The organism is Alishewanella aestuarii B11, assembly GCF_000280055.1.
Classification (GTDB): domain Bacteria; phylum Pseudomonadota; class Gammaproteobacteria; order Enterobacterales; family Alteromonadaceae; genus Alishewanella; species Alishewanella aestuarii.
This window is the reverse complement of sequence record NZ_ALAB01000038.1, coordinates 1-57,671: the sequence shown is the minus strand read 5'-3', so window position 1 is coordinate 57,671 and position 57,671 is coordinate 1. Positions and strand designations below refer to the sequence as shown.

Annotated in this window: 50 protein-coding genes and 1 tRNA gene (1 of these 51 running past the window's edge); 15 read left to right on the top strand and 36 right to left on the bottom strand. The window is 51.4% G+C overall.

Annotation, left to right across the window (positions count from 1 at the left end; translation table 11 throughout):
- On the bottom strand, positions 1-347 hold the 5' portion of the coding sequence (folE, locus tag AEST_RS14210) for a GTP cyclohydrolase I FolE (RefSeq protein WP_008609865.1). Its footprint begins 295 nt before the window's first position; 347 of the gene's 642 nt are visible here — the first part of the coding sequence; it begins with the start codon at positions 345-347; its stop codon lies beyond the left edge, outside the window.
- Between the two features lie 146 nt (positions 348-493).
- A complete protein-coding gene (locus AEST_RS14205) occupies positions 494-847 on the bottom strand; it encodes a DUF2750 domain-containing protein (protein ID WP_008609864.1) in 354 nt (117 codons plus the stop codon).
- Between the two features lie 159 nt (positions 848-1,006).
- Here AEST_RS14205 and ettA point away from each other — a divergent pair, with 159 nt between their 5' ends.
- From ettA to AEST_RS14190, 3 genes are all read left to right on the top strand, one after another.
- A complete protein-coding gene (gene ettA, locus AEST_RS14200) occupies positions 1,007-2,668 on the top strand; it encodes an energy-dependent translational throttle protein EttA (RefSeq protein ID WP_008609863.1) in 1,662 nt (553 codons plus the stop codon).
- A 112-nt stretch (positions 2,669-2,780) separates the two neighbouring features.
- Positions 2,781-3,146, top strand: coding sequence for a DUF6746 family protein (locus AEST_RS14195; RefSeq protein ID WP_008609862.1), 366 nt, complete (start codon positions 2,781-2,783; stop codon positions 3,144-3,146).
- Positions 3,147-3,195: 49 nt separating this feature from the next.
- Positions 3,196-3,903 (top strand): energy-coupling factor ABC transporter permease, encoded by a 708-nt coding sequence (locus AEST_RS14190; protein WP_338009707.1) that lies wholly within the window; start codon positions 3,196-3,198, stop codon positions 3,901-3,903.
- Between the two features lie 22 nt (positions 3,904-3,925).
- Here the strand turns inward: AEST_RS14190 and gdhA are convergent, their stop codons facing one another.
- Complete coding sequence (gene gdhA / locus AEST_RS14185; protein ID WP_008609860.1) at positions 3,926-5,278, bottom strand: NADP-specific glutamate dehydrogenase; 1,353 nt, start codon at positions 5,276-5,278, stop codon at positions 3,926-3,928.
- Between the two features lie 371 nt (positions 5,279-5,649).
- Between gdhA and AEST_RS14175 the strand changes: the two genes are divergently transcribed.
- Entirely contained in the window at positions 5,650-5,931 is a 282-nt protein-coding gene (locus AEST_RS14175; RefSeq protein ID WP_008609859.1) for a hypothetical protein, read from the top strand.
- An 83-nt stretch (positions 5,932-6,014) separates the two neighbouring features.
- Here the strand turns inward: AEST_RS14175 and AEST_RS14170 are convergent, their stop codons facing one another.
- Positions 6,015-7,211, bottom strand: a complete 1,197-nt coding sequence (locus AEST_RS14170) for an amino acid aminotransferase (protein WP_008609858.1) — start codon at positions 7,209-7,211, stop codon at positions 6,015-6,017.
- A gap of 39 nt (positions 7,212-7,250) precedes the next feature.
- On the bottom strand, positions 7,251-7,952 hold the full coding sequence (locus AEST_RS14165) for a GAF domain-containing protein (protein WP_008609857.1): 702 nt from the start codon (positions 7,950-7,952) through the stop codon (positions 7,251-7,253).
- Positions 7,953-8,094: 142 nt separating this feature from the next.
- Here AEST_RS14165 and AEST_RS14160 point away from each other — a divergent pair, with 142 nt between their 5' ends.
- Positions 8,095-8,499, top strand: a complete 405-nt coding sequence (locus AEST_RS14160) for a translation initiation factor (protein WP_008609855.1) — start codon at positions 8,095-8,097, stop codon at positions 8,497-8,499.
- Positions 8,500-8,555: 56 nt separating this feature from the next.
- On the opposite strand, the gene AEST_RS14155 is transcribed toward AEST_RS14160, so the two are convergent.
- The 4 genes from AEST_RS14155 to AEST_RS14140 form a co-directional block, all read right to left on the bottom strand.
- Positions 8,556-10,220, bottom strand: a complete 1,665-nt coding sequence (locus AEST_RS14155) for a M28 family metallopeptidase (RefSeq protein WP_008609854.1) — start codon at positions 10,218-10,220, stop codon at positions 8,556-8,558.
- A 78-nt stretch (positions 10,221-10,298) separates the two neighbouring features.
- Positions 10,299-11,612, bottom strand: coding sequence for an amidohydrolase family protein (locus tag AEST_RS14150; protein ID WP_008609852.1), 1,314 nt, complete (start codon positions 11,610-11,612; stop codon positions 10,299-10,301).
- Positions 11,612-14,731, bottom strand: coding sequence for an amidohydrolase family protein (locus tag AEST_RS14145; RefSeq protein ID WP_008609849.1), 3,120 nt, complete (start codon positions 14,729-14,731; stop codon positions 11,612-11,614). Before AEST_RS14145 ends, AEST_RS14150 begins: the two co-directional genes overlap by 1 nt.
- 25 nt (positions 14,732-14,756) lie before the next feature.
- Positions 14,757-17,642 (bottom strand): bifunctional diguanylate cyclase/phosphodiesterase, encoded by a 2,886-nt coding sequence (locus tag AEST_RS14140; protein WP_238534614.1) that lies wholly within the window; start codon positions 17,640-17,642, stop codon positions 14,757-14,759.
- A gap of 204 nt (positions 17,643-17,846) precedes the next feature.
- Here AEST_RS14140 and AEST_RS14135 point away from each other — a divergent pair, with 204 nt between their 5' ends.
- Entirely contained in the window at positions 17,847-18,302 is a 456-nt protein-coding gene (locus AEST_RS14135) for a c-type cytochrome (RefSeq protein ID WP_008609847.1), read from the top strand.
- Between the two features lie 63 nt (positions 18,303-18,365).
- On the opposite strand, the gene AEST_RS14130 is transcribed toward AEST_RS14135, so the two are convergent.
- Complete coding sequence (locus tag AEST_RS14130; RefSeq protein WP_008609846.1) at positions 18,366-19,019, bottom strand: cytochrome b/b6 domain-containing protein; 654 nt, start codon at positions 19,017-19,019, stop codon at positions 18,366-18,368.
- Between the two features lie 55 nt (positions 19,020-19,074).
- Between AEST_RS14130 and AEST_RS14125 the strand changes: the two genes are divergently transcribed.
- Positions 19,075-21,423, top strand: a complete 2,349-nt coding sequence (locus tag AEST_RS14125; RefSeq protein ID WP_008609845.1) for a penicillin acylase family protein — start codon at positions 19,075-19,077, stop codon at positions 21,421-21,423.
- A gap of 181 nt (positions 21,424-21,604) precedes the next feature.
- Entirely contained in the window at positions 21,605-22,756 is a 1,152-nt protein-coding gene (locus tag AEST_RS14120; RefSeq protein WP_008609844.1) for a chorismate mutase, read from the top strand.
- 64 nt (positions 22,757-22,820) lie between these two features.
- On the opposite strand, the gene AEST_RS14115 is transcribed toward AEST_RS14120, so the two are convergent.
- Positions 22,821-24,227 (bottom strand): MBL fold metallo-hydrolase RNA specificity domain-containing protein, encoded by a 1,407-nt coding sequence (locus AEST_RS14115; protein ID WP_008609843.1) that lies wholly within the window; start codon positions 24,225-24,227, stop codon positions 22,821-22,823.
- Positions 24,217-25,824 (bottom strand): Na/Pi cotransporter family protein, encoded by a 1,608-nt coding sequence (locus tag AEST_RS14110; protein ID WP_008609842.1) that lies wholly within the window; start codon positions 25,822-25,824, stop codon positions 24,217-24,219. The genes AEST_RS14115 and AEST_RS14110 overlap by 11 nt, the downstream gene beginning before the upstream one ends.
- 92 nt (positions 25,825-25,916) lie before the next feature.
- On the opposite strand from AEST_RS14110, the gene AEST_RS14105 reads away from it, so the two are divergent.
- Positions 25,917-26,798 carry an LOG family protein gene (locus tag AEST_RS14105; protein WP_008609841.1) on the top strand — a complete coding sequence of 294 codons (882 nt, stop codon included), beginning with the start codon at positions 25,917-25,919 and terminating at the stop codon, positions 26,796-26,798.
- 18 nt (positions 26,799-26,816) lie between these two features.
- Here AEST_RS14105 and tyrA read toward each other — a convergent pair whose 3' ends face one another.
- From tyrA to ffh, 8 genes are all read right to left on the bottom strand, one after another.
- Positions 26,817-27,953: a bifunctional chorismate mutase/prephenate dehydrogenase gene (gene tyrA / locus AEST_RS14100; protein ID WP_008609840.1), complete on the bottom strand. Its 1,137-nt coding sequence runs from the start codon at positions 27,951-27,953 to the stop codon at positions 26,817-26,819.
- Between the two features lies 1 nt (position 27,954).
- Positions 27,955-29,007: a 3-deoxy-7-phosphoheptulonate synthase gene (locus AEST_RS14095; RefSeq protein WP_008609839.1), complete on the bottom strand. Its 1,053-nt coding sequence runs from the start codon at positions 29,005-29,007 to the stop codon at positions 27,955-27,957.
- A gap of 334 nt (positions 29,008-29,341) precedes the next feature.
- Positions 29,342-29,956 carry a DNA-J related domain-containing protein gene (locus AEST_RS14090; protein WP_008609838.1) on the bottom strand — a complete coding sequence of 205 codons (615 nt, stop codon included), beginning with the start codon at positions 29,954-29,956 and terminating at the stop codon, positions 29,342-29,344.
- Positions 29,957-29,995: 39 nt separating this feature from the next.
- Positions 29,996-30,355, bottom strand: coding sequence for a 50S ribosomal protein L19 (gene rplS, locus AEST_RS14085; protein WP_008609837.1), 360 nt, complete (start codon positions 30,353-30,355; stop codon positions 29,996-29,998).
- Between the two features lie 22 nt (positions 30,356-30,377).
- On the bottom strand, positions 30,378-31,151 hold the full coding sequence (gene trmD, locus AEST_RS14080) for a tRNA (guanosine(37)-N1)-methyltransferase TrmD (RefSeq protein ID WP_008949793.1): 774 nt from the start codon (positions 31,149-31,151) through the stop codon (positions 30,378-30,380).
- On the bottom strand, positions 31,151-31,687 hold the full coding sequence (gene rimM / locus AEST_RS14075) for a ribosome maturation factor RimM (protein ID WP_039925569.1): 537 nt from the start codon (positions 31,685-31,687) through the stop codon (positions 31,151-31,153). Before rimM ends, trmD begins: the two co-directional genes overlap by 1 nt.
- Positions 31,688-31,705: 18 nt before the next feature.
- The gene (gene rpsP / locus AEST_RS14070) at positions 31,706-31,957 is read right to left on the bottom strand and encodes a 30S ribosomal protein S16 (protein WP_008609832.1); all 252 of its coding nucleotides are present in this window, start codon (positions 31,955-31,957) and stop codon (positions 31,706-31,708) included.
- Positions 31,958-32,092: 135 nt separating this feature from the next.
- Positions 32,093-33,460 (bottom strand): signal recognition particle protein, encoded by a 1,368-nt coding sequence (ffh, locus tag AEST_RS14065; RefSeq protein WP_008609830.1) that lies wholly within the window; start codon positions 33,458-33,460, stop codon positions 32,093-32,095.
- Positions 33,461-33,606: 146 nt separating this feature from the next.
- On the opposite strand from ffh, the gene AEST_RS14060 reads away from it, so the two are divergent.
- Positions 33,607-34,398, top strand: a complete 792-nt coding sequence (locus AEST_RS14060; RefSeq protein WP_008609829.1) for a cytochrome C assembly family protein — start codon at positions 33,607-33,609, stop codon at positions 34,396-34,398.
- Positions 34,399-34,439: 41 nt separating this feature from the next.
- Positions 34,440-35,699, top strand: a complete 1,260-nt coding sequence (locus tag AEST_RS14055; protein ID WP_039925556.1) for an HlyC/CorC family transporter — start codon at positions 34,440-34,442, stop codon at positions 35,697-35,699.
- A 62-nt stretch (positions 35,700-35,761) separates the two neighbouring features.
- Here AEST_RS14055 and AEST_RS14050 read toward each other — a convergent pair whose 3' ends face one another.
- The 3 genes from AEST_RS14050 to pssA form a co-directional block, all read right to left on the bottom strand.
- Positions 35,762-36,400, bottom strand: a complete 639-nt coding sequence (locus tag AEST_RS14050; RefSeq protein WP_156803904.1) for a transglycosylase SLT domain-containing protein — start codon at positions 36,398-36,400, stop codon at positions 35,762-35,764.
- A 97-nt stretch (positions 36,401-36,497) separates the two neighbouring features.
- Positions 36,498-38,090 (bottom strand): glutamate--cysteine ligase, encoded by a 1,593-nt coding sequence (gene gshA / locus AEST_RS14045; protein ID WP_008609826.1) that lies wholly within the window; start codon positions 38,088-38,090, stop codon positions 36,498-36,500.
- Positions 38,091-38,198: 108 nt separating this feature from the next.
- Entirely contained in the window at positions 38,199-39,029 is an 831-nt protein-coding gene (gene pssA, locus AEST_RS14040) for a CDP-diacylglycerol--serine O-phosphatidyltransferase (protein ID WP_008609825.1), read from the bottom strand.
- 64 nt (positions 39,030-39,093) lie between these two features.
- Between pssA and AEST_RS14035 the strand changes: the two genes are divergently transcribed.
- Positions 39,094-39,489, top strand: a complete 396-nt coding sequence (locus AEST_RS14035; protein WP_008609824.1) for a DUF4124 domain-containing protein — start codon at positions 39,094-39,096, stop codon at positions 39,487-39,489.
- A 19-nt stretch (positions 39,490-39,508) separates the two neighbouring features.
- Here AEST_RS14035 and clpB read toward each other — a convergent pair whose 3' ends face one another.
- The 3 genes from clpB to rluD form a co-directional block, all read right to left on the bottom strand.
- Complete coding sequence (clpB, locus tag AEST_RS14030; RefSeq protein WP_008609822.1) at positions 39,509-42,088, bottom strand: ATP-dependent chaperone ClpB; 2,580 nt, start codon at positions 42,086-42,088, stop codon at positions 39,509-39,511.
- Positions 42,089-42,203: 115 nt separating this feature from the next.
- Positions 42,204-42,959: a peptidoglycan editing factor PgeF gene (pgeF, locus tag AEST_RS14025; RefSeq protein WP_008609820.1), complete on the bottom strand. Its 756-nt coding sequence runs from the start codon at positions 42,957-42,959 to the stop codon at positions 42,204-42,206.
- A 26-nt stretch (positions 42,960-42,985) separates the two neighbouring features.
- Complete coding sequence (gene rluD, locus AEST_RS14020; protein WP_008609818.1) at positions 42,986-43,960, bottom strand: 23S rRNA pseudouridine(1911/1915/1917) synthase RluD; 975 nt, start codon at positions 43,958-43,960, stop codon at positions 42,986-42,988.
- 123 nt (positions 43,961-44,083) lie between these two features.
- Here rluD and AEST_RS14015 point away from each other — a divergent pair, with 123 nt between their 5' ends.
- Positions 44,084-44,836, top strand: coding sequence for an outer membrane protein assembly factor BamD (locus AEST_RS14015; RefSeq protein ID WP_008609817.1), 753 nt, complete (start codon positions 44,084-44,086; stop codon positions 44,834-44,836).
- 67 nt (positions 44,837-44,903) lie between these two features.
- On the opposite strand, the gene radA is transcribed toward AEST_RS14015, so the two are convergent.
- Positions 44,904-46,265, bottom strand: a complete 1,362-nt coding sequence (gene radA, locus AEST_RS14010; RefSeq protein ID WP_008609816.1) for a DNA repair protein RadA — start codon at positions 46,263-46,265, stop codon at positions 44,904-44,906.
- 114 nt (positions 46,266-46,379) lie between these two features.
- Here radA and AEST_RS14005 point away from each other — a divergent pair, with 114 nt between their 5' ends.
- A complete protein-coding gene (locus AEST_RS14005; protein ID WP_039925555.1) occupies positions 46,380-48,917 on the top strand; it encodes a PilZ domain-containing protein in 2,538 nt (845 codons plus the stop codon).
- On the opposite strand, the gene AEST_RS14000 is transcribed toward AEST_RS14005, so the two are convergent.
- Together AEST_RS14000 and serB are read right to left on the bottom strand one after the other, a co-directional pair.
- The gene (locus tag AEST_RS14000; protein ID WP_008609814.1) at positions 48,871-49,776 is read right to left on the bottom strand and encodes an alpha/beta fold hydrolase; all 906 of its coding nucleotides are present in this window, start codon (positions 49,774-49,776) and stop codon (positions 48,871-48,873) included. The two genes, AEST_RS14005 and AEST_RS14000, sit on opposite strands and share 47 nt — an antisense overlap.
- On the bottom strand, positions 49,773-50,786 hold the full coding sequence (serB, locus tag AEST_RS13995) for a phosphoserine phosphatase SerB (protein WP_008609813.1): 1,014 nt from the start codon (positions 50,784-50,786) through the stop codon (positions 49,773-49,775). Before serB ends, AEST_RS14000 begins: the two co-directional genes overlap by 4 nt.
- Before the next feature lie 203 nt (positions 50,787-50,989).
- On the opposite strand from serB, the gene AEST_RS13990 reads away from it, so the two are divergent.
- On the top strand, positions 50,990-51,601 hold the full coding sequence (locus AEST_RS13990; protein ID WP_238534612.1) for an AhpA/YtjB family protein: 612 nt from the start codon (positions 50,990-50,992) through the stop codon (positions 51,599-51,601).
- 9 nt (positions 51,602-51,610) lie between these two features.
- Here the strand turns inward: AEST_RS13990 and AEST_RS13985 are convergent, their stop codons facing one another.
- The 7 genes from AEST_RS13985 to AEST_RS13955 form a co-directional block, all read right to left on the bottom strand.
- Positions 51,611-52,441 carry a TatD family hydrolase gene (locus tag AEST_RS13985; protein WP_008609809.1) on the bottom strand — a complete coding sequence of 277 codons (831 nt, stop codon included), beginning with the start codon at positions 52,439-52,441 and terminating at the stop codon, positions 51,611-51,613.
- Positions 52,442-52,448: 7 nt separating this feature from the next.
- Positions 52,449-53,087 (bottom strand): pyridoxamine 5'-phosphate oxidase, encoded by a 639-nt coding sequence (gene pdxH / locus AEST_RS13980; protein ID WP_008609808.1) that lies wholly within the window; start codon positions 53,085-53,087, stop codon positions 52,449-52,451.
- 1 nt (position 53,088) lies between these two features.
- Positions 53,089-54,828, bottom strand: a complete 1,740-nt coding sequence (argS, locus tag AEST_RS13975; protein ID WP_008609807.1) for an arginine--tRNA ligase — start codon at positions 54,826-54,828, stop codon at positions 53,089-53,091.
- 11 nt (positions 54,829-54,839) lie between these two features.
- The gene (gene prfC, locus AEST_RS13970) at positions 54,840-56,426 is read right to left on the bottom strand and encodes a peptide chain release factor 3 (RefSeq protein WP_039925564.1); all 1,587 of its coding nucleotides are present in this window, start codon (positions 56,424-56,426) and stop codon (positions 54,840-54,842) included.
- A gap of 112 nt (positions 56,427-56,538) precedes the next feature.
- Entirely contained in the window at positions 56,539-56,979 is a 441-nt protein-coding gene (rimI, locus tag AEST_RS13965) for a ribosomal protein S18-alanine N-acetyltransferase (protein WP_008609805.1), read from the bottom strand.
- On the bottom strand, positions 56,972-57,283 hold the full coding sequence (locus AEST_RS13960) for a hypothetical protein (protein WP_008609804.1): 312 nt from the start codon (positions 57,281-57,283) through the stop codon (positions 56,972-56,974). The genes rimI and AEST_RS13960 overlap by 8 nt, the downstream gene beginning before the upstream one ends.
- A 9-nt stretch (positions 57,284-57,292) precedes the next feature.
- A tRNA-Trp gene (locus AEST_RS13955) sits at positions 57,293-57,369 on the bottom strand.
- Positions 57,370-57,671: the final 302 nt, after the last annotated feature.

The following is a 57,671-nucleotide window of genomic DNA, read 5'->3' as shown; positions in this document are numbered from 1 at the left end:
CCATCAATAGTCACAAAATGGTGCTCGCAGGTACTGGTAAAGCTAATGTCTTTCACCTTGACCATTTCGCTAACTTGCATCTTATTTTCAATCAGCGCAATTTTCGGAAAGTTGCGGTAATCCAAACCGCCAAATACCTCATCAACATACATCTTAGCAATGCGATGCGGTGTTTCTCTAAGGCTGTCGTCGTTTAAGTCCAGCCCGAGCGTCTGCACTATTTCGGTCATCAGCTGATTAATTTTCTGATACTTTTGATCGCGGGATAAGCCGTTATCACGCATTGGCGTTTCCAGACCTCTGGCTTCCAATGCACTACGGACTAACATCGCTTCTTCAGTTAACATATTCACTTCCAACACCTGACTCTGATGCAGCTTCTACGCCCTAACCCGGCATCCAGTTTAGTGGCTATTGCACAATAACTGCTATTTTACACCCATAAAACACGAAAGCCCAGCAAAGCCGGGCTTGGGTAGGCTAACCGACAGGCTTACTGCACGCGGGCTAAGGCTTCCAGCAGCTCACGCGGCTCAACTTCCGGGCCATTTAACGACTCATCCCAGTTAGTCCCAATCAACACACCGTCGTCGTACATTTCTTTTAACCAGCCTTCACAGAACACATCCAGCGGGATGGCTTCCGGCTTATAATTTTCCCATTCGTCTGAGCAATGGGCCTGAGCATCCGCTTTATTCGACCAGAACGGCATCACGTCAGTTTCTTCAAATTCTACCGATTCCACTACCAGTAAATCTTCACCATCCGCCAGGGTCCAGACCACCCCTTCGGTTTTAGCTTCTTCGACAAAACGCTGAAAACTTGGATCATGTGCAAACTCAGACATACCTAACCTGCTTTAAAAGAAATTCACCCTGCTATTAAAGCAGAGATCGGCAACGAAAAGCCAACTTTATTAGCAGTAATGCCCCTTGCCTACCCCCTGGCATGAAAATGACGTACAATCAGCCCGATGTATCAATCCATCTGAACGGTAATTGAAACCATGGCGCAATATATTTTTTCAATGTATCGGGTATCGAAAGTTGTACCCCCGAAACGAACCATCTTAAAAGATATCTCCCTGTCGTTTTTCCCCGGCGCGAAAATTGGCGTCTTAGGTTTAAACGGCTCGGGTAAATCCACGCTGTTACGCATTATGGCCGGCGTAGATAAAGAATTTGAAGGCGAAGCCCGGGCACTTAGCGGCACCAAAATTGGTTACCTGCCGCAAGAGCCGGAGCTGGATGCCAATAAAACCGTAAAAGAAATCGTCGAAGAAGCGGTAGCTGATGTGAAGCAAGCCTTCGCCCGTCTGGACGAAGTCTATGCCGCTTACGCCGATGAAAATGCCGACTTTGATGCGCTGGCGCGTGAGCAAGGTGAACTCGAAGCCTTAATTCAGGCTAAAGATGGCCACAACCTGGAGAATACGCTGGAGCGCGCCGCAGATTCACTGCGTTTGCCGCCCTGGGATGCCAAAATCGAACATCTGTCGGGTGGTGAACGCCGCCGGGTAGCAATTTGCCGCCTGGTACTGGAACGCCCGGATATGCTATTACTGGACGAGCCAACTAACCACCTGGATGCTGAATCCGTGGCCTGGTTAGAGCGCTTCCTGCACGACTACCCTGGCACTGTTGTGGCCATTACCCACGACCGTTACTTCCTCGATAACGTCGCCGGTTGGATTTTAGAGCTGGACCGCGGTGAAGGTATTCCATGGCAGGGTAATTACTCCAGCTGGCTGGAGCAAAAGGAAGCTCGCCTGGCGCAGGAAGAGAAGTCCGAGAATGCCCGCCAGCGCTCTATTAAGCAGGAATTGGAGTGGGTACGCACTAACCCCAAAGGTCGCCATGCCAAGAGCAAGGCACGGATGGCCCGCTTTGAAGAGCTGCAAAGCCAGGAATTTCAAAAACGTAACGAAACCAATGAGCTGTTTATTCCGCCTGGGCCGCGCCTGGGTGATAAGGTGCTGGAAGTTAGTCATCTGCGTAAAACCTTTGGCGATCGTGTGCTGATTGATGATTTAAGCTTTAGTATTCCGAAAGGCGCTATCGTCGGTATTATCGGTCCGAACGGTGCCGGTAAATCGACGTTGTTTAAAATGATCACCGGCACCGAACAAGCAGATGGCGGCAATATTGAAGTAGGTGAAACGGTACAGATCGCCAGTGTCGATCAGTTCCGCGATAAGATGAACCCAAAAAACACGGTCTGGCAGGAAATTTCCAACGGTCAGGATATGCTGCAAATCGGTAACTTCCAGATCCCAAGCCGGGCTTATGTCGGTCGCTTTAACTTTAAAGGCAATGACCAGCAGAAATTTATCGGTGAGTTATCCGGCGGTGAACGTAACCGGGTGCATTTAGCGGCGCTACTCAAAGCCGGTGGCAATATGCTGCTGCTGGACGAACCGACCAACGATCTGGACGTAGAAACGCTACGGGCGCTGGAAAACGCGCTGCTGGATTTCCCGGGCTGTGCCATGGTGATCTCGCATGACCGTTGGTTCCTCGACCGTATCGCCACCCACATTCTGGATTACCGCGATGAGGGTAAGGTGAACTTCTTCGAAGGTAACTACTCGGATTATGAAGCCTGGCTGAAGCAAACCTACGGCGCGGCGGCATTAGAGCCACACCGGATTAAATACAAGCGGATCTAAGCGCCGTCTTTTCGTTAAAACGCCTGCACTTGCAGGCGTTTTTGTTCGTACAACTTGTCAAATAGCAAAAAAGGCGTACAGTAACTGAGAATCATTATCAAATAGGAGTTTTATGATGAAAACACTTATTGCAATTACCCTGCTCACAGGCATTGCTCTGCCAACGATAGCGTCAGAGCGTCCGGCCCATTTTCAGGGCACCGAAATTACCTCAGCCGCGCAAGCAAAAAGTATTTTAAAACAGTACAACGCTAAGTTAGCGGCGTTGTTAAAAACCGAGTTAAACCCGACCAGTATGACCGAGATCCACCAGCTGACCTATACGCTGGAGAATGCATTGGCTAAGCTACCCGCTGCAACAGACGACATCAAAGCTGTGCTGGAAGAAGTGCATCTGGGTTCAGAAAGTATGGATTATCAGCGCGTAAAAACCAACGCAGCGGCCTATTTGCAGCAAAGTCAGGCGCTGCTTAACTAGCCCTCTGTAATATGGCCTGGCAGCTGCCAGGCTTTGATAAAACCAAAAACTGGCAAGCGCTTGGCACAGCCGTTACAATAACCGCACCCACGTTACTGATTGTACTGTAATGAGCAGCTGGCAACTTTTAAGCTGGATCCTGTTTGCATTTATCCTGCTGCGTTTTTATCCGCGGGAACTGTTACCACGGCTGCTGCAGATCTCAGGCTATCAACATCTGGTATTCGCTTCGGCTGTGGCGCTGACGCTGCTCTGGTCGGTGCGGGCCGGTATCGCACCGGGGTTGGAATTATTCTTTCTTGGTGTGACAACACTGGTACTGTGTCATGGCTGGCGTATCGCGATCTGGATTAGTTGTCTGCCGCTGCTGCTGTTAATGCTGTTTGGCGTTATCGACTGGCCAGATGGCGGCGCCTTTGCCTTAACCACCTTTGTACTACCCGGCTTGTTTAGTTACGCCGTATTTGTCTGGTCTTATCACTATTTAAGCCGGCACCTCTTTGTTTATATCTTTGTTGCCGGCTTTATCAGTGCTGCTCTAACGATCTGCGTGAAAATCTTGCTAACGTCTTTGTGGTTCTATACCCAGTTTGATTACGGCTGGCATACCATCTATCAAAACTATACTCAGCTGGCGTTACTGATTTGGTTTGGTGAAGCTCTGCTTAATGGCATGGCCATCACCCTGATGGTGGTGTACCGGCCACAGTGGCTCAGAACTTTTTACGATAATGAGTACCTGTCGCCGGATCGCTAGGGCGTTTAAACGCCCCAGGTCGCTAGACCACGCCCTGCTCGATCATCGCCTCAGCGACCCGCTTAAAGCCAGCGATATTGGCCCCTAATACTAAGTTACCCGGTTGACCAAATTCTGCCGCGGTATCACGGGCGCGCAGATAGATATTACGCATTATCACCTGCAGCTTGGTATCGACCTCCTCAAAGCTCCAACGTTGCATACTGGCATTTTGTGCCATCTCCAGTTGACTGGTGGCAACACCGCCGGCATTGGCTGCTTTGCCGGGGCCATAGGCAATACCGCTTGCTAAAAAGACTTCTACAGCCTCTTGCGTAGAAGGCATATTGGCACCTTCTGATACCGCCAGACAGCCATTCTCTACCAGGGCTCTGGCATCAGCGACGGTCAGCTCATTCTGGGTGGCACAAGGAAACGCCAGCTCGGCTTTAAAGCGCCACACCGCATGACCATCAGCCGGATAATCCGCTGTACTGATATATTCGGCGTCCGGATGAAACTTTAGATAAGCCGTTAAGCGTTGTGGCTGCGCTTCTTTAATCTGCTTTAAGGTATCCAGATTAATACCGCTGGCATGATAGACAGTGCCTGAGGAATCGGAACAGGTAACCGCTGTGGCACCCAGCTGTTGCAGTTTTTCGATGGTATAGATTGCGACATTGCCCGATCCTGAAACCAAACAACGTTTACCAGCGAGCTGCTGCTGTCGGTCTGCCAACATATATTGGGCAAAGTAGACGCAACCATAACCGGTTGCTTCCTTGCGCGCCAGTGAGCCGCCCCACAATAAGCTCTTGCCGGTAAAGACACCATCAAAGCTGTTGGCCAGCTTTTTATATTGGCCAAACATATAACCAATCTCGCGGGCACCGACACCGATATCGCCGGCTGGCACGTCAGTGGTGGGCCCGATATGCCGGTACAGCTCATTCATAAAAGACTGGCAAAAACGCATAATTTCGCCGTCAGATTTGCCTTTCGGATCGAAGTTAGCGCCACCTTTGGCACCACCAATCGGTAAGCCGGTTAGCGCGTTTTTAAAAATCTGCTCAAAACCCAGAAATTTGATAATGCTGGCATTAACAGAAGGATGAAAGCGAATTCCCCCCTTGTATGGACCTAACGCCGAATTAAACTCAACACGATAGCCTTTGTTAACCTGAATATTGCCCTGATCATCAACCCAGGGCACCCGAAACATAATTTGCCGCTCTGGCTCGACCATCCGTTCAATAATAGCTTGTTGCCGGTATTTAGGATTGTGTTCCAGGATGGGTGTCAACGACTCCAGTACTTCTTCAACGGCCTGATAAAACTCTGCCTGGGCCGGGCTGCTCTGTTGTAAACGGCGAATGGTATCGTGAATATAGGTCATGATTTGGCTTCTTGCTGCAATGTCTGGCGCAATAATGATTTCTAGCCGTATAGATGTCAAGAGAGAAAGACCCCCAAATAGAATATTAAAACAAATTACGCGCATAACTATATGGAATAGTAAGTTTATTGCGCATAAAAAAACGATCATCATCGGATTTCCGCTTGCCATCCCAGATTGAAAACAAAAAGCCTAATTTTTAGTCAAAAACGCTACTAATTAGTATTAAGTAATTTTCACAAATTAATAAAAACTGGCATATAAAAATAATTATATATAAAACATGATGTTAAGTTAGTTACAAAGTTGGCATAACGCTTGTAATAGTAAGGGGGTAGTAACCCACTAACCCTTAACGAAGCGAGTAGCATATGAAAACCTTAACTAAACTGATGCTGACCACTGTTGTAGCTTTAACCTTAGCCGCCCCGGCCAGTGCCAATAGCCTGAGCGAACTCAGTAGTGAATTACTGAGCAAACAGCTGAGCGAATTACGTGAATCGGTAAAAGTACAAGCGAAACAAGCGCTGGAAAGCAGCGTGCGGCAAGTTGCAGAGCAAATTGGTTTGGCATCCGCTGTTACATCAGAACAGACTGACGTAGCAACGACCAGTACAGTCGCTAAGCCAGAGGCTCAGGCTAAGGCAGAATAATGCAGAATAACGGACGGGCGATAATGCAGTACGCCTTCAGGCCCCAGTGGTATTGCGCAACCGGGGCCTGTTAGCCAGCAAGGTTAGCCTTTTAACACCGTCGCCACGGCTTTGGCGAAATAATCGATATTAGTATGATTTAACCCGGCAATACTGACCCGGCTTGACCCCACCATATAAATGCTAAATTCATCTCTTAGGCGATCAATCTGCGCTTTGTTAATACCGAGGAAACTAAACATACCGTGTTGACGGGCAATAAAGCTAAAATCCTGCGTAATGCCTTCGGCGGCAAACTTATCGATAATTAACTGCCGGTAGTTATTGATCCGATCGCGCATTTCCGCCAGTTCCTGATGCCAGAGTGCCGTTAATTCCGCACTGTCCAGAATATGGCTAACGATAATGGCACCATGTGCCGGTGGCATAGAATAGATCGAACGGACCACGCTCAGCAGATTCACTTTAGCCAGCTCCATCACCTGACTGTCAGCAGAAACGATACTCACGGCGCCGATACGCTCACGGTACAGGCCAAAGTTCTTCGAGCAGGAGCTGCACAGCAGCAATTCAGATACCCGTTCCGCCAGATAACGCAGGCCCTTTGCATCTTCATCCAGGCCGCTACCAAAGCCCTGATAGGCCATATCAACCAGCGGCGTAAAGCCCCGCTCCAATGCCAGCTCGGTAAAACGCTGCCATTGCTCAAAGTTCAGATCCATACCACTTGGATTATGGCAGCAGGCATGTACCAGTACCACATCGCCGGCGGGTACTTGCGCCAGTTCAGCGAACATCTGCTCAGTCTTCAGGCCCTTGGTATCATAATCGTAATAGGCGTACTCTTTAACTTTTAAACCCGCCGCCTGAAACAATGAAATATGGTTAGCCCAGGTCGGGGTGGTAACCCAGATGGTGGCATCTGGATTAGCGCGCTTAATAAACTCGGCCGCCACCCGCAACGCACCTGTGCCGCCAGGCGTATGCGCTGTGGTTACCCGGTTTGCCAGCAACACCGGATGGCTATTACCAAACGCCAGCTTTTCAATATGGGCGTTAAAACCCAGATCACCGGCCATGCCGATATAGGTCTTGCTGTCTTCCTGTTTCAGGCGCAGTGCTTCTGCTTCCTTAACGCACTTCAGCACCGCCGTATGGCCCTGCTCGTCTTTATATACCCCAACACCTAGGTCAACTTTCAGTGGATTCGGGTCTTCACGGTAAGCCGCCATCAGACCCAGAATAGGATCAGTGGCAACGGGTTTTAACTGAGCAAACATAATGTTCTACCTGGATTATTGTGCTAATAAAAGGCCATCTTATACGGCCGGTAAATAGTCCGGAATGGTCAGACACACCGCCACCAGTAACGCCAGCGCGCGCTGATCAAATACCTCTGCTTGAAAATCTTCGGCATCGACAATGCCCAGTATTCTGCCCGATTGCGCATAGAGTGGCAAACAGGCTTCGGCCTGGACTTTCGGATCACACGTATAGTATTCGCCACCCTGTTGTAAATAACTGGCGACACTGTTAATCACCCGCGCTTTGCCGCTTAAGCCAACACTGCTGTTGTTACTGATGGTGGCAAACTCAGGGGTGAGAGGGAACTCGGCGCGCGAGGGCGCACCAAAGTAGCTGAGTTTGACCAATACCGCTTCGCCAGCTGGATTGGGTCGCGCCTGGTAGATACCAAACCAGGCCACGCCGGCCTGCTGTTGATAAAAAGCGGTAATTTGGCTGAGCCTGGCCAGTGCCTCTTGATTCGCCGCCGTTTGACCGCCCAAAATAGCGGTTAAATCATAAGGCTCGGCTGCCAACACGCCAAATAATGAACAGGCCCCACCCTCGCCAAGCTCGGGCACCTGGTACTGCCAATTTACCGTTGGCGCCGAGACTTGCTCAAGGTACTGCCGCAAGGCCTGCTGTTGCTGTGCTACCGCGGCAGCAAAAGCTGGCGTTGTCAGCTCGGTTAAGCCACTTAACTGCAGATACTGGGTCAGAGAGACAGAATTACTCAAAATATAGCCGTCCAGATTTCTAAAATAATGCGCATCATTCTACCAGAAGCCACTAAAAAACCAAGCTGACCACAGAAAAACTTGCCTCTGTTCATCGCGCTCAGTAAGCTCTGCGCTATTCGAACTGACAAGCCATTTTCCGATGAGTAAAAAGATCTCGCTTGCCGACTGGCAAGCTCAACTTGGCGCCAGCACAGGCGCGGAGCCTGCAGCGCCAGCCCATGCCGATAGCGATCTGGTTTATTCTACTGCCAGTGGTCGTATTAACAGCAAGGCAGCGCCAGAAAACCTGGGTACCGCCTACGCCGATGGTGCGCTGCGGGTAAGACGTGAGACCAAAGGCCGTGGCGGCAAAACTGTGCTCACCATCAGTGGTATAACCGGCAGTGCAGAGCAACTGAATGCCCTTTGCTCAGAGCTAAAAAAGAAATGCGCCTGTGGTGGTGCGGTAAAAGATGGCATGATAGAGATCCAGGGCGATAAACGCGGCCAGGTTACGGCTGTACTGCAGCAAAAAGGTTATCAGGTAAAACAAGCCGGTGGCTAGCTGACCTGCAAGTTAACAGTAAAACGGCAGCCAAGGCTGCCGTTTGTGTTTAGGGCTTATTGCTCGGAATTATCCGGCCGGCCGAAAACGCCGGTGAAGAAACTCTGTTTCCGCCACAGCGGCCGCTGAGCGGTATTCGCAACATCCAGCGCAATATTAAAATTAATATTGGTAAAGACCGCGCCGGCATCATAGCGGATCGGGCCGTAGTCCCGTTCCAGACTCGGAATATCATCTGAGGGCTTATGATAATGCTTGGCAAAGAAACTGCCCCAGATCTTACCGCCATCCAGAGTCGGATCCTGCGAGGTAAAACCCGTCATTAAAAAGACCGCCGGCACACCTTGCTGCACTAAACGAAAATGGTCAGAGCGGGTAAAAATCGCCTGCTCTGGCATCGGATCGGCACTCAGCTTAATGCCCTCTTTTTCTGCCGCGCTGGCGACAACATCACCCAGCGTAGAATGATTGGCACCAAAAGCAATCAGATCAGCAAAGGGATATAGCAGTACCGGCATATCCAGATTGACGTTCGCTACCAGCTTTTCAATCGCCAGCGGCGGATTCCTGGCGAAGTAATCAGCGCCCAGTAAGCCCTTCTCTTCACCAGTCAGCGCAGCAAATAAAATTGAACGCTTCGGCGCCTCAGGCAGGGCGGCAAATAAGCGCGCGGTTTCCAGTAAAATCGCGGTACCGGCGGCATTATCCATAGCACCGTTATTCACTTTATCACTGGTACGTAAATCGTTAGCCAAACCAATATGGTCTGAGTGCGCGCTTAACACCACGACCTCGTGTTTTAACGTCGGATCTGAACCCGGCAGCAGCGCCAACACATTAGGACTGCTAATGCTTTGATGGCTGCTTTCGCTTTGCAGATTAACAATACCGTTCAGGGCAAAACCTTGCGGAATGGCATCCTGTTCCAGTTGTTGAAAAATCTCATCCAGTACTTTGCCACTTGCTGCAAACAGCGCCTTCGCCGCATCAGGATGTAAGTAAGCACTCCCTTTTAACTGCGCAAAGCCGCGCCCCGGTTCGCCGGCTTCATTAAGCCAGGTCATACTGGGCGTATTTAAATACAGCAAACTATTGGCATAAGGCCGGGTTTGTTCCTGCTGCGGGGTATGTACGGTTAAAATACCGACGGCACCGCGCTCAGCGGCAAATTCCGTTTTCATACTGCCAAGGTAAGCGCGCTCTTCACTGGGTAGACTGGCCGGCAGGCCTGCCAGCATCACCACCACCTTACCTGCAACATCCAACCCGGCATAATCATTTAACGCAAAGGCATCAGACACCAGGCCATAGCCAACAAACACCATCGGCGCACTCAGTGCTACTGAGGTTTGCTGTAAACTGGGCCCCGTAAAGAATTGCTGCGGATAGCTGAGCTCCTCTGTCTTATCAGCAAACTGAAAACTCAGCTTGGCACTACCAGGCAGCAATAATGCCTTACGCAGTGGCACCTGCTGGTAATATCCGCCATCTGCTGCGGCACCCTTCAGCCCCAAAGCCCGGAACTGCTCGGCAATATAGAGCGAGGCAATCTCATGGCCACGGCTACCGGTATCCCGCCCTTCCAGCAAATCATCGGCCAGAAAACGTAAATGGCTTTCAATTTTAAGCGGGTCCGCTTTGGGCTCAGAAAGCGGTGCAGGCTTACCGCACGCCAGCAGAGTAAGAGCGGCAGCCAGCACCAGCATTATAGGTTTTTTCATTGGGTTGTTCTCTTCTACATCAACAATTTAAAAACAAAAAAGGTGCCAGAGCGGCACCTCAGAACTTCAGCGCCGGTCTCAGGGCTGCACGCTTTGGCTTGGCTGCTGATAACGCTGTTGATAGCGCCGGTGCAGTTGCTTGTGCCGGTTATCTAAATCCACACTACGGCCGTCGATCCACATCTGTTCAACCTGATGGCCGCGATAATCAAAGATATCACCGCTGGATACCACCAGACTGGCGCTTTTACCAACTTCAATCGATCCTAAACGATCGGCAACGCCGGCAATGGCAGCGGCATCCAGCGTCAGGGCACGTAGCGCCTCGGCCTGATCCAGACCATAGCGGGTAACATGACCGGCAGCGAATACCAGATTCCGGGTATCCCAGAAACCATCCAGCGACAACGCGAATTGCACCCCGGCCCGTTTTAACACGCCCGGCGCACTAAAGGCCTGATCGTAGGCTTCATCGCCACGGGTTGGTAAACCATAAGGTGCGGTATAGATCACGGCGACCTTATTCGCCGCCAGCTCATCGGCAATGCGCCAGCTATCGCGCCCACCAACAATCACCAGCTTGACACCATACTGCTGCGCTAACAGCATCGCCTGGCGCATTTGCCGCGGGTCATCAGCATGCACAAACAGCGGTAACTTGCCTTCGAAGAAGCTTAACATCGCATGCCAACGCGAATCCCGGCCACGATTCAGGCCCGCTTGCTCAGCCAGGTAATAGGCATGGGCAGCGCTAAAGTAATCCTGCAGCTTTGCCAATTGCTCTGCCTGACGTTTTTGCTGCTGTTCGACACTGTCACGCACCCACCAGCCGGTTTGAATCCCCATCCGCGGCCAATTGACATGCAAGCCAACACTGGACTGCACCAGCGCGTCCTGCCAGTTCCAACCATCCAGTTGCATCAGGGCTGAGCGCCCGGTGATCAGCGAGCCGGACGGGTAAATCAGGCTGTGGCTAAAACCATTGCTCCGGATCGTTGGGATCACGACCGAATCGGCATTAAAGGCCACTTCCGTGCGTAGATCCGGATTGGTCGCGCTGATTTCCCGATCGTCACGGGTAGCCCGTACCGCTTCCACCTCAATCAAGCCCAGTTGATTAATCAGCGCAATCAGTCCCGGATACAGGTTCTTGCCGCTAAGATCCTGCACTCTGGCATTGGCAGGTGCCGTCAGGTTAGTACCGACGGCAGCAATTTTGCCATCCTGAATCAGCACATCCTGCACCGCAGGTGCAGCAACCACAGAGTGCACTGTGGCGTTTTTTAGTAACAAGGGTTCAGTCTGTGCCGTGCCCGGGACCGGATTCACCGCACCAGCACTGCCGGCTGCCAGCACACAGGCGACAGCCAGTAAGGATTTAATCAGTTTCATCAGTGTTGTCCTCCGTGGGCATGACCATGGCTATGTAAATGGTCGCCAAAACCAAAACGCAGTTTCAGCCAGTCGTCGTTATCCTCACAATGCCAGATCGGATCGTCCTGTTTGTAACTGTTGGTACTGCCCTGGCGCGCCGATTCACCGGCGGTTAGCACTTTTTGGATCAGCTGCTGGCGCTCGTTTTCCAGTTGCTCACGCTGTGCCAGGTCGCTATTGCGGTCAAAGTAGCGGGCGCCTTCAATCCAGGTTTGCTGTACCACACTGTACACCGACAACGGATGCTGATCCCACAGCACGAAGTCGGCTTGCATACCCTCAGCGATAGACCCCACTCTGTCGTCAATCTTTAGCTGTTTGGCCGGATTAATGGTGACCATCTTCAGCGCTTCATGCTCATCCATATTGCAATACATGGTCGACTTGGCCGCTTCCTGATTCAGCCGGCGCAGCAGGCCCGGATCATCAGAGTTAACACTCACTAACAAACCCTGCTCATGCATCAGACAGGTATTGGTTGGGATGGCATCATTCACTTCCATCTTAAAGCCCCACCAGTCGGCGAAGGTTGACACGCTGGCACCGTGTGCCTGCATCTCACTGGCCACCTTATAGCCTTCCAGAATATGGGTATAGGTATTGACCTTAAAGCCCATCTCATCGGCAACTTGCATCAGCATCAGAATTTCTGAGGCAACATAAGAGTGGGTATGGATATGGCGTTTTCCTTCCAGAATTTCGACCAGCGTTTCCAGTTGATAATCACGCCGCGGCGGCACGGTACGGCCTTGCTCGCGACGCGACAGCTTGTTGTAAACCTGCCAGGCGGCCTGATACTCTTTGGCGGCCTGGAACTGGTCGCGGATAAAGGTTTCAACGCCGATACGGCTTTGCGGATAACGGGTATTAAATTCCGTGCCCCAGTTTGACTGTTTCACGTTTTCACCCAGTGCGAACTTGATGCTCGGTGGCGCGTTACGGAACTTCATGCCCTCGGCATCCGCGCCCCAGCGTAAGCTGATAATCTGCGCCCGGCCACCAATAGGGTTAGCACTACCGTGCAATACCTGTACCGTAGTTACACCGCCTGCCAGGGCACGGTAGATATTAATATCATCCGGATTAATCACATCGCCCAAATGTACTTCAGCAGTATTGGCATGAGAGCCTTCATTCACGCCCTGCTCAGTTGCAATGTGCGAGTGCTCATCGATAATACCCGGTGTCAGGTGCAGGCCGCTGGCATCAATTACCCGGTAGCCACGTGGCGTTGCCAGATTCTGGCCAATTTTCTCAAACTTACCGTTACTGACCAGCAAGTCAGTATTTTGCATTACACCAGCACTGGTCGCGGTCCAGATAGTGGCATTTTTTATATGCAGTTTTTCCGTAACCGGCAAGGCGCTCAGGCCAAAGGCACGGTTTGGATAGGTCAGTCTGGAGAGTTGTGTTGCCGGCTCTGCAGCCGCTTTAGGGGCCTTGGGCTCTACCGCACTGCGTTGCAGAGTCAGCAGTTGCTGCTTACCGGCGGCATCCAGCCAGTAGCCGCTTAACTGCTCGCCAGTCAGCACACCATTAAACTGCAGCACTATCGCCTGCTCAGTTAAGGCTCTTAACGGCAAACTAAATTGCAGCCGCTGATCTTGCACCCGCAGATGCTCCAGTTTGGCTTTTTTCTCACCCAGTACTGCTTCACCTGCAAGCTTGGGTGCAGTACCGCTAATCGTGATATCGATGCTTTGACCGTCGAGATTAAACTGGTACTTACCGGCAAAAACCGGCGGCTGCACCGGCGTAAAGCGATTTTCCTGGCCGCGCAACCAGGTTGCAACAATTTCGCCTTCGGCGAACAGGTCACCACGGCTGATCACCAGATCAGCCTGATAGCCCGGCGCCACCTTACCCAGTTGTTGTCCCAGCCCCAGCAGCTCTGCCGGTACAGTAGTCAGTGCGGCCAGCGCCTGCTGCTGACTAAGGCCATGCTGCACTGCTTTACGCAGATTGGGGATAAAGTCGGCTTTCTTTGTTAAACCATGACTGGTAAAGGCGAAGCGCACACCCGCTTGAGCCAGTACTGCCGGGTTCGCCGGTGCCCGCTCCCAATGCCGTAAATCCGCCAGATTGACGTCCAGTCGCTGCTCAGCAATCGTGACATCCGGCGCAGCCGGGAAATTGAGCGGTAATAGTATCGGCTTGCCGGTCGCTTTAATCTGCTCCAGCCGGCTGTATTCATAACCCGAGCCCAACAATAAGGCATTGCTGATATCAAATTCGGCTAATAAGCGGCTGGCCCGCAGCAAAGAGCGCTCATCGCTGGTATCGAACAATACGCCCTGCTGCTTTATCGTCGCCAGACCCGCCAGAGCGGCATTAAACTCCAGCGGCTGACCATTGACAGTAGTCACTTCGCGCGAGGTCGCCGCCTGATACCAATTGGCATCGGATAAGGTCTGACGGATCAGCGCAATAGCGCCCATCAACGACGAGGGATAGGTTTGTTTCGAACTGCCCTTACTGAAGGCCATAAAATGCTGCGCATCGGCCTTTAGTACCAGATTATTGGGTAAATCATCAGCCAGAGAAGCAACAAAAGCCGTACCGCGGAAAATGCCATCCTGCCGCGCACTTTGTACCACGGTAATACCCTGTTTCAGAAAGTCAGCAGCGGCCTTACTATCCGGCTTAAACTGGGTTACCCAGCGCTGCTGCGCATGGATCGCATCATTGGCGGCATTACCACCACGGCGCTCGTTTTCATACACCGGGCGGCGGCCAAAACTAAAACCTTCCCCCTCACCTGCCTTTGGCACCCCATACTGAGTATAGGGATCAATAAAGCCAGCATAGACCGTATAACCGCTGAGATCCCGCTGCTGATAGCCCGCCGGCACCCGGCCATTACTGCTGACGGCCTCAATTTTACCATCCCGGATCAGGATGGTGGCAGCGGTTAGGGTTTTACCGGGTTCGGTTTGCACAGTGGCATTGGTCAGCGCGACCAGATTTGGTGTTTTATCGCGGATCCCAAGCTGCGGTGTTGTCTGAGCCGCGATACCGGCAGCACTGTAGCCACCGAATAGCGCCAGGCTCAGCAAAGACAGGCGAGCTGATGTCATAACATTTTCCTGAGTGAAGCGGGGTTTACCCCTGCGTTTTTATATTAAAAGTCAGCTGACTTAACTCCTGCTCGGCCAGCGGCATACTAAAATAGTAGCCCTGTACCAGATAGCAGGCATTCTGCTTTAAAAACTCGGCCTGAGCTTCTGACTCCACCCCTTCCGCCACCACCCGCAGCTGCATCTTCTGCGCCATAGCGATGATAGCAGCCACGATATCCATATCATTTTGATCTTCTGGAATATCTTTGACAAAGGAGCGGTCAATTTTCAACTCATCAACCGGAAAGCGTTTTAAATAATTAAGCGAGGAATAGCCTGTACCAAAGTCATCAATAGATAAAGAGACACCGAGACGCTTTAACTGATTTAGCTGTTTAATAGCCGCATCGGTGTCACCCATTAACATACTTTCGGTAATTTCAAATACCAGATAAGCCGGATCGACGCCGGTGCGCCGGATAACCTGCTCGATAATCACCGCCAGTTGCTCATCATTAAACTGGCGGGCCGACAGATTGATTGACACACTGACGGCATAACCGCGGCTATGTTGCCGAGCCAGAAAACGACAGGCTTCCAGGATAATCCATTCGCCGATCTGCACAATTAAACCGGTACTTTCCGCAACCTGAATAAAACGTGCCGGCGGCACCAGGGTATTATCCGGCCGCAACCAGCGGATTAGCGCCTCGTAGCCGACCAGCGTCTCCTCAGCCAAGTCAATTTTCGGCTGATAATAAAGAATAAACTGCTGCTCGCGGATTGCTTCCCGCAGCTGATTCTCAATTAACAACCTTTGGTTGGCGGCATCATTAAGCGCCTGCGAGAAAAAGCGGTAAGTGTTTTTACCGCGGGCCTTGGCTTCGTACATGGCAAGGTCGGCGTGTTTTAGTAACAGCTCCTCGTCAATACCATCGTCAGGTGCAATGGTAATACCAATCGACGAGCTGATCGCCACTTCCTGACGGCCAAGACGTACCGGGGAAGCAAAAGCCTGCTGTAACTCTGCCGCAATCTGCCCAACATGGCCTTTATCTTTAATATCACTCAGAATCACGGCAAATTCGTCGCCGCCTAAACGGGCGATTAAATCGTCGTCACGCAAACGACCGGTCAAGCGGCGGGCAACTTCAATCAACAGCTCATCACCGGCATCGTGGCCCAGCGTATCGTTGATCAGCTTAAACTCATCTAAATCAAAATAAAGCAAAGCAAAACTATAATAACCGCGTTGTGACATGCTGATCGCTTTGCGTAGCTGATCCCGGAAATAGCTACGGTTCGCCAGTCCCGTCAGGGCGTCATAATACGCCAACTGCTCCATTTGCTTCTGACTTTGTTTAATAAAGGAAATATCCTGCATCGTCGCCACATAATGGCTAAGCATACCCTTATCATCCCGGATCGGTGCAATGGCAAGTGTCACCCAGCGCGGTACCTCATCCTGTCCCTGACTGGGTTGTAAAATCACATCGCCATGCCAGTGCTGGCGGTGCTCCAGGGTATGACTGATGTCAGACTGCAACTGTTGTAGATCGGTGGCAAATAACTTTAATAGCGAACTACCGTTGAGTTGGCTGCCGTCCTGCGCCAACATTTCCAGTAGAAAAGGATTCAGGTATTCAATTTCCAGATGACGGTTGGTAATCGCAATGCCCGAACTGGAAAACGACACCGCTTTGCTGAGTTTTCGCGCCTGTAATTCCGCCTGCTCTTTTTCCGCGATCCGGCTATTTAGACCTTCGACCAAATCACTGATTTCGCGTGACATACTAACGAATGCCCGATTCAGCATCCCCAGCTCGTCTGTCTTGTTATCCAAAAATAAGCCAGGTAGTAAGCCCTGCCCCAGCCGGTCAACTGCAAATGCCAGCCGTTTTAACCGTTTCAGTAATAACTGATGAATAAACCAATACAGCAGTAAGGTAAGTAACAGCGCTATTGCGACACAAAGCAATAAGGCTTGCCGCTGCAGTTGTTGCTGTTCCGCCAGCAACTGTCGCCGGTCCTGATACAACAAGAGATACCAATTAAGCGTAGGTAAAGCACTGACCGTCAGCAAGTAGTCCGGTGCCAGCGGAGCCAACGGCTGTGAGAGCCCCGTTTTGGCCAGTGACCTGGCCACCTGCTCTAACTGCGGCTCCGCTGGTCCGCCGGCCCGATAAATGCTGAACATCGGCAGCGACTGCTCCTGGCGCGCCACCAACAGTGATTGTCCGTTAGCGTCCAACAGCTGACTCCGGTTCAGCGGGCTCCAGAAGCCCAGGTTAGCGCGATTTTGCGTCAATTCCTGCAAGTTCACACTAAAGCCCATCACGCCAAGGAAGCGATCCTGCTGATAAACCGGTAGTAACAGACTGACAAACCATTTCTGCCACACTGCATCGTAATAGATTGGGCTCCAGCGCAGTGCCCGCTCCGGATTGGCCACCGGGGCGACCAATTGAAACAACGGATTTTCGGTCGCAGATACCGTGGATTCAACGTGCATCACCCAATCGGCCGGCGCTATTCGTAAATAACCACTGGCAGACATAAAAAATACACTGGCAAATTCTTGCTGTAGCAGCGGCATCATTTGCTGCCAGGCTCGCGCTGTATTATTCAACTCTGGCGAATTAGCTGCTGTCGCACTTCCTGCTGGCAGATAGACGCCTGACCATTCATCGCGAAGACGTTGGCTACCATCATTAGCGTTCAACCGTTCGGTTACAGAGGGAACAGGCAGTTCTGATCGCATCAGGTGCCGCAATAGCACCTGCTGCGCTCTGGACGCTTTTAACTGTAGTTCCTGCAGCTGACGCTCAAACTGCTGCTGATAATTTTCAGCGGTACGATTGATCCCCTGCTGCTGTTGCTGCAGTATGATATTCTGTTGATATGTGGTAAATGCTAAAGTAATAGTCAATCCGGTTAACAGCACCGCCAGAAAAACAATGGCCGATACCTTTAAACCGATTGAGTTTATCCCTGTCGCCTTATTCTGAGTAAGATCCTTCACCTATAGGGCTCGCTACTGTTATAGTGACTTGGAGTGCCAATGACAGGTACAGTTACACCTGTTTAATACTTTACCGTGTTTTACGTTAATCTAACAGAAGAGACTACACAAATGAAAAAAGCCCTGCTTGCTACTCTGTTATCTGCATCCCTGGCCTTGCCGGTAGTTGCCAACACCGCCTTTACTAACGGCAAAGACGCTGTGAGTTACCGCCAGGCCAGTTTCCAGTTAATCCGCCATAATATGGGCGATATTCAGGATATGATCCGTGGTAATGTTGCCTTTGATGCAGAACGGGTGCAACGTCGTGCTGAAGCCCTGGCATTACTGAGTCAGTTACCCTGGGAAAGCTTTACGGTACCCGGTGCTCAGGAAGCTGGCGGCAAGGTTAAACCTGCCATCTGGAACAATTTGCCGGAAGTTCAGGAGCGCGGCGAAAAACTGGCAGCTGACGCTGCAGCACTGTTAGCTGCGGCGAAAACCGCTGAACAGGCAGAAATTCGCAAAGCCTTTGGTGACTTTGCCCGTAACTGCAAAGCTTGTCACGACAAATATAAAGCGGATTAACCGCAGTTTACGTCTGACCAAGAGGGGCAGTACTCGGCACTGCCCCATGTCGATTAATCATTATTAGATAAAACGCAGTAATACTGCGCCCTGCCAGTAATAAAATAGCGCCAGCAAGGCTGCAACCAGCACAAAGTAACTCCAGCTGGCACGCAGTTTCGGTGCATCATTGCGATTCGCTGTTTTACTATAGCCACTTAACATCGCCCAAATCACGTTATCGTAGCGAATACTGTGCCAGAGTGCGGCCAGAATATGCACCGCTACGCACAGTAGGATCAGATCAATATTCAGCTTATGAATTTTCGATGCCAGTGACACCCATTCCTCTGATAAATAGCGTACCAGCGGGCCATCACTGATATAGCTGTTATCAAAAGTCGCCAAACCGGTCAGTAATTGCAGACTCAGCAGCAGTATCAATGCCAGGATCATATAGCCTCCCGCCGGATTATGCCCCAGTACCGGTACCGGCCGCCGTAAATAGCGCACAGCCGCCAGTGGCGACGCAACAAAGTGACTAAAACGGGCACTGGCACTGCCATAAAATCCCCAGCAAATACGGGCGATCAGCAAGGCCGCCAGCGTGTAGGCCAGTAGCTGATGCTGCGCCATCAGGCCTTCATTACCGGTATACCAGAGCCCAGCCAACAGCACGACTTGTGACCAATGAAATACCCGCACCGCTAAATCCCAGACTTGTACCTTGATCAACATTGAGCTTTCCTTTTGTTGTGCTAACCTTTTGATTTTATACCAGCGGATTAGAAAGATGAAAATATTAAGCTGGCTGTTTGCGCTACTATTACTGCTGATTTTAGTCTGTTCCGGCAGCCTGTATCTGTTTTTACGAGGCAGTTTACCGGACTATAATGGCCGCTATCAGGCGGCAGTGGCGGATCCCGTTACCCTGGCACGCGATGCCCTGGGCTACCTGGTGATCCGCGCAACGGAGCGTACTGATGCCGCCTACGCGCTGGGCTTTGCCCATGCACAGGAGCGTTTTTTTCAAATGGATGTCAGCCGCCGTTTCGCGGCCGGTGAGCTCTCTGCGTTATTTGGCTTACGCGCTCTGGCTCAGGACCAACAGCAAAGACCCCACCTTTTTCGTCGCCGTGCTGAGCAACTGCTGACCACATTACCGGCAGACGAATTGCAATTGCTGGCCGCTTATAGCCGTGGCGTAAATGAAGGCCTTGCCAGCTTAGCCCGCCCGCCTTTTGAATACAGCTTACTTAAAGCTGAGCCTGAAGCCTGGCTGGAAGCCGATACCTTACTGGTGATCTATAGCATGTACCTGGATTTACAGGGCAAGGCGGGACGTGACGAATATGCGATGACCAAGCTCAGTGCTGCCCTGCCCGCAGACTGGTATCAGTTTCTGCAGCAACACAGTGCCGACTGGCAAGCAGCCATTGATCACAGCCGGGTTAACGCCGTCCCTGTACCCGATAGCCCTTATCCGGCGATCTTAAGACAACAGCTAAGCTGCAGCCATTGTGCTATTAAAGATGCCACTGACCTTGGCAGCAATAATTTTGCCGTAGCAGGCAGCGCCACCCCGCACGGTGCGGCTATTCTGGCCGATGATATGCACCTGTCACAGCGGGTACCCGGGATCTGGTACAAGGTACAGCTGAACTGGCAGCAACAGGGACAGAGCCGGCAAGTCACGGGTTTAAGCTTACCCGGTACCCCGGCTATCGTCGTTGGCTCTAACGGTCATATTGCCTGGGGTTTTACTAATACCACCGCAGACTGGCATGATCTGGTCAAAGTGACCTTGTCAGAGGACCAGCAGCAATATCTAAGCCCCCAGGGCTGGCAAGATGTAAAGCACTATCAGGAGCAGATCCACATTAAAGATGCCCCGACGGAGCAGCTAACGGTGCTTTACACCGAGTGGGGCCCGCTGCTCCCCTTTCCTGACGAGCAACCTTATGCGCTGCGCTGGATTGCGCATCAACCCTATGCGGTAAACTTTAATCTTCGGCAACTGGAAGTCACCACTGGTGCAGCCGAGGCCTTAGCACTGGCACCAACTATCGGCATTCCAGCACAGAATCTGTTAGTCGCAGATGCCGCCGGCAATATCGGCTGGACAGTGTTTGGCCCGATCCCGGAACGTCAGGTCGCCGACTGGGACACCGCTCAGGTCTGGCATCAGGGCAGTAATTTTTGGGGAGAGATACTGCCAGCCGACGCTTATCCCAGCATCCTCAACCCGGACTCCGGTCATCTCTGGTCTGCCAATGCCAGAACCATAGGGGGAGATGCTTATCGGCTGATTGGCAATGGCGGCTATGATTTAGGTGCCCGTGGCCATCAGATCGCGAGCAGCCTGCAACAGTTAAATGACGCCGACGAAAATGCCCTGCACCGTATTCAACTCGATCATCGCGCTGTGCTGTTAAGCCGCTGGCAACAGCTGCTGTTAGCCGAGCTCAGTCCTACTGTGGCGGAAGAAACGGGATTAAGCGATTTTCGTCAGTATATTGCCGAATCCTCAGATTACGCCGCACCGGATGCCATAGGTTATACCCTGCTGCGGCAATTCCGGCTTAGCATGCTGGAGCTGACCTTTGCCCCCATCGCTGCATTACTGGAGCAAGCCGGCGCCCGCAGCAGCGATCTAAAATATTCGATGGAAACCCCGTTTTGGCTGCTGTGGCAACAGCAGCGCCCGGATACCTTACCGGCGGCATATAGCAGCTGGCAGGAGCTGCTGTTAAGCGCCGCTCGGGATAGCCAACAGAAGATCCTGGCGCAGTATGGCAGTTTGCAGCAGGCCAACTGGGGCAAACGCAACAGTGCGCGGATCGAGCATCCGCTGGCTTCAGCTATACCACTGCTCGGCCGCTGGCTGAATATGCCGGCCACGCCGCTAGCCGGTGACAGCCATATGCCGCGGGTACAGCATGCGGCCTTTGGCCAATCGCAACGGATGGTGGTGGCTCCCGGCCAGGAGCAAAGCGGCATTCTGGTGATTCCGGCAGGACAATCCGGGCATCCGCTGTCACCCTTTTACCGGGCAGACCATCGTTACTGGCAGGCAGCAATAGCCCTGCCCTTTTTACCGGGGCCGGAAAAATATCAGCAGCAGCTGCTGCCAGCCCCTTGACTTTGGCCATCCAGACGGATTATGGTGCTGGTATGAAAACAGTTTCAGTTGTGCTCGGTTTTTTTAGCTTTACCACCTTAGCGAGGAGGTAGCTGACCGTGCGCGCGCGTTAAGCAGAAACCTCCCAAGCCGGGAGGTTTTTTTTTGAGTCGTTTTAGTAGCTATCAGCACAGAGGCCGTTATGGAATTAGATCAGATCAGAACCGCGATCAGCGATACCGATCAGCAGTTATTGGGGTTACTGGCAAAAAGGCGTGCGCTGGCATTGGCCGTCGCCGAAGCGAAGTTAACGCAGAATAAGCCCATTCGCGATCAGAAGCGGGAACAGGAATTATTACTGTCGCTGATTGAGCAAGGTAAGCCGCTGGGACTGGATGCGCAGTATGTGACACGAATTTATCATGTCATTATCGAAGACTCAGTGCTACAGCAACAAGCCAAGGTGCAGGGCCAGTTAAATGGCGAACATACGCCGGCGGTACGGGTAGCCTTCCTTGGTGGTCAGGGTTCATACAGCTACTGGGCAACGCAAAAATATTTTACCCGCCGCGCCGAGCGCATTATTGAACTGGGCTGTGACAGCTTTAATGAAATTGTCAAAGCGGTGGAAACCGGCCATGCCGACTATGCGGTATTGCCAATTGAAAATACCTCATCCGGTTCTATTAACGAGGTATATGACTTACTGCAGCACACCCGCTTATCGATAGTCGGAGAGTTAACCCATCCGATCGAGCACTGCTTGCTCGGCCTGCCTGGTACCGACCTGAGCAAAGTACGCCAGGTCTGCTCACATCCGCAGGTAATTGCCCAGTGTAGCCAGTTCTTACTGGGGCTGACTAACGTTAAAATTGAATACTGTGAAAGTTCATCCGCCGCCTTTGCCAAGGTAAAAGCGTTACAGGACCCCACTATTATCGCGATTGGCGGCGAGGAAGGTGGCAAACTCTATGGCCTGGAGGTATTAACCCGCGAACTGGCGAATCAGAAACAAAACGTCAGCCGTTTTATTGTGGTTGCCCGTAAACCGGTGCAGGTGGCAAAAGCAATCCCGGCCAAAACCACCTTTATTATGTATACCGGCCAGCAACCCGGTGCTTTGGTTGAAGCGCTGCTGGTACTGAAACAACATGGCATCAGTATGAGCAAACTCGAGTCACGCCCTATTCCGGGTAATCCGTGGGAAGAGATGTTTTATGTCGATGTCAGCGCCAATCTGAACGACTACGCCATGACCCGCGCGCTGGAAGAGCTGAACAATCTGACTAAGTTTGTCAAAGTGCTGGGCTGCTACCCGAGTGACGAGGTTACGCCAACTGAAATCCAGGCCTAAATCTGACCAGCCAGGCCTTAACAGAGATAAGATCGAGGGCAGCCCAGAGGCTGCCCTCAACTTATTAAAACAGGATCTGCTGGCCCTGCTCCGGGATCTGCGCCTGGATACCGGCCTCAGCCAGTACCTCTTGCAGTACCTGCTGTGCCTCAGGTTCACCATGCACCAGATAGAACTCGGGCGCTCCGCCAATGGCGGTGGCCCAGCGCACTAGCTCAGTTTGTCCGGCGTGTGCAGAAAAGCCGCCAATGGTATGCAATTTGGCTTTTACCACTGTGTCCTGGCCGAAAATTTTCACCCGCTTTTCACCGTCCACCAAACGCCGGCCGAGGGTGCCTCTGGCCTGAAAGCCAACAAAGATGAGATGGTTGGTGTTTTTCCATAAATTATGTTTCAAATGGTGTACGATGCGACCGCCATTACACATGCCGCTGCCAGCGATAATAATAGCGCCATGAGTAACTCTGTTGATTGCAGTGGAATCCTCAACGGTTTCTGACACCTTTAGCATCGGCAACAGCTGCTCCAGTGTCATGCCCTTCTTATAACCGATTTTGTCCAGATCTGCCTGCTCCAGCCGGTGCAGATACTCACTGTAAATTTTGGTAATACTGATAGCCATGGGGCTATCCAGAAATACCAAGCGCTGCTTTAGCCGCCCCTGACGGTGCAATAGTGCCAGGTAATACAGAATTTCCTGCGAGCGCCCCAGGGCAAAGGCCGGAATAAACACATTGCCGCCATCGTTATAGGCTTGTTCCAGCGCTGTTGCAAACTCCTCAATGGTATTATCCAGCGGTTGATGGTTACGATTACCATAGGTACTTTCCATCAACACAATATCGGCCTGGTCAATCTCGGTTGGTGCCGGCAGCAGTACAGTCGCGGGATTCCCCAGATCACCGGAGAACACTAGCTTTTTCATCGCCTGCTTCCCCTTTAGCCAGAGCTGCACTATGGCCGACCCCAGAATATGGCCGGCATCAGCAAACTCCAGCTCGACGCCCTGCAGCGGAAAGGCTCTTTTGTTATAGCCCAGCACCCGCACTAAGTCACTCACCCGTTCAGCATCCTGCAGCGACATCACCGGCTCATAGATTTTCTTACCGGCACGGGAGGCTTTACGGTTTTGCCATTCCAGATCTTTTAAATACAGATTGACGGAGTCCTTTAACAGCACCGGTAACAGTTCGGCGGTGCCCGGAGTACAGTAAATCTTGCCGCCAAAGCCTTTCGCCACCAGCAAAGGCAATAAGCCGCTATGATCAATATGCGCATGCGACAGAATAACGGCATCAATATCCTTTGGCTTAAACGGGAAGCGGAATTTATGCCATTCTCTGACCTGATCCGCGCCCTGCACCATGCCGCAATCGAGTAAAAACTGTTGTTGATTCATCTTTAACAGATAACAGGAACCGGTGACCTGCCTGGCGGCGCCGATGAAGGTTAAACTGGCATTAACTGGCATGGTTAATTTCCTCATGGTTCACCGCGCTAGTTTGCGGTGCTTGTTGGGGTCCATGCAGTTTGGCAAGTGCCAGCATAGCCCGGGTTAATTGTTGGTTAAAACGACGCAGCTCGGCAAAACGCAACAGCTGATCGCCGCCGGAGTCATTAGTTAAACGTTCGGTCAGCACCAGCAGATACAGCTGTTCTTTCAATTTTTGCCGTTGCCGCATCAAATCACGATAACAGCTACGGATCTGCTGTGCTGCATCCGGCCAATGTGCCGAACTGAGTTGTTGCCATAAAGCCTGTTCTGGCACAAAGGCTTGCGGATCGCGCTCGGCTTGCTCTGCTAACTCAGGTAGTAATTGTAATGTCATTTCTAACCTTAGCTGATTTTTGATTAGTTCGTTTAATGCCTGCGATTCATGCTCTGCCAGCTGGCTTTTGCCCAACAAAGTTAAATAGTGGCTAATCTCACTTTGTAGCTGCCGGATCTGCTCAATACTCTGGCTTGATAATGTTTTCCCCTGACTTAACAGCAACGCCTGACCGCTTATCAGTTGCCCTACCCTTAAACTCTCCATACTCAGGGTCTTAATCGCCACAGCCGGAATACTCAGGCTGGAAGCATCCAACACCCGTAGTTGGCCGGCTTTTTGTGCCCGAAAGCGGCTATTTAAAAACTTTACCAACCTGCTGGTCAGCGGCCACATCAGCAGCACGCCTAAAATATTAAATAAGGTATGAAACAGCGCCAAGCTAAGCGCCGGATTCGGGTCGTGAAACAGCGCGCTCTGTAGCAGGCTGATTAACCACAGCAAGGGCGTCAGGATAATGATAGCGACGACACCGGTTACCACGTTAAAGATCACATGTAGCATGGCTAACCGCTTGGCTTTTGCCGTCGCAGCTAAGGTCGAGATAATGGCGGTGGAGGTAGTACCTAAATTTGCCCCTATCACAAAGGCAGCCGCCACTGACAACGGAATAACCCCAGTTGAGGTCGCCGTAATAACCAGCGCCAGTACCGCAATTGAAGCCTGCATCACCACGGTCAGCAAGGTGCCAATTAACACCCCGAGTAACAGGCCCCAGACACCAAGCTCGCTGAGCAGGGAAAACTCGATATCGACAAAGACGGTATCGAAACTGTCTTTCAAATACGCCAGCCCCAGGAAAAACAAACCGAAGCCCACCAATGCCTCGCCAAAACCTTGTCGCCGTGCCGATTTTGCGAATAGTTTTAATAAGGCCCCCACGCCGATCAGCGGCATCGCCAGCGCATCAATTTTAAATTGCATGCCGACTAAAGCGACAAACCAACCGGTCAGAGAGGTCCCGACATTACTGCCATAAATCACAAAGGCGGCATTTTGCAGCGACAAGATACCAGCATTGACGAAACCTATGGTGGTGACAGTAATCACGGTTGAAGATTGCACGGCGACGGTGGCGGCCGTACCAAAGAGCAAACCCTGCCAGGATTTTTGGGTACTGCGTTCGAGGAACTGCATCAGGGAGCGACCGGCTGCAGCTTTTAGCCCCTTGCTCAGCCAGTCCATACCCAGTAGGATTAACCCGAGCGCACCCAAACCAATTAAAATATCTGATAGCATAGCCTTCCTTCTTGCTTTTCTATGTTATAACCCAACTTTACAACGCCTTAGCTGTTTTGTATCAAAAAAGTAGTAATTAAGGGGATCTTGTCATGACAGAAAGCAATGCTTTATATAAACGCAATTTTGCCACGGCCCAGGAATCATTAGACGCTATCTCGCGACTGCAGGACCATGACTCCTACAAACTGGCCTTTGCCGATACCGGTTTTTTAATGCAGGACGAGCTGCGGCATGTGCGCTTACAACTGGAATATCTGAAACCGCAGCTGGTGCTGGATCAACATCAGATCAATGCCACTATAGTCGTGTTCGGTAGTGCGCGCTTTTTGTCCCCAACTCAGGCCGAACAACAATTGGTAGACGTGAAGCAGCATTATGCGGCAAGCCCGGATACCCCTGCCGCTATCCATGCACTAGCACAAGCAGAGCGGGACCTGAAGAATAGCCGTTATTATGCGGCATCGCAGGAATTTTCACGTCTGGTGACCAGTCATAGTTGCCAGCATCCGCACTGCGCGCTGACTATTATCAGCGGTGGTGGCCCGGGGATTATGGAAGCGGCCAACCGCGGCGCCATGGATGCGAACGGCAAGAGCATCGGCTTAAATATTGTGCTGCCGAAAGAGCAGCACCCTAATCCCTATATCACCCCGGAATTCTGTTTCCAGTTTCATTATTTTGCCATTCGCAAAATGCATTTCCTGCAACGGGCGCGGGCGCTGGTGGCCTTTCCGGGTGGCTTTGGTACGCTAGATGAGTTATTTGAAACCCTGACCCTGATCCAAACCAGAAAAGCCGAACGGGTACCGGTGATCCTGTACGATAAAGCTTTCTGGCAACGCTTGATCAATTTCGAGATGCTGGCAGAAGAGGGACTGATTAGCCCGCAGGACCTGGAACTGATTCAGTATGTCGACAGCCCGGAGCAAGCCTGGCAGGTGATTTATGATTTCTATCAGTTGGGTAAGTAGCGCCAGTAAATTCGGGCGCTAACTGCGCCCGTCTGCTGCTTTTTGCAGTAATTGCTTACTTTCCTGCAGAAATTGCTGCGCCAGCTCGCCGAAGAACTGCTGGCCCTTGGCAAATTCCGCCATTAAACCGGCTTTATCCTGCGCTGCCAACAAGCTCAATAGCTGGGCAAAACGCTGCTGATAACGCTGCAGCAGCGCCGTCACATCAGCCGATGACAACATAATATCGGCATAAAGTTCAGCGTTCTGTGCGAACAAGCGCCCCACCATCGCCAGCTCCAGCCGGTAAATCGGTGAGCTGAGTGCTAACAGCTGATGTAAATCAGCCTGCTCTTCGGCTAGATGCACACCATAGACCAAAGAGGAAAAATGCCGCATCGCCTGGATCAGTTGCATGGCACTGTCATGCTCTTCCGCCGCCTTGGTCGTCAGCTCCGCGCCCCAGATCACCAGTTGCTTTAATAACCACTGATAGTCTTCCGGCTGCCGGCCATCACAAACTACGACCACTTGCTTAATCAAGTTATTGATGTCTGGACCAAACATTGGGTGTAAGCCAACGACAGGCCCGCTATGCTGCGCCAGCATCGCTTGCAGCGGCCGCGCCTTAATACTGGTTAAATCGGCCAGTACGCACTGTGCTGGCAATGTCGGTAACTGCGCAATCACCTGCTCGGTAAGCGTAATAGGTACCGCCAGTAATACCAGGGCGGCATCCTGACATAGCTGGGCGGCCTGTGGCCAGTCCTGAGGTTCCAGTATTGCCACCTGATAACCGGAGCGTTGAAATAAGCTGACAAAACGGCTGCCTAAGGCTCCGGCGCCGCCGACCACCACCACCTTGCCGCCACTGGGCCGGCAACAGACAAAGTGTTGATCCTGGGTGGCATAAGACTCGCGCATCACCCGGCGTAATAAGTCTTCAACCAATTCCGGCGAGACGCCTTGTGCCAGCGCTTGCTGTCGTCTGGCAGCGAGTAATGCCTGCTCACGCTCCGGTACATACACCGGCAACGCATAGTGTTGCTTCACCTGCCCAACCTGGGCGGTGACTCTGGCCCGGCGCGCCAATAGCTCGACGAGCTCACTGTCCAGTTGATCAATTTGCTCTCGCAGCGGCTGCAACGCCGCTGCAGCTGCATCACTGGGCTTCACCTCAGGCCACCGCCGCCAGTTGCCGCATTTGTTGCGCTAAAATTGCCAGTAAATCTGCGGTTGTTGACCAGTCAATACAGGCATCTGTGACTGAGACACCATATTTTTCAGCTTTGCCATTGACGATATCCTGCCGCCCGGCCTGCAAGTGGCTTTCCAGCATAATGCCGATAATGGCATTATTGCCGGCCAGGCGCTGCGCCAACACCTCTTGTGCCACCTGCGGTTGCCGGTTATGGTCCTTATTGGAATTGCCATGGCTACAGTCTACGACGATGCCGTGCGGTAATTTAAGTTTATCCAACTGCGCCAACGCAGCCCCGATGCTGGCAGCATCATAGTTAGGTTTGGCACCACCACGCAGAATAATATGCCCATCCGGATTACCGGCAGTTTGGATCAGGCTGACTTCACCTTTTTGGTTAATGCCAAAGAAGGTGTGACCGCTGGCAGCCGACTGCAGGGCATTAAGCGCGACGCTTAAGCTGCCATCAGTACCATTTTTAAAACCAACCGGCATCGACAAGCCGCTGGCCATTTCACGGTGAGTCTGCGACTCCACAGTGCGGGCACCAATCGCCGCCCAGCTAATCAGATCCGACATATACTGCGGGCTGATCGGATCCAACGCCTCGGTCGCCACCGGCAATTCCAGCTCGACCATTTTCAATAACAGCTCTCTGCCCCAGGTTAAGCCGGTTTCTAAATCGAAAGAGTCATCCAGGTGAGGATCGTTAATAAAGCCTTTCCAGCCGACGGTAGTTCGGGGCTTTTCAAAGTATACCCGCATCACAATATACAAACTGTCCTGATAGGCTAACTGCAGTGCTTTTAACTTATTGGCGTAGTCAATGGCAGCGACCGGATCGTGGATAGAACACGGGCCTGTTACCACTAACAAACGTTTGTCACGGCCATGAATAATATTGGCGATATCAGCGCGGGCTTTGGCAACAAAGTCCGCGCCTTGCTCCGATAACGGCAATACCCGTTTTAATACAGCCGGCGAACTTAAGGGTTTCTGCGCTACGATACGCAGGTCATCGACGATCATGGACACGATTGAGCTCCTTTGCAGTGCTGCGGAGACTAAGCATAGGCAAGAGTCTGGGCTTGTGCCGCCTGCTGACGCAAAAAAGCGTTATCTTCCGCCCTCTGTGCTAAGTAAGCTGTGCAAAACCCAACTCAAATCCGTAAACTTATTTATACAGCACGTATCTATAAAATTACAATAGACTGGAGTGTACGGATAGATGGCTATCAGGTCAACCCTGTAGGTCAACAAAAATAAGGAAATCCCTAGCTTTAGCCAGAAAAACAAAATGCACACTTATCTTTACAGTTAACCTGGCAGAATAGCGAATTCAGATAATTAACAGCGAAAAGGGTTATAAACGTTGTAAGATTTTTTGATAGGCCAGCGAGATACGGACAAAGGTGGTTTTATCACCGCCCCGATCCGGATGATGTTTTAGCGATAAACGCCGAAAGGCCTTTTTCAGCTCGCTTAGGCTGCAGGGCCAATCCAGTTGTAGCAGCTGTAACGCCTCGTCATCATTGAGCTGGATCGTGCTACTGCTAACGCCATGGCGCTGCTGATAATACTGCCAGAAGCTCGCCAGTCGCTTACTTAATGCCACCGGCGTCATCCGCCAATAGTTTTGCCAGTCGGCATAATAAGCTGCCTTGCTATCGGTAAGCAGCGGCAGATGGTCTTGCCAGGGCGCAATTTTAATTCGTGCCAGGCCAATATCCAGATAAGCGGTGCTGCTTAGCGCCCAACGTTCAACCAGTCGGTACAGCAAGTGATACAGCACAAAATGGCGTTGGAATAGTGCAAACTGGCTGTCTTGAATGGTGGTAAGGGGTTTTAAATCCAGCAGTGTCAGAAGTTGCTGCTCTGTCAGCTCGCCAAAACGGCGTAACAGGATTTGCTCCAACCGAAGTTCCAGTTGTTGCAGTTGAGTAGGATTAAGCGGTGCTGTAGCAGTCAGTTCTGCCATAAAAAAAACAGGGCCGGCATAGTGCCGGCCCTTAACAGCTTAGTTAAGCTTTTCGCGGATACGCGCTGATTTACCTGAACGATCGCGTAAGTAGTAAAGCTTAGCACGGCGAACGGCACCACGACGTTTAACGGTGATGCTGTCTACCAGCGGGCTGTGCGTCTGGAATACACGCTCAACACCTTCGCCATTAGAGATTTTACGTACGGTGAATGAAGAGTGCAGACCACGGTTACGCTTGGCGATAACAACGCCTTCGTAAGCCTGTAAACGGGTTTTGTCACCTTCTTTAACTTTAACCTGAACCACTACAGTGTCACCTGGAGCGAATGCAGGAACGTCTTGTTTCAGCTGTTCCTGTTCAAGTTGCTTGATGATGTTTTGGCTAACTTTGCTCATAACAATCTCACTTTACCTGGAATTAACTATCTTGCTGCTGCAACGCCTGGTATTCCTGTTGGAATTCTGCCAGTAACTTGCGTTGCTCCTTAGTCAGAGCCAGGGAATTTAACATATCCGGCCGTCTTAACCAGGTTCTACCGAGAGCCTGTTTCAGACGCCAGCGTCTAATTTCTTCATGGTGCCCACTCAGCAATACGGCGGGTACCTGTTTGTCTGCTAACACCTCAGGGCGGGTATAATGTGGACAATCTAACAAGCCGGCTGCAAACGAATCCTGCTCAGCAGATAAATCATGTCCCAAAACCCCGGGTACCAGTCGCGACACGGCATCAATTAATACCATTGCCGGCAACTCGCCCCCGCTTAGTACGTAATCGCCGATTGACCATTCTTCGTCAATTTCGGTTTCGATCACGCGCTCGTCAATTCCTTCGTAACGGCCTGCTACCAGGAGCAGTTTCGGATGTTTTGCCAGTTCAGCCACACCTTGCTGGTCTAATTTGCGGCCTTGCGGCGACAAATAAACCGTATGCACCTTACCTCCTGCGGTGGCTTTCGCCGCGCGAATGGCATCGGTCAGTGGCTGCACCATCATCAGCATACCGGGGCCGCCGCCATAAGGCCGGTCATCAACAGTCCGGTGTTTGTCCGTGGTAAAATCCCGCGGGTTAAAACACTGCAGCTGAATAATACCCTGCTTTACAGCCCGACCAGTGACGCCGTATTGCGTAATCGCCTGAAACATCTCCGGAAACAGTGAGACAACGCCCACCCACCTTGGTTGTTCCTGCATTAAAACGCCGGGTCCCAATCTACTGTGATTTGCTTCGCAGTTAAATCCACCTGCTTGATCACGGTCTGATCAAGATAAGGAATTAAGCGCTCACCCTTACCAAAGGCATCAGTCCGGTTGGCTTTCACCACTAACACATCGTTAGAGCCGGTTTCCATTAAGTCGGTTACCACGCCCAGATCATAGCCTTGCTGATTCACTACTTTCAGATCCATCAGATCTTTCCAGTAGTACTCGCCGTCGTCCAGAGCCGGTAAGGCATTGGCGGCAACCGCGATTTCAGCATTGGCATAGGCCTGCGCCTGTTCCCGGACATTAATGTCAGTCAGTTTGGCGATTAAGCCATTACTATGCCGTTTCCAGCTGCTGACTGTTACTGTCTGCCAGTTACCCTGAAATTTGACCTGCCAGGGTGTGTAATCAAAAATCCCTTCCGGGATGTCCGTGTAGGAGTTAATTTTTAGCCAGCCATTGATGCCGTAAACCGCACCAAACTTGCCAAGTACTACAAAATCTTTTTCACTCAACAGTGACAACTCCACACGCCTTGCTAATTAAGCAGCTGCTTTCTTAGCGTTTTTTACCAGAGTGGCCACGCGATCACTCAGTGCAGCACCTTGTGCTACCCAGTGGTCAACGCGATCCAGGTCCAGACGCAGTTTCTCTTCAGTGCCGCTGGCGATTGGGTTAAAGAAACCCACGCGCTCAATAAAACGGCCATCACGAGCAAAACGGCTGTCCGCTACCACAACTTGGTAAAATGGACGCTTTTTCGCGCCACCACGTTGTAAACGAATAGTTACCATACCGTCCTCTAATTTCAATCGTTCAGGTTTTAAAAAATAACAAAGCCCGCAGTCGGACTGCAGGGCTGCTGCATTGTACGGATTTTTGCCGCGAATGCAAGGCATTTCGCGGCCTGGCAACCCGTCACACCAGGATCAGCGCGGTGGTAACATACCGGGTGGCAACTTGCCGCCCATGGCCCGCATCATCTTCATCAGGCCACCTTTACCACTCATCTGTTTCATCATTTTCTGCATCTGGGTAAATTGTTTCAGCAGCTGATTGATCTCCTGCACCTGTGTGCCAGAGCCGGCTGCTATCCGTTTTTTACGCGAGCCTTTTAGCAGGTCCGGAAACTCACGCTCTTTCGGCGTCATCGAATTAATAATGGCTTCCATCCGAACAAACTGCTTTTCATCTAACTGACCGGCGGCACCGGCCGGCAGATTTTTCATCCCCGGCAGCTTGTCCATCAGTGACATCATGCCGCCCATGCTACGCATCTGTACCAGCTGCTCGCGAAAATCTTCTAATGAAAAGCCTTTGCCTTTCATCATCTTCTGCGCCATTTTCGCGGTTTTTTCTTTATCGACTTTCTGCTCAAGCTCTTCAATCAGGCTTAGCACATCGCCCATACCTAAAATGCGCGAGGCGATACGATCCGGATGGAACGGCTCTAAGGCATCGGTTTTCTCACCGGTACCGATAAACTTAATTGGCTTACCGGTGATATGGCGGATAGATAAGGCGGCACCACCACGGGCATCACCGTCTGCCTTAGTTAGGATCACCCCGGTTAATGGCAAGGCTTCATTAAAGGCTTTAGCCGTATTAGCCGCATCCTGACCGGTCATGGCATCGACCACGAACAGGGTTTCAATTGGTTTTACCGCGGCATGTAGCGCCTTGATTTCATCCATCATCTCGCTGTCGACATGCAAACGACCGGCGGTATCGACCAGCAGCACATCAAACATCCGGGTTTTGGCATGCGTGATGGCAGCGTTAACAATAGCAACCGGCGCCTGTGAAATGTCGCTGGGGAAAAACTCAACATTGACCGCTTTGGCCAGGGTTTCCAGTTGCTTAATAGCAGCTGGCCGGTAAACGTCGGCCGATACCACCAACACTTTTTTCTTTTTCCGTTCGGTCAGAAACTTTGCCAGCTTACCAACAGAGGTGGTCTTACCCGCCCCCTGTAAACCCGCCATCAGGATCACCGCCGGCGGTTGGGTATTCAGGGCCAGTTCTTCATTCGCCTCGCCCATGGCTTCTTCCAGGGCTTTACGGACGATTTTCAGAAATTCCTGCCCCGGGGTCAGACTTTTGCTGACCTCCAAACCAACAGAGCGCTCTTTGATCTGGTTGATAAAGTCTTTGACGACCGGCAATGCCACGTCAGCTTCGAGCAGTGCCATCCGCACTTCCCGTAGCGTTTCTTTAATATTGTCTTCGGTAAGACGACCACGACCACTAATATTTTTCAGGGTCCGGCTTAAACGATCTGACAGATTTTCAAACATAGCGGAGATCCAATTCGGTAATTGCGCCGATTATAGCGCGTTGTAACGTTATCGTCAGCCTTAAGCGCATCTTACTGTATGCTGCTGGGCTTTACCCGAAACTTGCAATACAATAATCCACTTACTGCGTCACAGGAGTGTTAAGTATGCCGATGTTGTTACCCGCGCTGGCTTTGGTTGCCTATACGGTTGCAACTGTTACCCTGCTATTGCGGCTATTCCATCCGGCCGGGCCAAACTTTAAACTGGTTTTCAGTGCCGGCACCCTGGGTGTGGTATGCCATATGCTAAGTCTGGCGGGCAGCATCTTTACCGAGCAGGGACAAAACTTTAGTTTGTTGAACGTCAGCTCATTGGTCGCCTGGCTGTTAACCCTGGCGGTAACCCTGATTTCCCTGCGCAGTCCGGCTGTGTTGCTATTACCTATAGTCTACACCGCCGCTGCCTTACTGCTACTGGCCGGTCTGTTTATTCCCGGCACTGCACTGTTACAGCACCTGGGACAAAGCCCGGGGCTGCTGGCCCATATTGGTTTGGCTTTTAGCGCCTATGTGGTGCTGATTATGGCCACGCTGTACTCAATTCAAGTGTCTTATATCAGTTATAAACTGAAACATAAAAATTTCTCTGGTGTCAGTCGCTTTTTGCCGCCATTATTACAGGCAGAGCAACTGCAATTTCGCTTGCTGGCAGCCGGTACCGCCTTGTTAATCCTGGCACTGGCTAGTGGCGTACCCTATATGAAAAGTTGGGTCGACCATAAAACGCTGCTTAGTTTGCTGGCGCTAATTGTATTCGGAGTGCTGTGCTGGGGGCATGCCCGTCAGGGCTGGCGCGGTAGAGCCGCGGTATCTCTGACTTTAGTCGGCAGTGTTGTCCTCACCCTGGCCTATTTTGGCAGCCGCTTTGTAAAAGAAGTCCTGCTGGGCAGATTCTGAAACCGCTCTACACTTTGTCAGGCAATAAAGGTAATTAACTTTTGGACGCAATCTCAACCAGTACACTCTTTATTATTTTGGGAGTGCTACTGTTCATCTCGGCCTATTTCTCGGGTTCAGAAACAGGCATGATGTCCGTTAACCGCTACCGGTTAAAACACCTTGAAAATGAACAACATAAAGGCGCAAAGCGGGTAGCCGAATTATTGGACCGGCCAGATCGGCTGATCGGTTTGATCCTGATTGGCAACAACCTGGTGAATATCGCTGCCTCCGCTATTGCGACCATCATCGGGATGCGACTGTATGGCGATGCCGGTATTGCTATTGCAACCGTGATCCTGACACTGGTGATCCTGGTATTTGCGGAGGTCACGCCAAAAACCCTGGCGGCACTGCATCCGGAGCGGATCGCTTTTCCAAGCTCGGCATTATTAAAGCCGCTGTTAAAACTGTTTTATCCGTTGGTTTGGCTGATTAACTGGATCACCAATGGCTTACTGGCTGTGATGGGCGTCAGCCCGGAAAAGCATCAGGGAAATAGTCTGAGCGCAGAGGAACTCAGAACCGTGGTGCATGAAGCCGGCGCCCTGATCCCGGAGCAGCATCAAAATATGCTGGTGGGGGTACTGGATTTAGAGAATGTTACCGTAGATGACATTATGACGCCGCGTAACGAAATCGCCGGTATCGATATTAACGACGAATGGAAAGATATCGTGCGCCAGCTGGCAAACGCCCAGCACAGCCGGGTATTGCTGTATCGGGATAGTATTGATGATGCCCTGGGTTTTATTCACCCGCGGGATCTGGTGCGGCTGCTGCTTAAAGATCAGTTTAGCAAAGCAACCTTGCTACGCTCTGTACACGAAATTTACTATATTCCGGAAGGCACTCCACTTAACACCCAACTGCTGAAATTTCAAAGTACCAAGGAACGTATTGGTCTGGTAGTTGATGAATACGGCGATATTCAGGGGCTGGTAACGCTGGAAGATATTCTGGAAGAAGTAGTGGGTGAATTTACTACTGATGTCATAGAAGATAACCACGAGGAAATCATTCAGCAGCCAGACGGTTCCTACCTTATCGACGGCAGCATCAGTTTGCGGGATCTGAACCGGCAAATGCAGCTGGAGTTTCCAACGGATGGTCCGAAAACGCTGAACGGCCTGTTACTGGAACATCTGGAAGAGATCCCACAAGGCGCGATGAGTGTAAAACTTGCCGGCTACCCACTGGAAATCGTCGATGTGCAGGATAATATGATTAAAACGGTGCGGTTGGTTCTGACACGCTAGCCAGCCGCCGAAACACAGACTAACCAAATAGCAGGCGGCGTAGCCAGCCGCCGAAACACAGACTAACCAAATAGCAGGCGGCGTAGCCAGCCGCGCTGCAGTTCTTTCTCGCAGCCTTGTAATTGCTGCTTGTAAATGCTGGCTCGGTCGTCAACCTGACGGGCGGTTCTGAGCAACCAGGCCTTCTGCTGATGGCTGCCGCGCCGGTAACCGCCCCAGCCCTCGTGGTAGTTCAGATAAAGCCGGTACGCATCATCTTTCGGCACCTTATTCACCTGATGGGTTTTATCGATATACCAGCCGATAAAATCCACCGCATCCGCAAAGTTGCTACGGCTGGCAAACAATCGACCAGTGTCCTTGACATAATCGTCCCAGGTCGGGGTTTTCGCCTGAGAATAGCCATAGGCGGAGCTCGCCCGACCATAAGGGATAAAGCCAAGGAAATAACGCATTGGCGGCCGGGCGTTATGCCTGAAACCACTTTCCTGATACATAAAACTGATCGGCACAGCAATCGGCATGCCCCATTTGTCACTGGCACTGGCGCTGGCTTTATACCAGGAGCGGTTCTCACGAAAGATCTCGCAGATATCGCTTTTATTTTGCGGCGGCGGCGTCGCACAGCCGGTTAGGGCTGCAGACAAACCTAATATGATCAGGAGTTTATTTTTTTTTATCTTTTTTTGAACTATCAGCATAAGGGGGATTCTAACAAGGTGCATGGATGCAACCAAGTTTTTTGTTTTCCCTGGATTCTCCTTTACGGCTACCACCTGGTAGCCGTTTTTTTATCTGCTATTCGGCGGTACAGGCTGGTACTTCACGAAAGTAGTCAGCCAGGTACTGTTCAAAACTCAGGGTATCAGCCGCTTCGATTTGCTGCTGGCGCAGGTGCGATTGCTCCGCCGCCGCAACAAAGTCCTGTTCGCTGTAATACTGATATGGCTCTGCCAGTAGCTGGCTACGATAGCTTTCTGCCAACTGCCGCATATAGGGGCCATTGTCCTGCCGGGCGCTCAGCAGATGATTGAGGATTTTACCAGACGGTGTTTGTGCTGGATCTAATAAGCTCAAGTAATACTGGCGCATTGCCGCCTGATAGCGGTCGGTCTGATACGCCTGATCCAGCCATTTGGCTATTGGCATCATATCGGCAAACAGTTGTTCAGCCCAATCCTGCATCAGGCGTGGCTGACCATCCTGCAACAGCTCCAGATTCGTGCGCCGACCATCAGTTACCACCTTTTTCAGGTTCTGCTCAGTCACCTGCTGCTCGGCAGCGGATAACGGCGGGCTTTGCTCCAGTAAACAGTACAGTAGGAACACATCCAGAAAGCGCATTTGTTCAGCACTAATACCAATACTACTGAACGGATTGACATCCAGTGCCCGCACCTCAATATATTCCACGCCCCGCTTCGCCAGGGCACAGGTTGGCCGCTCGCCCGATTCGGTGGTGCGCTTAGGACGAATAGTCGAGTAAAACTCGTTCTCAATCTGCAGCACATTACTATTCAGCTGCTGAAAAACACCATCCACCTTGACACCAATGCTCTGATACTCGGCAGATGGCTGGGTAACAGCCGCATGCAAACCACTGATATATTCCGGTAAACTGTTATAAGTAATATTTAAACTGGATTGAGCGCTGTTGGTATAACCTAAATCACTCATCCGCAGCGATGTCGCGTAAGGTAGATAAAGCGACCCCTTGCCCAGTTTCTGGAATGCATAACGCGACTGACGCCCTTCTAAAAAGGACTGACACATCGCCGGCGACGCACCAAACAAGTAGACAATAAGCCAGGCAACACGCTTGTAGTTACGGATCAATGACAGATACTGTGCCGAGACAAAATCCTGCAGCGTCGCGTCGTCCTGCAACAACTGCTGATACGCTTGCCAGAAGCTCTGCGGTAAGGAAAAATTAAAATGCACGCCACTGATGGCCTGCATCATGCTGCCGTAGCGGTTTTTCAGTCCTTGCCGGTACAGGGTTTTCATCTTCCCGACATTCGAGGGCCCGTACTGTGCTAACGGGATCTGGTGCTGGTCGGTAATAAAACAGGGCATACTGGCCGGCCATAACCGTTCATCACCCAGTTGTCGTACCGTAAAGCGATGAATATCCGCAAGTTGCGCCAGAGTTTGTTCAATATCCTCACCAGCAGGGGTAATAAACTCGAGCAGTGATTCTGAAAAATCGGTGGTGATCCAGGGGTGTGTCAGGGCAGACCCCAGCGCCCTGGCATGGGCGCTTTGTGCCAGACTGCCATCCTGATTAACGCGTAAGGTCTCGCGCTCGATCCCACGCTTAATACCAAGGATACTCTGCTGTAGTCCCTGCTGTTGCAGCGACGACAAAACTGCGGTGATGCTAGCGCTCAAGATGATTCCTTACTGAGAATGGCGTTCCCCAATGATTGGGGAACGCCAAGCTGATATCAAGAGGTGAAACACAAAATTGGGTATAACGCTGCGAGCCTGGTAGCAGGATCAGTTGCCGGCGTCAGTTTTTTCAGGTTTGGCGCTCTCCGCTTTAGCTGCTGTCTCATCCAGAAAATCAGCATCTTCGGAATCGCCCACCACATGCTCCAGTTTAAGTTTGCGTACACTGCGGAAGGTCGTAATGGGTCCCGAGCAGGCATAAGCAAAGAAAATGATAAATAACATTTGCGCCGGCCGTGCAGCGATAACCACAAAGACCAGCACTACCAGCAAGATCGTCAGAAAGGACACCCGATCGCGCCAGTTCAGGTTTTTAAACGAGTTGTAGCGGAAATTACTGACCATCAAAAAGCCAGCGGTGATAGTCAGTAAACCGACCAGATAGCCGTACTTATCACCATCAATCTCAAAACTGGCACCGTTCCAAACCATACCGGCCACCAGGGCAGCCGCCGCCGGACTGGCTAAGCCCTGAAAGAAACGGCCATCTGTTACGCCCAGATTGGCGTTAAAGCGTGCCAAGCGTAACGCGGCACAGGCAACATAAATAAAGGCCGCCAACCAGCCGAACTTGCCAAGATCTGCCAGCGCCCAATTATAAGCAACTAACGCCGGTGCCACACCAAAGGCCAGTAAATCAGACATGCTGTCGTATTGTGCCCCAAATTCACTTTGGGTATTGGTTAAACGCGCTACGCGGCCATCCAGGCCATCGAAGATCATTGCGATAAAAATCGCCACAGCAGCGGCTTCAAAACGACCGTTCATTGATGATACGATGGCAAAGAAACCCGAAAAAAGCCCGGCGGTTGTCAGCAGGTTAGGTAACAGATAGATCCCTTTACGCGGACTAGTATCACTGTTTTTTAATTCTGTCATAAGGCAACTTCTAAAATAACGATTACACTGATTATAAGGGACATAACATAACATGGATAGAACCATGGCAAAAGTGAAGTACATCTTTCTCGGCACCCTGTTATGCCTTGCTCCGCTGACCATCGCGCAAACGGTTTACAGCTGGCAGGACGCAAAGGGTGTGATCCATTTCTCACAACAGCCGCCCGCTGAGGGAGAATATCAGTTAGTCACGATTAAGGTCGGTAGTGGTTCTTCTGCCGTCACCGCCGTCGCACAAGGCGTAAGTTCAGGCGCAGTGCTGGATCCGGTGTTGTGTCAACAAGCCCGCGATCAGCTAACGCTGTTAAATAGTGAACAGGAACTCTTTACCAAAGAAGCCAACCAGGAGGCAGTGCGCTTACTGACAGCAGAAGAGCGCCAGCAGCAGATCCTCCTGGCGAACTTTGAGATCAAAAGACGCTGCCCGGCCACACCTTAGCCGGGCTGCTTCGCTGACGCTAATGCCGGCTCTGCACCCTAAACTGCTGACCATCGTGGTCAACCACTATCGTGCTACCCGGCAAAAAGTTGCCTTGTAATAACGCCTGTGCCAGTGGGTTCTCCAGATACTGCTGAATCGCCCGTTTTAGTGGCCTTGCACCATATAAGGTGTCAAAGCCAACCTCTGCCAGTTTCTCCAACGCCGCATCACTGACTTCCAATTGGAAGTCACGTTGCTGCAAGCGTTGCCGCAACCGCTGCAACTGAATACTGGCAATTTGTTTAATTTGCCGATCATCCAGCGGATGGAATACCACCGACTCATCCAAGCGGTTTAAAAACTCCGGCCGGAACTGCCTGCTTAGCACATCCATTAGCATGGTTTTCATTTCGGCGTAGCTGTACTCGCGATAATGCTCCTGGATCAGATCTGATCCCAGATTCGAGGTCATGATGATCACGGCGTTTTTAAAATCCACCGTCCGTCCCTGACCATCGGTCAGACGACCATCGTCCAACACCTGCAATAAGATGTTAAAGACATCAGGATGAGCTTTTTCAACCTCGTCCAGCAGGATCACTGAGTAAGGCTTCCGTCTGACGGCTTCGGTCAGATAACCGCCTTCTTCATAACCAACATAGCCCGGCGGTGCGCCAACCAAGCGGGACACCGCATGTTTCTCCATAAACTCCGACATATCGATCCGCACCATCGCATCCGGGCTGTCAAACAGGAATTGCGCTAACGCCTTAGTCAACTCCGTTTTCCCTACCCCGGTTGGCCCGAGGAATAAGAAAGAACCAATGGGTTTATTCGGATCAGACAGACCGGCCCGCGAACGGCGGATTGCATTTGCCACCGCACTGACCGCCTCATGTTGCCCTACCACCTTATCGTGCAAGGCCTCTTCCATCCGCAGCAATTTGTCACGCTCGCCTTCCAGCATTTTACTGACCGGAATGCCAGTGGCTTTTGACACCACATCCGCAATTTCCTGATCGGTCACCTTATGCCGCAACAGCGTCATTTCCTGCATTTCCGCCTGCGAGGCTAAGTCCAGCTTTTTCTCCAGCTCTGGAATGCGGCCATACTGCAACTCAGACATCCGTTGCAGATCACTTGCCCGCCGTGCGACTTCCAAATCCAAGCGGGCTTGCTCCAGATCGGCCTTAATATACTGGGTGCCCTGCAATGCCGCCTTTTCGGATTCCCATACCTCATCCAGCTCGTTGTATCGTTGCTCCAGCTCGTCAATTTGCTCGCGAATACTATCGCGACGCTTTTTACTGGCATCGTCGGTTTCTTTTGCTAAGGCATTATCCTCCAATTTCAACTGGATAATACGCCGCTCTAAGCGGTCTAACTCTTCTGGTTTGGAATCCATCTGCATCCGGATACTGGAAGCCGCTTCATCAATTAAATCAATGGCTTTATCCGGTAACTGCCGATCACTGATATAGCGGTGTGACAGTGTTGCTGCCGCGACGATCGCCGGATCGGTGATCTCTACCGCATGGTGCAGCTCGTAACGCTCTTTTAAACCGCGCAGAATCGCGATGGTATCCTCAACCGTTGGCTCCTCCACCAAAACTTTCTGGAAACGCCGCTCCAGCGCAGCGTCTTTTTCAATATATTTGCGATATTCATCCAGGGTGGTGGCACCAAGACAGTGCAACTCACCGCGTGCCAGCGCTGGCTTTAGCATATTGCCGGCATCCATAGCACCATCAGCCTTACCAGCGCCAACCATGGTATGAATTTCGTCAATAAACAGGATGATCTGGCCTTCTTCTTTGGCAACTTCGTTCAGTACTGCTTTTAACCGCTCTTCAAACTCACCGCGATATTTGGCCCCTGCCAGCAGCGCGCCCATATCCAGTGATAATACCCGCTTATCTTTTAAGCCTTCAGGAACTTCTTTATTAACAATGCGCTGCGCTAAACCCTCTACGATGGCGGTTTTACCGACACCGGGTTCACCAATCAATACCGGGTTATTTTTAGTGCGTCGTTGTAATACCTGCACGCAGCGGCGAATTTCTTCATCCCTGCCAATCACCGGATCCAGCTTGCCGGACTCTGCTCTGGCTGTCAGATCAATGGTATATTTGCTCAGCGCCTGACGGGTATCTTCCGCATTGGCATCATCCACCTTCTGACCAGCACGGATTTGCTCTATCGCAGCACTGACCTTGTCTTTATTTATCCCCAATAACTGCAGAATGCGGCCCAGCTCTGATTTATCCTCAGTCGCGGCCAACACAAACAGCTCACTGGAGATAAACTGATCTTTACGCTTTTGCGCCAGCTTATCGCATTGTTGTAACAGCTGAGCTGTGGCTGCTGATAACTGTAAGCTACCGGCATCACCTTCTACTCTTGGCAGACGCTCTATCGCCTGGCTGACTTTTGAGCGCAGTTCATTAAAGTTTACCGCCAGCTTATTTAATAATTCGCGTACGGTGCCGCCTTCCTGATTCAGTAAGGCAAACATGATATGTACCGGCTCGATAAACTGTTGATCACGCCCCAGTGCCAGCGATTGCGCATCGGCAATGGCTTCCTGAAACTTACTGGTGAATTTATCTAAACGCATTGGCAGGCTCCCGCTCTTACCCTAACTATGATGTGTAATAAGATTGGGCGCTGTTGTGGATTTTTCAAGCAGCGAACGTCAAAAAATTGACTTGCATCAACTTAGCGCGTCTACCTCAGGGTTCTAACCAGATAGCGCTGGCCTGGCGGCCGGTTTGACCATCACGCCGGTAGGAGAAAAAACGTGCTGAGTCAGTAAAGGTGCAATACTCTGCACCATAGATGGCTCTGACTCCGGCACGCTGCAGCCGCAAACGGGCCAACGCATAGATATCTGCCAGATACTTGCCGCCAGCTGAGCCGGTAAAAGCGGCTTCAGCCTCTGGCATCATCGCCACAAAGGCCTGACGCACCTCAGCGCCAACTTCAAAAGCCGCCGGCCCAATTGCCGGCCCGAGCCAAACCAATAACTCTGCTGCCGGAGCCTGAAAATGCTGCAGGCTTTGTTCAATCACCCCGCCAGCAAGACCACGCCAACCAGCATGCACCGCGGCGACTTCGGTGCCGGCTGTGTTACAAATTAACAACGGCAAACAGTCTGCTGTCATCACCAGACAAACCTGTCGTGGCTGTCTGCTGTAGCTGGCGTCTGCAGTCGGTAATGGCTCAGGCGAGTGCAGCGGTAAAGTTAGCACCTGATTGCCATGCACCTGATTCATCCATGTCGGAGCTGCCGGCAGCCGGGCCAGTTGTGCAAAACGCTGGCGATTAGCACTGACGTTGACAGCATCATCCCCAACATGCCCACCAAGGTTCAAACTGGCGTATTGTCCGCCGGATACCCCGCCAAGCCGGGTTGAACTAAAAGCTTTAACACCGGCTGGCGCCGGCCAGTCAGGGTAAAGTAACTCAGATGGCAGATCAGGGCGCATAACGTTAATCAGGTCCATACTTTGACTTACACAAAGTCCATACCGTGTAACTGGGTATCGGCTTTTAAAGCGGCATTCAGTGCCACCATATCGTCCGGCAATGGCGCATGCCACTCCAGCAACTGGCCGGTTATCGGGTGCGCCAGTTTAAGCATAATGGCATGCAGCGCCTGGCGTTTAAAATTACGCATTAACTGCAATAACTGTTCGCTGGCCTGGCGTGGCGGTCTGGGCCGGCCACCATATACCGGATCGCCAACCAGAGGATGGCTGATAAAGGTCATATGTACGCGGATCTGATGCGTCCGGCCGGTTTCCAGCCGCAGTCGCAGGCGGGTATGCGCCCGGTACTTTTCCATCACTCTATAGTGGGTAACAGCCGGTTTACCATTTTCATTAACTGCCATCAGGGTTCTTTTGGTCTGGTGCCGGCCGATCGGCTGTTTTACCGTCCCGCCGCCGGTCATAGTGCCGTAACAGACCGCTTCATATTCACGGGTAATTTCCCGCGCTTGCATCGCCTCGACCAGATGCGTTTGCGCTGGTATCGTTTTCGCGATGACCATCAGGCCGGTAGTGTCTTTATCCAGCCGGTGAACTATACCGGCACGGGGAACTTCTGCAATACTCGGGCAGTGATGTAACAAGGCATTGAGTAAGGTACCGTCCTGATTGCCTGCTCCCGGGTGCACCACCAGACCGGCAGGCTTATTGATCACCAGAATATGTTCGTCTTCAAACACGATATCCAGGGCGATCGGCTCGGCGTCAAAACGTTCTTCTTCCGGCAATTCAGCCTGAATATCGATTTGCTCCCCACCCAACATTTTCTGCCGCGGAGTGGCACAAGGCTCACCGTTTACCTGCACGCTATTGGCCAGGATCCACTCTTTTATCCGCGAACGCGAATAATCGGGGAACATTTCGGCCAGAACCTGATCTAAGCGCTTACCAAAAAGGTGCTCAGGTACGATTTCTGAAAGTTTTAGCTGTTTTGTCATAACGGAAGCAGTTATCCTGTGTGCAACCCCGCGATATCTGGGGTAGAATCGCATGAGCGGGTATTTTAACGATTTTACGCCGGACTAGACAGCCATTTAGCCGAAGTAGTAACGGATTTTTACATGAAACTAAAATTTATTCTGATAGCCCTGTTAGCTGTGACCCTCACCGCCTGTGCCGGAAAACCTAAAGAAGCACAAGTTACCTCCAATCAAACGGCGCAAGCGATGTATCAGCAAGCCAAGGATGTACTGGATGCAGGCCTTTATAACCGCGCTATTGAACTGTTAAAAGGGGTTGAAAGCCGCCATCCGTTCGGCCCCTTGGCCCGGCAAGTACAGCTGGATTTAATTTATGCCTATCACCAGGCTGGCAATCTGCCGCAAGCGCTGGCAACCATTGACCGTTTTATCCGGTTGAATCCGAATCAACCGGATTTGGACTATGTATATTATATGCGCGGTTTAACCAACCTGAAGGCAGATGAAAACGCCTTTCAGGAATTTTTTGGCATTGACCGTGCCGATCGCGATCTGGCCAGCACCCGGCAGGCGTTTGATGATTTTCGTATCCTGTTAACTAACTATCCGGGAAGTAAGTATGCTGCCGAAGCCCGGGCGCGGATGGTTGCGATTAAAGATAAGCTGGCCCGGCACGAGTTACTGGTAGCAGATTACTACCTGCGCCGCGGTGCCTTTCTCGCGGCCGCCAACCGGGGTAAATATGTTGTTGAGTTTTACCGTGACTCTCCGCTGGTAGAGCAGGCTCTGGAGATTATGGTAGAAAGTTACGATAAATTAGGGCTGGATAAGCTCAGAAGTGACACCGAGCAGGTATTACGGCTTAACTTTCCACAGAATCGCCGCTTCCGCTAAGCTCAGGTAATTACACTAAGTAATACCCTCAATACAAGCGCCTCTGCCTACGCAGAGGCGTTTTGCTTTATAGCGCTTCCAAGGCCTCAGCCAGGCGTGCCACAGCGACCACTTCCATCCCGGCAATAGGTTCCTTCGGTTGATTAGCCAGCGGCACTATCGCCCGTTTAAAACCATGCTTCGCGGCCTCTTTCAGTCGTTCCTGACCACTGGGCACCGGCCGGATCTCACCTGCTAATCCCACTTCACCAAATACCACTAAATCATTCGGTAATGGCTTATCCCGAAAGCTGGAGACTAACGCCAGTAAGGTCGCTAAATCAGCGCTGGTTTCATTAACCTTGACCCCACCGACAACGTTAACAAACACATCCTGGTCCGCCATCTGGATCCCGGCATGGCGGTGCATCACTGCCAGTAACATCGCAATCCGGTTTTGCTCCATCCCCAGTGTCACCCGTCGTGGATTATTCAGTGGCGAATAGTCAACCAACCCTTGAATTTCTACTAAAAGCGGTCGGGTACCCTCCCATAGCACCATGACGATACTGCCGGATTGATCTTCCTTACCACGGGTCAGAAAGATCGCGGAAGGATTCTTTACCTCCTTCATCCCCTGGCCAGTCATGGCAAACACCCCTAACTCATTGACCGGACCAAAGCGGTTTTTATTGCCGCGCAAGGTGCGGTAGCGATTGTCAGCGTCACCATCCAGCATCACTGAGCAATCGATACAATGCTCTAATACCTTAGGCCCGGCCAGAGATCCATCTTTGGTTACATGCCCGACCATGATAATAGCGATATGATGCTGCTTGGCGAAGCGGGTTAAATACGCCGCGCTTTCCCTGACCTGTGACACACTGCCCGGTGCCGACTGAATATCAGCCAGATGCATCACCTGAATTGAGTCAATCACCATAATGCGCGGCTTTTCCTGCTGCGCCAGCTGACAGATAGTTTCGACGTTCGTTTCAGCCAACATTTTCAATTCAGACATCGGCAATCCCAGGCGCTGTGCCCGCATCGCAACCTGCTGCAACGATTCTTCCCCCGTCACATACAGTGCGCCGCCCTGTGCGGCCAGGCCGCACATAATTTGCAGTAACAAAGTACTTTTTCCGGCACCGGGGTGACCGCCGATCAGGATCGCAGAGCCCGGTACTATGCCGCCACCCAGTACCCGGTCAAACTCAGCAAAGCCAGAGCTAAAACGTGGTACATCCTGCAAGTCGACCTCATCCAGTCGCATCACACGGGCCACTGTCGCGCCGGCATAACCACCCAGCCGACTGCTACCAGCTTTCACGGCGCCCAACCGGACTTCGCTGATACTATTCCAGGCACCGCATTCAGTACACTGCCCCTGCCAGCGCATAAAGTCAGCACCACATTCATTACACACATATGCCGTTTTACTTTTTGCCATTCTTACTCCAGGAATTATTGGAAGGCACGGATATTGCTTTTAAAACTTATTAAGCTAGTTTAACCTTATTATAACCGGACGCTGCCATATTTTTGGCAACTGAATCATCAGATTATGACGTCAACAGACCTTCAGGCATATCAGGGTATTATCACCAGACTTCGCGGCATGCTGGACTTGAGCGAGTTTGAGCAGACTTTTGCTTCGGTGACCAATGGTTTACCCAAATCCAAGCAATTTCTGCTGCGAATGGAACTCAGACGTCTGGCCCAGCCCTGCAACTACTACATCGATTTGCGTGGTCATGTGGACGGAGATGTAAAGCCTTACGAATATCGGGGCAAAACCCATTATCTGGATGATCAGGCGCGGCAAATCTTTGAGCAGGGCCTGGAAGCTTACGGTAAGTATACGGTCGGCGTTTATGAAGAAGTAATGAATGCTGACAATAATTACCGGGTCAGACATCGGAAAGAAACTGACGAGCATATTCGCCATACACTACAGAACCTTCGCAAAGGTCCTCAGTTGCCCGAGCCCTCGCCTGCCGAGTCCTTTACCACGCCAGAGGATAATGCAGCACCCTCAGCGCATCGGTTTATTCGCTTCGGACACTACATTAGCCGGGCAGAGGAGCGGATGAACTTTAGCATTGAGGTGGAGATAAAACACCCCGATGGCAATAGCAACGCTATGACCACCGACCTGTCAGTATCGGGTTGCCGCTTGAAAGTACCGTTCGGGAAAACCGCAATGGCCGGCGATGTGGTCCGGTTGGCGCTGACCGGGCTAGAGCGCGAATATGCACTGGATTTGGTGGATACTTTGCAATATCAAATCCTTGAGATCAAAGAGCAGGATAAACATGCCTATTGGCGCCTGAAACGTCTGGAGCCGGAGAGAAATCCGGCATTCAATCAGTTTTTACATAGCTTTATTCAGGGCAATAAAAGACGTTATAAGCTGAATCTGGACAATATTCTCGACGGCGCCCTGACCAAAGGCTATGAGCAATACTACCTGCCCCGGCTACAAGGTCTGCCGGTTTTCCTGACCGTTGCCGAGGGCAGCCTGGCCAGTCGCTTTGCATTGACCAGCGACTATAGCAGAAGTATCTGGCACTATTTTATCGACGAGCAACAACAATCGGTACTGGGTCAGGTACTGAATGCCCGTAGACTCAAACAGCTGCTGAATAATAGTGAGCGCAACGCAACCCTATACTGCTTTACCCATGCCGCTAAGGGCAAATTGTATTTTTATACGGCATTAGCCAGTGAACTGGCAGCTTCCAGCGAGCTGCGGCAGATGTTCTGGGGCTTCGGTGCTGGTAAACCGAGCTGGCGGGTATTTCAGTTAAGTTTAATGTCTGTGGCGGCAGAGGAGGCGACCAGCAAATTTGCATTGCCGGGAGAGCATGGGTTAGTCCAACCCTCCCCACTAGTAGCCAGTATGCTAAGAGATGTGCGTTATATGATTACGCTAGCGGATATCAGTAATGCCTCGCAGCGGCATTATTACGCCGCGTATCGCTTTGACAGCACTAAGCTGGCCGCTCTCAATCAATTTGGCCTGAGCAAGGCCGGCAAAGTTGTCACCTGTGAAGCGATACCGGTTCACTATGTCAATTTACGCAGTGAATCACGTTATCTGTATAAAACTCAGGTTTTACTGCGCACCAGAGTGGATGATACCCCGATACCCGCATACAGTCGCGACTTCTCTGCCGGCGGCTTGCAGCTGGAAACAGAAATAGCGGTCGATTTTAAAAAAGGCGACGTATTACTGGTGGATTTACCTGATCTGCAAAAAATTACCAGCAAATATCAGCTCAGTGCCCTGCCTTACGAAGTGATGGCGGTGAGTAAAAACCGGACTATTATCAATCTAAAAGCCGCTAAGACGGAATCACATCTGGGCCGACAATTTTTTAGCCAGCTGATCCAGAGTAATCGCAGCAAACTGACCGTAGCGCAGGAAACCCCCAAATATCCTGGTCTATCCGAAGCCTTGCGCAATATGTATCTGCAAAGCTGTAAATCGCTGGTGCTCTATGTGCATCGCTATGGGCTGCGGCACGATATCGCCGTTGTGGGTTGCGGGAACAAAGGCAATCAATTACAGGCCTTGTTGCAATTGCCACAGCAACAGCCCGCATCCGCGCCACTGAGTGTCCTGACGAAACATCCACTCCTGGAGCTAAAACTAGCCGAAAAGCTAAAGCAGATGAAACGACAGGATCCACCGTTTCATTACGAACTCTATCTGACAGTGCAACAAAACGACGACGGTAGCTTGCAACTAAGTAGCGACTTTGACTTTGAATTTAATTCGGCGGCGGAGCTGAAGCAGCACCTTGTCGATGCACTCTCGACACATACGTTGTTAGGGTTCCGTTGCTCACTGATCCGTGCTGGTAAAATGGATCCGGAGTATTTGGCCAGGGAGCTGAATTACATCAGTATTTATGCCATTCATAAAGCCAGGGTGCTGGAAGAAGAACTCTGGCATGTCGAGGGCGTAATTGAAGGTTTTGATATTTCATCTGAACTGGTTAACCGCTTGCAGCCGGAAGCTGCACAGCAGCAGGAACTGCAGCGACAGTTTATTCTGCAGTCACTAACTGAACGAGCCAGTTTACCAACTCTGTAAAATGTTCTTCTTTAGCAGCCGCGGCAGTCAGCATCGAAATATGATCATAAGGGTGCAGATAGCCATTCGCTTGGCTTAGCAAGGTATAGCGCCCCTCTGACTGAGCCGCCTCCCGCATAAAAGCCTGCACATCCTGCGGATGCCCGAGTAGCTGGTCATGTTCCGCCGCAAAATGCCACAGCGGCGGCCAGTTTAGCTGCTGACAGGCAGCCTGATAGTCAAAACCATCACTGCAATCAACAAAGGGAGCGCCCTTGATCCAGCGTACGGTATCACACAGGAACTGCGTGGGTTCATCGTCAGCGCCAAAACGCCAGCGTTTAGCGGGCACATAACCATAGCGCTGCCCCAGCCAGGGCGCCAGGGTGTTCCAACACAGGTCGATTTTTAATTTTCGCGCCAGGCTGTTCACACTAATCACTCTTTTGGTACCAAAACAGACCTTAGCCAGCACTTTGTCCACCAGCTCAGGAAATCGCGCCAGACTGGCCGCGGCCAGCACGCCGGCCCAGGAGTGGCAAATCAGAATGACTTTCTGCTGATGTTGCTGGTAAACGTAATTCAGCAGCGCCGGTATATCCCGGCAAATCATTTGTTGTTGATCCTGCTGCAAGCCTTCAGCTAAGCTCGGCTGTGACAAGCCCCGACCAGCAAAGTCAGCGGCGTAACCAATAAACCCCTGCTCCGCCAGAAAGCAAGCCAGGCCTTTACCGTTCTGGCTGTAAAAAATCCGGCCATTCTCTACCGCACCGTGCAGATATAATACCGGCGCCAGAGGCGTCGCTAGCGGCTGTAGCTGCCGCAGATGCAAGCGGTAAGGTGGCAGCTCAAGAAACAGCGAGCTTTGCTGATGGTTCACGGACAATCCAACAGATACAGCAGTTGTAATAAGGAACCTGTAGTAATCGCCGCCTTTGCCACCACCTGCACCTTCGGCTTAGCATGAAAAGCGACGCCTAGCGCAGCCTCGGCCAACATCGGTAAATCATTGGCGCCATCACCAATAGCAACGGTCTGCGATGGCGCTATCTGATAACGCTGCGCCAGTTCAGTCACAACTTCAGCTTTGCGTTTCGCATCAACAATATTGCCAAGCACCCGGCCGGTTAATTTACCGTCAACGATTTCCAGCTGGTTAGCAAAGGTCGCACTCAGGCCAAGCCGCTGCTGTAGCGCCTCGGTAAAATAGGTAAAACCACCGGAGGCAATGGCAAGCTGCCACTGATGCTGTCTAAGTTGCTGCACCAACTCCGTTAAGCCCGGCATTAACGGCAGTGTTTGTAATACAGCGGCTAATACCGACTCTGGCGCACCGGCTAAGGCCTTAACCCGCGCTAACAGACTTTGCGCAAAATCCAGCTCGCCGTTCATTGCGCGGGCCGTTATCGCAGCCACTTGCTCACCGACACCCGCCAGAGCGGCAATTTCATCGATACATTCAATTTCAATCGCCGTAGAATCCATGTCCATCACCAGCAAACCAGGTTTGCGTAACGTCGGCTGCTGCGCCAGATAAACCAGCTGACAGTCGTGATCAAGGGCTAAACGACTGAGTAACGCCGGCGTTGGCTGATAAGTCAAAGGCAGGTGTAACCGCAGTGCTGCCGGCAGCGCCGGATGCGGCTTACTCTGGCTAAGCGTATAGCCACCTGATGGTAAGGCAAGTGCCTGCGCCAGGGTGCTAAGCAGCTGCCAGCTGAAGTCACGGCCAAAACAAAGCAGTACCGGCAAGTCGGGTTTAAGGTCTGCTACTTTCACCTCGCTAAACTGACCGGCATGCCAGTTAAGGTGACACTGCCCACCATAGGCTGTAACTAACTGCAGTGGCGCGAGATCATTGAACGGATTGGGCTGTACTGATGAGTTCAAGTTAAATCCTGTATTTTACTGTCTGTACTTTATTATCTGTGCTGTATTGTCTGAACTTTAGCTATTGCGCTGTGACAACCATTCGCCTTAGCAGACAAAACGGTTAAATCTGTACGTATCTGTGCTTATCTGTACATATCTTTACTTTTCTGTACTTGGGGCAACAGGCATGGCATCCTAGCGCCTATTCAGGCAAACCGGTATTGTCGTTAAGAAATATGCAGCACCATAGCTTATCCGCTAACCCTTCTTCAAGTGTTATTACGTTGCTACAGCTGGCGCTGGCTGTACTTGGGATCTGGTTTATTCTACACAGCTGGAGTAGTGCCCGGGCGGAAGGACAGCAGGTACTACAGCAGCAAAACCAGCTGCTGATGCGTGAGACGCTGAGTGCGCTGTCTCATACCGCCGGCTACTTACTGGAAAATGATCAGCTGGAAGGCTTGCAGCAACTGACACAACATATTGCAGAAAATCCGTTTCTGCATGATGTGGTGGTTTACGATGCCAACGGTGTGCGCCTGAGCTGGTCTGAAGCTAATACGCCGGCGCGTTTACTGTATAGCCCGGATCAGGCATTACCTTTGATCCCAATGGTAGAAGAAATCCGGGTTAATCAACAATTGCTCGGCTACATTAAGGTGAGCCTGTTACATGATAAAAACCTGTTCCCGGGTTATGATTTCTGGCAACAACTGATGCAACAGATGCTGGGACTGTTTTTGTTGACTGCCGCCATCGGCATGTTGTTAAAACGCAGCTTTTACCGTCTGACCAGCCGCTATCGTCAGCTGCCGGTCAAGCAGCAAACCTGAGTTACCGTCTCAGCGGCTTAATCTCAGCACTGTCAGGCTATTCTGCCATAGCGCCGTAGCAAGATGCTCTGGTGGCTCTGGCCGCAAATTACATAAGCTTTCAAACACCCGTCGTAATTGTGCCGGCGTATTGGTTTGCCCCTGAAAGCCAGACAGCGGCATTGCCGGTGCATCCGTCTCTAGCACTAAGGCCGCAAGCGGCAGCTTTGATACCGCTTTACGGGTTTTCTCCGCACGCTCGTAAGTGATAGTGCCACCGATACCCAGTTTAAAACCCTGCTCGATAAAGGCCATCCCCTGCGCATAACTGCCTGAAAATGCATGCAGGATGCCGCCAGCGGCAAAACGTTGCCGTTTTAACTCCGCCAGCAGTTGCACCTGACTTTTGCGATGATGCAGGATCACCGGCAGATCCAGGCGGTTAGCCAACGTCAGTTGGGCACTAAATAGCTGCTGCTGCAGCTCGAAGGTGTCGCTATCCAGCGCAAAATCAAGGCCAATTTCACCTATCGCAGCTACCTGCCCGCGGTGTTGTTCCAGTAAGTCAGCCAGCTGTATCACATGCTGCAAGTTATGCTGCGCCGCCCACCAGGGATGTATCCCCAGCGCAATTTGCCAGGCCGGTTCTGTGGCCCGTAATTGCAGTAAGTCAGGCCAGGCTGCAGCCGAGACCGCCGGGATCAGTAGTGCTCTGACACCGGCCAACTCTGCCTGCTGCCAATGCTCCTGCTGCTGTGGTGCCAGTTGTGGTAAATCGAGGTGACAGTGGGTATCAAAAAGCGCCAAGCCGCCTGATGGCAGGCGGCTTGGGTTAATTGTTGCAGAACTAAATGAGGCCATGGCTTAATTAAGGACAAAGCCTCTCAATTTGCCAGCTGCCATCTGGCTGACGCTGATACATAAAGCGATCGTGTAAGCGGTGTTCGCCTCCCTGCCAGAATTCTATTTTCGACGGTTTCACCAAAAAGCCGCCCCAAAATGAGGGTAACGGCACTTCGCCATGCTCAAACTTATGTTTTATCTCGGCAAACTTTTGCATCAGGGCGTGCCGGGTCGAAATCGGCCGACTTTGCTCTGAGGCCCAGGCCGCCAGCTGACTTTCTTTGGGTCGTGACAGAAAGTATTTTACTACCTGACTGCTGGGTACGCGCTCGGCGGTGCCGTAAACAATCACCTGGCGCTCCAGTGGATGCCAGGGAAAGTGCAGACTGACCTTCGGATTAACCGCCAGCTCAGAGGCTTTACGGCTGCCAAGGTTAGTATAAAAAGTAAAACCGCTGCTGTTGACGTCTTTTAACAGCACCAGCCGTTGCGACGGCTGGCCTGATGCATCCACCGTTGCGACACACATTGCCGTCGGATCCGGCAATTCAGCAGTAATCGCATCTTTTAGCCATTGCTCAAATTGCACTATCGGATCAGCGGCTAAATTATCCGCATCCAGCTTATCTTTGGTGTAACTACGGCGAATATCATCAATTTTCATCTTACATACGCTCCATCACCTCAATACCCAGCAGATCCAAGCCTTTGGCCAGCAGGCGGGCACTGATAATACTGAGCATTAAACGGCTATCCCGCTCAGCAGGATCAACGCCATCTTTCAGGATTGGGCAGGCTTCATAGAAGGTCATAAACAAACTGGCCAGCTCGTACAGGTAGCTACAAAGTAAATTCGGCTGGGCATCCTTCATCACCTGCTGCAGCGTTTCTTCAAAGCGCAGGATTTTCACCGCCAGCAGCCTTTCCTGCTCCGCGGTCAGTACGATAGGCGCTTGGAAGCTGTCTGCAACCTCAGCTTTACGCAAAATGCTGCGCCCCCGGGTGTACGCGTATTGCAGATAAGGAGCCGTAGCGCCTTCAAAAGCCAGCATCGCATCCCAGCTAAAGATATAGTCACTGGTGCGGTTCTTCGACAGATCGGCAAATTTCACCGCGCCAATCCCCACTTTACGCGCGATCTCGGCGATCTCTTGCTCCGACAGCTCGCTGGATTTTTCCCGCACCACCGCGTCCGCCCGCACTACTGCCTCTTCCAGCAGTTCAGCCAGCTTAACTGTGCCGCCGGTACGGGTTTTAAACGGCTTACCATCTTCGCCCATCATGGTACCAAACGGGCAATGATCATAAGCGGTGTCGGCACGCAGTAAACCGGCTTTACGGGCCGTTAGTTCAACTTGCTTAAAATGCAGCGCCTGGCGGGCATCGGTAAAGATAATAATCCGGTCCGCCGCCAGCTGATGGCTACGATACTGACACGCAGCTAAATCGGTGGTGGCATAGAGGAAACCACCGCCGGTTTTCTGAATAATAAAGGGCGATGGCTTGCCTTCTTTATCGGCCAGCTCGCTTAAAAACACCACCAGCGCGCCCTGATCTTCAACCGCAATGCCAGCTGCAACCAGTTGATCAACAATCGGCTGTAGCATCGGGTTGTAGGCGCTTTCCGGTTTGATATCGGCATCAGTCAGCGTTACATTTAGCTTCTGATACACTTCATTGCTGTGCTTAACCGAGGTATCGATAAAGAGTTGCCACAGTTTTTGACAATGTGCATTCCCGCTTTGCAGTTTCACCACATAGTCACGGGATTTATCGGCAAAGCCGGCTTCATCATCAAAACGCTTTTTCGCCTGACGGTAGAAGTCCTCCAGATCGGCCAGTGCGACGCTTTCCAGATCCACGCCCTCGGCCAGTTTATCTTCCAGATGCGCGATCAGCATCCCGAACTGGGTGCCCCAATCCCCCATATGGTTTTGCCGGATCACTTTATCACCCCAGAACTCCAGGGTACGAACCACGGCATCGCCGATAATGGTCGAACGCAAATGACCGACGTGCATTTCCTTCGCCAGGTTTGGTGCCGAGTAATCCACCACTACGGTTTGTGGTTGCGGATTCGCGCTGACGCCCAGGCGGGCATCACTGGCGGCTTTGGCTAATTCGCCGGCCAGCCACTCGGGCTTTAAGGTCACATTAATAAAGCCAGGCCCCGCGATCTCAACCTTGCTGGCCAGGTCATCCAGGGCTAACAAGGCAACCAGTTGCTCAGCCAACTGGCGTGGGTTGGTTTTTAACTGTTTAGCGGCGCTCATCGCGCCATTGATCTGGTAGTCACCAAATTCCGGCCGGGTGCTTTGCGTCACTGCCGGATTGGTCTCAGCCGGCAAGCCTAACTTAATAAAGGCGTCCTGAGTTTTATTGGCTAAAAGCTGTTTAATATTCATTACTTAACCTGTTAGTGTTCACGGGTTTTGAAGAATTTGATCTTCGGATAACGCTCCATCGCCAGGTTAAGGTTAACCATGGTCGGTGCAATATAGGTCAGGCTATCGCCACCATCCAATGCCAGGTTAGTGCTGGCTTTGTTCTGGAATTCCTGCAGCGCTTTGGCATCATCGCAATAAACCCAGCGCGCCGTGCTGACGTTGACGCTCTCGTACAAGGCATCAACGTTATATTCTGATTTTAAGCGATGCACCACCACGTCAAACTGCAGTACGCCAACGGCACCAACAATCAGGTCGTTATTGTCCAGTGGCCGGAAAACCTGCACAGCGCCTTCTTCTGACAGCTGTACCAGGCCTTTTAATAATTGCTTTTGTTTCAGCGGATCACGCAGCCGGATGCGGCGGAACAATTCCGGTGCAAAATTCGGGATACCGGTAAACTGCATATCCTCGCCTGTGGTAAAGGTATCACCAATTTTGATCGTACCATGGTTATGCAAACCGATAATATCGCCGGGATAGGCCTCTTCCAGATGCTCGCGGTCGCCGGCGAGGAAGGTTAAGGCTTGCGGGATCAAAATGTCTTTGCCAATACGGACGTGCCGAACTTTCATACCTTTTTCATACTTGCCCGACACGATACGCAGGAAGGCGACGCGGTCGCGGTGCTTCGGATCCATATTCGCCTGGATCTTAAACACAAAACCGCTAAAGCCACTCTCTGTTGGCTCAACCTTACGACTGGTGGTTTCACGCGCCTGGGGTGCCGGAGCCCAGTCAGTCAGCCCATCCAGCATATGATCGACACCAAAGTTACCCAGCGCCGTACCGAAGAATACCGGTGTTAACTCACCTTTTAAAAATAACTCGCGGTCAAATTCATGACTGGCGCCCTGCACCAGCTCCATTTCGTCCCGCAATTGTTGCGCGAAATAGCCAAGACGTTGATCTAACTCAGGGTTATCAATACCTTTGATGATATCGACATCCTGAATGGTATGGCCAAAACCCGATTTATAAAAAATCACCTCATCGCGTAGGATATGGTAAACGCCCTTAAATTCCTTACCCGAACCAATAGGCCAGGTAATAGGGGCGCAGGCGATTTTCAATACGCTTTCCACTTCATCGAGTAAATCAACCGGATCGCGGATATCCCGGTCCATTTTATTCATAAAGGTCAGAATAGGTGTATCACGTAGCCGGGTAACTTCCATCAGCTTGATGGTCCGATCTTCAACACCTTTGGCGCCGTCGATTACCATTAAGCAAGAGTCTACGGCGGTCAGGGTGCGGTAGGTATCTTCCGAGAAATCCTCGTGACCGGGGGTGTCCAGCAGGTTAACCAGACAGTCTTTATAAGGAAACTGCATCACTGAGGTGGTAACCGAGATGCCCCGCTCTTTTTCCATCTCCATCCAGTCCGAGGTGGCATACTGGCCGGATTTTTTGCCTTTAACGGTACCGGCTTTTTGGATAAGTTGCCCGAATAACAACACCTTTTCGGTGATAGTGGTCTTACCGGCATCCGGGTGCGAGATAATAGCGAAGGTTCTGCGGCTGTCGACTTCCGCAATAAAGGCTTGATTGGTCATAATTTCCGTAACTAATAGCGCTGAGAACTTTTGTCGCAGCTGTATTGGTAAATGCCGGCTATTATAGCAGCCGTAACGGCTCACTCACAGCATCTTGAACAGCAAGCAGATGTTACAGCGGTAATGCCATTAAAACGGCGGCTTCACGACCTGCGGCATTAACGTAATAGTTGGCGCGGCGGCCGGTTTCAATAAAACCATACTTTTGATACAACAGAATGGCATGCTTTGCTGATTCACGCACTTCCAGCCAGGCATCCAGTACCTGACGTTGCTGGCACTGAGCGATAAAATGCTGCAACAACTGAGCCCCCAGCCCCTGCCCTTGCGCATCTACCCGCACACAGATATTAAACAGTTGCGCTTCGACAGCGATATGCTGGCCAAAATAGAAACCCTTTAATTGTTCTTGCAGATAGATACCAAAACTAAAATAGCGCTCGCCAAAGCAAGAGGCAAATACCTTCTCTGACCAGGGATAAGGATTGGCAGCTTGTTCAATCAGATAAAGCTCGGCTATCTGTTTAGGCTCTAACGGGCGGATCTCAGTCATTGATATAATCACCCAGCAGTGTCCAGAGCGCACGTTTTTGTTGAGGAGTAAATTGTAACTGGGGATCGAGCAGTAATTGTTGCTGCTGCACGCTAAACGCATTCTGTTGCACCGCTATGCGGTAACCTTGCAAAGAGGTCAGCGTCAGACAGGTTTCCAGATCAGCAACTAGCTGGCCACTCAAGCGTTCAGCAGCTGATGGCAGAGCCTTTTCCGGCATAGCGAAAAAACCTTGCTTCGGTTGCAATGGCTTGATACCGAGTTGCTGTAACAGTAAATATTGAGTTGAATTAAGATTTGTCATATCAGGAAGTGGCAGGGGCAGAGGGATTCGAACCCCCAACCATCGGTTTTGGAGACCGCTGTTCTACCAATTGGAACTATGCCCCTAGCGTTGGAGTCGCCATTATACAAAGAAGCCAACAAAGGTAAAGCAGAAAACTGCAAAGCATTATTCAAGTGCATACAAAACATACATTATGTGCGATTAAACTGCACCTTAGCATGCTGCTCTGAGCGCTGCAATGCTGGTTAATACCATTCCATCTGATTTTCTGTTCTAATTATGCTAGCCGAATTAGTCTAATCTTAGCTTTATAAATCAGACCTCTGAAGATATTCTTAAACTTTCCCGCGCTGAGAAAAATGCGCGTAAACGCATGCGTTTACTCGCGATCGCGCAATTCCTTGAA

Bases quoted from the DNA above. Each gene is read 5' to 3' on its own strand.
- AEST_RS14175 (WP_008609859.1), top strand. From the start codon at position 5,650: ATGAAAACCTTAACTAAACTGATGCTGACCACTGTTGTAGCTTTAACC.
- AEST_RS14110 (WP_008609842.1), bottom strand. From the start codon at position 25,824: ATGCTATCAGATATTTTAATTGGTTTGGGTGCGCTCGGGTTAATCCTA.
- AEST_RS14120 (WP_008609844.1), top strand. From the start codon at position 21,605: ATGGAATTAGATCAGATCAGAACCGCGATCAGCGATACCGATCAGCAG.
- AEST_RS14095 (WP_008609839.1), bottom strand. From the start codon at position 29,007: ATGATCGTCGATGACCTGCGTATCGTAGCGCAGAAACCCTTAAGTTCG.
- AEST_RS14015 (WP_008609817.1), top strand. From the start codon at position 44,084: ATGAAACTAAAATTTATTCTGATAGCCCTGTTAGCTGTGACCCTCACC.
- AEST_RS14145 (WP_008609849.1), bottom strand. From the start codon at position 14,731: ATGACATCAGCTCGCCTGTCTTTGCTGAGCCTGGCGCTATTCGGTGGC.
- pdxH (WP_008609808.1), bottom strand. From the start codon at position 53,087: ATGAAAATTGATGATATTCGCCGTAGTTACACCAAAGATAAGCTGGAT.
- rplS (WP_008609837.1), bottom strand. From the start codon at position 30,355: ATGAGCAAAGTTAGCCAAAACATCATCAAGCAACTTGAACAGGAACAG.
- trmD (WP_008949793.1), bottom strand. From the start codon at position 31,151: ATGCAGGAACAACCAAGGTGGGTGGGCGTTGTCTCACTGTTTCCGGAG.
- AEST_RS14005 (WP_039925555.1), top strand. From the start codon at position 46,380: ATGACGTCAACAGACCTTCAGGCATATCAGGGTATTATCACCAGACTT.
- pgeF (WP_008609820.1), bottom strand. From the start codon at position 42,959: ATGCGCCCTGATCTGCCATCTGAGTTACTTTACCCTGACTGGCCGGCG.
- rimI (WP_008609805.1), bottom strand. From the start codon at position 56,979: ATGACTGAGATCCGCCCGTTAGAGCCTAAACAGATAGCCGAGCTTTAT.
- AEST_RS14170 (WP_008609858.1), bottom strand. From the start codon at position 7,211: ATGTTTGCTCAGTTAAAACCCGTTGCCACTGATCCTATTCTGGGTCTG.
- radA (WP_008609816.1), bottom strand. From the start codon at position 46,265: ATGGCAAAAAGTAAAACGGCATATGTGTGTAATGAATGTGGTGCTGAC.
- pssA (WP_008609825.1), bottom strand. From the start codon at position 39,029: ATGACAGAATTAAAAAACAGTGATACTAGTCCGCGTAAAGGGATCTAT.
- AEST_RS14115 (WP_008609843.1), bottom strand. From the start codon at position 24,227: ATGCCAGTTAATGCCAGTTTAACCTTCATCGGCGCCGCCAGGCAGGTC.
- AEST_RS14105 (WP_008609841.1), top strand. From the start codon at position 25,917: ATGACAGAAAGCAATGCTTTATATAAACGCAATTTTGCCACGGCCCAG.
- AEST_RS14090 (WP_008609838.1), bottom strand. From the start codon at position 29,956: ATGGCAGAACTGACTGCTACAGCACCGCTTAATCCTACTCAACTGCAA.
- prfC (WP_039925564.1), bottom strand. From the start codon at position 56,426: ATGACCAATCAAGCCTTTATTGCGGAAGTCGACAGCCGCAGAACCTTC.
- AEST_RS14035 (WP_008609824.1), top strand. From the start codon at position 39,094: ATGGCAAAAGTGAAGTACATCTTTCTCGGCACCCTGTTATGCCTTGCT.
- AEST_RS14060 (WP_008609829.1), top strand. From the start codon at position 33,607: ATGCCGATGTTGTTACCCGCGCTGGCTTTGGTTGCCTATACGGTTGCA.
- AEST_RS14150 (WP_008609852.1), bottom strand. From the start codon at position 11,612: ATGAAACTGATTAAATCCTTACTGGCTGTCGCCTGTGTGCTGGCAGCC.
- gdhA (WP_008609860.1), bottom strand. From the start codon at position 5,278: ATGACCTATATTCACGATACCATTCGCCGTTTACAACAGAGCAGCCCG.
- AEST_RS14195 (WP_008609862.1), top strand. From the start codon at position 2,781: ATGATGAAAACACTTATTGCAATTACCCTGCTCACAGGCATTGCTCTG.
- AEST_RS14160 (WP_008609855.1), top strand. From the start codon at position 8,095: ATGAGTAAAAAGATCTCGCTTGCCGACTGGCAAGCTCAACTTGGCGCC.
- AEST_RS14155 (WP_008609854.1), bottom strand. From the start codon at position 10,220: ATGAAAAAACCTATAATGCTGGTGCTGGCTGCCGCTCTTACTCTGCTG.
- ettA (WP_008609863.1), top strand. From the start codon at position 1,007: ATGGCGCAATATATTTTTTCAATGTATCGGGTATCGAAAGTTGTACCC.
- AEST_RS14130 (WP_008609846.1), bottom strand. From the start codon at position 19,019: ATGTTGATCAAGGTACAAGTCTGGGATTTAGCGGTGCGGGTATTTCAT.
- AEST_RS13960 (WP_008609804.1), bottom strand. From the start codon at position 57,283: ATGACAAATCTTAATTCAACTCAATATTTACTGTTACAGCAACTCGGT.
- clpB (WP_008609822.1), bottom strand. From the start codon at position 42,088: ATGCGTTTAGATAAATTCACCAGTAAGTTTCAGGAAGCCATTGCCGAT.
- rpsP (WP_008609832.1), bottom strand. From the start codon at position 31,957: ATGGTAACTATTCGTTTACAACGTGGTGGCGCGAAAAAGCGTCCATTT.
- ffh (WP_008609830.1), bottom strand. From the start codon at position 33,460: ATGTTTGAAAATCTGTCAGATCGTTTAAGCCGGACCCTGAAAAATATT.
- argS (WP_008609807.1), bottom strand. From the start codon at position 54,828: ATGAATATTAAACAGCTTTTAGCCAATAAAACTCAGGACGCCTTTATT.
- AEST_RS14050 (WP_156803904.1), bottom strand. From the start codon at position 36,400: ATGCTGATAGTTCAAAAAAAGATAAAAAAAAATAAACTCCTGATCATA.
- AEST_RS14125 (WP_008609845.1), top strand. From the start codon at position 19,075: ATGAAAATATTAAGCTGGCTGTTTGCGCTACTATTACTGCTGATTTTA.
- rluD (WP_008609818.1), bottom strand. From the start codon at position 43,960: ATGACAAAACAGCTAAAACTTTCAGAAATCGTACCTGAGCACCTTTTT.
- AEST_RS14135 (WP_008609847.1), top strand. From the start codon at position 17,847: ATGAAAAAAGCCCTGCTTGCTACTCTGTTATCTGCATCCCTGGCCTTG.
- AEST_RS14205 (WP_008609864.1), bottom strand. From the start codon at position 847: ATGTCTGAGTTTGCACATGATCCAAGTTTTCAGCGTTTTGTCGAAGAA.
- AEST_RS13985 (WP_008609809.1), bottom strand. From the start codon at position 52,441: ATGGCCTCATTTAGTTCTGCAACAATTAACCCAAGCCGCCTGCCATCA.